Origin of the sequence: Oceaniovalibus sp. ACAM 378, assembly GCF_008085915.1 — a bacterium.
Classification (GTDB): domain Bacteria; phylum Pseudomonadota; class Alphaproteobacteria; order Rhodobacterales; family Rhodobacteraceae; genus Oceaniglobus.
In genome coordinates, this window is sequence record NZ_VSJK01000014.1 from 56711 (window position 1) to 113740 (window position 57030).

The window sequence follows — 57030 nt, forward strand, 5'->3', positions numbered from 1 at the left end:
TATGTCGCGGGGCCGTCTTAGACGCCGGACTGTTTTCCATCGTTAAACGCGGCAAGGATGCTGTCGATGCAGGTGTCGACCGTTTTATCGTCTTGGCCCGCCTTTAGGCTGCGGGCTTCGGCAGTGATCAGGCTGCGCGTCACGCGCATCTGGCCGATGAACCGGGCACAGCCGTTGCACATCGACATGTGCAGTCGAAACTGCAGCCTTTGAGTGAGGCTTGTCTCTTCATCCAGAAAAGCGTCGGCCTGTTCAGCAAGCTCGCGGCAGGTCAGCATCATCATCATCCGTTGTCGTGGCTTATGAATAGAGAACTGCCCAGCCGGCATTTCGTTACAGATTTTTCTGAAGTAATTTGCAGGAAGCTCAAAAAGTGCGCATCAGCTTGCCACTTCGTTGATCGCCTGTCGTAGGGTCCGGCGTGCCCGGTGCAGCAAAATGCGCATGTTTCCCTCGGTGATCTCAAGGATCTCGCAGACCTCTTGCGATTCAAGCTCTTGTTGCGCCCGCAACACCAAGACAGCGCGTTGCGCAGGCGGCAATTCCTCAATCGCGGTGCTGACATGGTCGAGAATCTGGCGTCCGGCGACGACACGCTCGGGTGTCATCTCGTCCCACAGATCGGGTTTGTCCTTCCAGCGCCCCCGCCCATCAAAGGCGTCGGCGAAATCGTCGTCGTTCGCCGCAGTATCAAGCGATACAACGCGACCATCGCGTTTGACGCGGGTTTTCGCCTTGTTTGACAGTATCGTGAAAATCCAACCGGCAAGCGATGACCGCGCCTCAAATCCCTCAATGTTGCGCAACACTGCGATCCAGGTCTCATGCGCCACCTCTTCTGCCGAGGCGCGATTGCGCAAAATCGCCGAGGCGACCCGCACCATCGAGACGTTATGCCGACGATAAAGGCTTTCAAACGCGCCGCGCTCGCCCGCCGTAAGGCCACGGACGATTTCGGCGTCGTTTTCAGCCTGCGCAGTCATTCAGCATTTTCCCGACTTTTCCACCGGTGCCGCGCAAGACAATTGCCATGCCACCTTTGATGATTGACGCCATAACGGGGGTCGCAGCGGCATCAAAGCGCTTGGATGATCACCGCTCACTGGATGGCCTTTCGGGCGGGGCCCAGACCAGTCGGCGGTGGTCAAAGTCTGTCATGAGGTTCGGCTTGATGACGTTGAAAAACGGCGACAGATCGAAATCACGGGGCGTGAACAAGGAATGGTGGCGTATGTGATAGATCTCTTTCTGCGCGAAGGCACCGCTTTTGCCAGCGGTCGTCACGTCCGGCAAGATCGGATAGTGGATCGATTGGAAGGCCTGTGCGATCAAGGACGAGCAGATCGCCCTTGTCGGATCGCCGGACCCAACGGCAAGCAAGCGTCGTCGCCAACGGACGGGCACTGGTGGCGTCGGGAAGAAATAGCGCAACAGATCAAATATGTTGCGCATGTCGTACCTCAGGCCAAGTTTTCCGACCATGAAAGCAACGATCTTTGCACGTTCCCGTGCGGATAACCCCAGTGGGCGACAGATGCGCGTGTTGTAGGTTTCGTACTTGGACAATTCCACGGCCTCGCAGCCACGGCCCAAATTCACCTCGATCAATCTTGCCCGCTCCGATCCGTCCTTGGGTGCAGGAAGCGTTTCGCCAATGTAAAGGGCAGCATGTGACCATGTGGACTGCGTCAGATATTTGATCGCAACTGAAATGCGTTCGTTGCCCTCGATCAGAACCACGTCACCCGGCAATAGCGTTCTGCAAAGCGTGTCGAAGTCTGACGGCGTGTAGGGATTATATCCAGAGCTTTGCTTGCTGAGCTTGGTTGCAAGATGCCTCCCGACCCAATCTAGCGTCCTGTCGAATGCAGTGCTCTCTCTCGCAGCCATGGTTCACCCCCAACGGTAGGATAGTTCGATATTATCTGACCGCAAAGGTTCCAGTGATCCGATAACAACAATGGGATGGCGGTGCAGGGGGACTGGCGCCATGTGGATGACCGCGAGGGATGAAGGGATCTTAGGCAAGGGTGCCGAGGAAACCGGGCCTTGCAGGGTGGCGCAGGTGTCAAATGCGATGGCCTTGATGGCCGTTGCAGGACCTGTCGGCTTTCAGGTGACCTTCACGCGTTTATCGTCGATTTCTGAGGCCATATCTTCAGCCAGTTGGTTGAAGTCTTCGGTATCCATGCCCTGATGCATGGCCAGCCGAAGTGCCGTGACATTGGCCTGAAATCGGCGCGCCAAGCGGTTTGGGTCTGCACTGGCTGGCAACTCGCCCGCGTTTTGCGCCGCGACAAAGGCGGCGACAAATTCGTTTTGCATCGCGGTCAGATAGTCCCGGGTCGTGTCAGCAATCGCCGGGTCTGTCGTGCGCGTGTCGACCATGGTTTTCGTCAACATGCAGGCCTGTCGTGCCAAGTCATCCGGAGCCAGCCGCCCATAGGTGCGGAACTGTTCAGCCAGAGCATCCAAGGGCGAGGTCGCGCGCGCCAGTTGATCGCGAAACCCCGCGCGCGACTTCTCGAAATAACGCCTCAACGCCAGCAAATAGAGGTTCTCTTTGCTGGTAAATGCCGCATAGATGCTGCCGGGTTTCATCGCCAACCTCGCCTCAAGATCCTTGAGCGACGTTGCATGAAACCCCTTCTCCCAGAACAGAACCATAGCGGCGTCGAGGGCGATTTCCCGATCGTAAGGCGCTGAACGAGCCATGGTCAGGCAGGCTCATTCGTCAGCTGCTTCAGGATGCTCGTATAGTTTTCGACCCCTTGGGCGCCGGTCACAAGGTGCTGGGCATCAAAAATCACCGCCGGAACGCCGCGAATACCTTGCTGGGTCCAGAACTTCTCTGCCTTGCGGACTTCGGACGCAAAGCGCTGATCCTGCAAGACTGTCAAAGCCTCGGCCGGATCAAGCCCAATTTCGCCGGCGACAGCGGCCAGAACCGCAATGTCAGACAGGTCACGCCCATCAGTGAAATGTGCAGTGAACAACGCCATTTTCAAGTCATGCTTGCGACCTTGTTCATCGGCCCAATGCAGCAATTGATGGGCGTTGAACGTGTTGTGCATACGCATGTCTTCGGTGAAGCGGAAATCAAAATCCAGATCGGTGCCGAGTGCTGTCATCTGCTGACGGCTTTGTTCGGATTGCTCCGGGGTCGAGCCATATTTCTCGATGATATGCGCGCGGGTGTTCTGCCCCTCTGGCGGCATCTCGGGGTTCAGCTCGAACGGGTGCCAGTGGATCTCGTGCGCGACCTGCGTCGCCTCAAGTGCTTTGGCCAATTGGCGATACCCGATGATGCACCAAGGGCACATCACGTCGGACACGATGTCGATGCGGAGTGGGTCAGTCACGGGATAGTCCTTTCAATTTGTCCAAGTACCTTGCGGGGCGACACTGGTGCCGCCCCGCTGTCATGCGCCTTATTCAGCGGCGACTTTTGCACGCGACCAAGCGAATTTCTTGAACACCTCATCAACCGGAGTCTGGGCAAAGTGGTTGGTGTAGTTCGACATCAATTTCTGTGCAGCACCCAGGATGACTTCAAGGATATTGGCCCGAGTGAACCCAGCGGTGAGGAAGGCTTGCGTGTCGGCCTCATCCACAAATCCGCGGTTCTGAATGACCAGCAGGGTGAAGTCGCGCAGCGCTTCCAGCTTGGCGGTCGGCAGGGGCGTTTCGTTGCGCAGCGCCTCGGTGATTGCGTCATCAACCTTCATCATCTTGGCAATGCCGGTGTGCGCGGGGACGCAGTAGTGGCAGTCCTGTTCGACGTTCACAGTTTGCCAGACGACAGTTTTTTCCTCGTCGGTCAGGCTGGTGGCCATGAACTGTTGATGGGCAAAGTTATAGGTCGCCAGCAGTCCGGGTGCGTCGGCCATTACAGCATGCAGGCCGGGGATACGGCCGTTGTTTTTCAGCGACGTTTCCAGAAGCGGCTTGGACAGGTCGGGGGCAGTTTCGATGGTGTGTTTGATAAAGTCAGTCATTCAGTTTCCTTAAGTTGTCAGTTTGGTGTGGTTGAATTCTTGTGGGGCGGATGTCGGCGCACCATTTTTCAATCAGGCGGGTGGTCGTGGTGGCCGTCACCTCTTGGCTGGATACGGTGAACAAACCTTTGTCCAACCCGTCGATGCCGACAGCAGCAGGCCGCATCATTTTTGATCGCATCCTGGTCCGGTCGATTCTGTTCTCTGCGCCGCGTCTCCCCGTTTGTGTTCCAAAGGCGCCGTTTCGCCTCTATCGCCATATGGCGTACAAGTGATGTAGGTGCGGTTGAGCAATCACTCAATACTCAGCTTGAGCATTCACTCAATCGTGAGGGCGGTCGCGCAAGGATATCTGGTGGGACAGGCGGACCCCTTCGGGTAGGGCGCGCGCATCGCTCCGGGAAGGCGACCAGTCAATCCATCTATGATCGATCTTATCGATAAACTGATGTGGATCGTGCCCATTGGACGGGTAAGGGCGAGGTCTGATTCTTGTCCCCCAAGCGCCGTCTGTCAATGTCAGAAGCCCGCCGGTGATTTCGCGGTGCACGCGCAGCTGAATTGGCGTAGCAAGGCGCAAATTTCGGACAAACGACAGGAACGGCATGACCAAGGTCAACAGAACGGCAATCGTGACAGGCGGACTTTCGGGAATGGGGTTGGCCATTGCGCGCAGACTGGCCCGTGACGGGGCGCAGGTGACCATCGGCGCGCGTCGGGGCGGCGATGCAGAGCTTGCGCGCGATATCCTCGGGCAGCAGGGCGTCGATGCGCGGGTCGCTGCACTGGACGTGCGATCGAGCGAAAGTGTGGATGGTTTCGTCGCGGATGTCGTCTCGCGATATGGCGGGGTGGACATCCTGATCAACGCGGCAGGCGTCTATGCCGAGGCCGCCGTCATCGACCATCCCGACGCCATCTGGGACGATCACATCGACACCAATCTGTCGGGCACGTTTCGGATGATCCGCAGCGTAATGCCGCATATGAAGGCAGCGGGCTGGGGGCGGATCGTCAATCTGGCATCGGTCGCGGCGCATCAGGGCATGGTGAACAATGCCGCTTACTGCGCGTCGAAGGCCGGGCTTCTGGGGCTTGGCCGCTGCGTCAGTCTGGAAGGCGCGCCGCATGGCATCACCTGCGTTTCGATCAGCCCGACATGGGTGGAAACCGAGATGCTGAAGCAGTTTATCGACGCCGACGTCGAAGCCACCGGAAAATCGCGCGAAGCGGTGCGGGCAGAGTACGCCGCATCGAATCCCCAGCACAAACTGGTCCAGCCCGACGAGATCGCGGACCTCGCTGCCTTCCTTGTCAGTGATGCCGCGCGGGCCATCACGATGGAGGACGTTCAGGTCAACGCTGGATCTCTCTGGTAACTGGCGCGGCGGCGCGCCAGCAGCGCGTCTGTCTCGCTGATCGTGTCGAAGGCCGCGTCTGACATCTGCGACCAGACGGCGCGGGCTGCATCGGTGTCGAATGCCGCATCAGCGTGCAGGGTGTCGGGAAACTCGGCGATCACGCGGGCGATGCCGGGCGGGATGTCGACCGTCTCCAGCCAGTCCTGCGCCGCCATGAAGTTGGCGCCCTCGGGGGCAACACGCCCGCGCGTCATCAGGTTGTAAACCCGCGCCTCCGGAGCTGTTATATCACCCAACAGGAAGGCGGCAGCGGCGCGCACATCGGTCATCGGAAATTGCAGTCCCTGCGGAAATGCATCGGCGCGGAACGATGCGGCCAGTACAATCTCATAGATGTCACGCGGGTTTGGCGCGTCGAGATCATAGAGCGACGGCAACCGCACGATGGCGGCAGGGGTGCCTGATGCGGTGATCGCAGTTTCCGCTGCAATCTTGGCAGCGCCGTAGCCGGTGCAGTGCTCCCAGGTTGTTGCCGGTGCTTCGGGCCAGGGGCCACCCCGGTCGGGAAACACGGCGCTGGACGAGGTGAAGCGCAGGTCTGCTCCGGCCGCGCGACAAAACGCCAATACCGTATCAATGCCGCGCGCCGACCAGTCCAGCATATCGGCCTCGCCAATCGCCATGTTGACCATGGCCGCGCAATGCACGACCGCGCCCACTGATCCGGCCAGCGTATCATGCGCAGCGTCGTCCAGCCCAAAGCGCGGTGCGTCCAGCGTACCGGGCACCATGACATAGCGGTTGGCGGCGACCCCCTGCGCCCGCGCCACATCGTCCAGCCGGTCGCGCGCGCCACGCCGTTTGTCGCGCACAAGGCAGTAAACCACATGACCGGGCGGCAGGTCGCGCGCCGCGCGCGCCAGGACATGCCCGCCCAGAAACCCCGTGGCCCCCGTCAACAGAATTCCGGGCCGGTCGAACACATCGGTGGGTGCGGGGGCATCCGCCTGCTCGGTCAAAAGCTGGTCGAGCCGGTGCAAGGGGACGTTCATGGCAAGGTCAAAATCAACGGGTTTGTCATAGGCCCGCTCAAGCTCCAGCATCAGGGTGACGCACATCAGAGAGTCACCCCCTTGATCGTGAAAGCTGAGCGCGGGGTCGATCTGATCGGGGGCGCAGCCCATGGCAAGGGATGCGGCGGCGATGACGGCATCTTCAGCGGCTGGGCCTGTATCACTTTCGTCGGCCACGGCGGGCAGAGACCGCAGGTCGGCCTTGCCCGATACCGGGTGCAGCGGGATCGCGTCCAACTGCACAAGGTACGCGGGCACACAATAGGCGGGCAGAACCGCACGCAGGTCTGCGGCCAGTGCGGCGGGCATCCGGTTGCTGCCGGGTTGCAGGCCCCAGCGATCTGCGTTCGCCCGCGCCTGTTCGGCATCGGCGGCGAAATAGAAGATCAGGGCCGGCCCCCGTGCACCGACCTCTGCCACCCAGGGTGCGGCCCGTGCAAAACTCAAACGGTCGCGCATGGTATCGGTCAGTTCGCGGGTCTGGATCGAAAAGCCCCGCAGCTTCAGCATATGCGCAATACGGCCGACGATATGCAGCGCGCCGTTTTCGTCCAGCCAAGCCTGATCGCCGGTGTCGTAAAGACGCATTTCCCGCCCGTCGATGGTCAGGGTGCGAAACCGCAGGCGCGTTTCTTCGGGGCGGTTGACGTATCCGCTCCCGAGCATGCGCGGCCCTTCAAAATGCAACTGTCCGGGGGTGCCGGGCGGGCAGGGGGCGTCGCTTTCGTCCAGGATCACGGCGCGCAGGTGTTGCATTGGCACACCCACCGAAACCGGCCCGCCGCCCGAGGGTTCCGTCAGCCGCGACATGCACACGTCATGGGTTTCGCAAATGCTATAGAGGTTCCACAGCGCCGCTCCCGGCACCTTGTCCAGCGAGGCGGCAATCAGATCATCGCTCACGACCTCGCCGTTCAGCACGACGCGGCGCAGCGGCAAAGCGCTTGCGGTTTTACGGTCCAGCGCGGACAGAAAGGTGTCATAGAAGGACGGCGTGAACAGCATCTCGTCGATGTCGTTGCAGATCAGGAAATCGGCCAATCCACGCGGCGCCATCAAGGTGTTGGGGTCCGGAAACCACAGTTCCGCGCCCTTGCGCAGGGGGCGAAACATTTCCCAGATGGCGAAGATATAAATCCCGACGCGCAGGCCGGGACCATAGGGCGTGAACGCATCGCGCCACTCATAGGACAGATAGGCGGCATCCTGTGATACGGGGATACATTTGGGCCGTCCCGTCGTGCCCGAAGTCGCCACGAGGTAAATCGGATCTTTTGCGTCAACCGGGGCGGGTCGCAACGCTGTGACGGGTGCGGCACTGACCCCGTCCAGCAATCCGTTTGCATCCAGCGTTCGGCAATCCCCCGGCAGGTGACCGGCAGCTATGGGCTGGCACAGGATGACGAGGGTTACGCGCAATTCTGAGATGATGTTGTGTAAAACCATCGGCGGCATGGCCGGATCCAGATGCACGAAGGGACGCCCGTGGATCACGCAGGCCACAGCACTTGCGGCCATGGCGATACCCGGCGCGCCAAAGATGCCGACGACCTGCACGTCGCGCAGATGCGGTTCGGTGCATTCGGCGAAACTGCCCAGCTGACCATAAGAAAGCTTGCGCTCGCTATCTGCCATGGCCGGCTGGTTTTCATAGGCGGCGATTGCGCGAACCAGGTCGGCGGCGACGGTCTGGGGGTTGGACATGGCGTCGGGTTCCTTGCGATACGGGGACTGCCCGTCGTCATGGAAGCCCTTGGTGAAACTTATGGCCTGATTGCCGCAACGCAATCCACCTGCAGCAAAAATTTCACCATGAACTACAGCGCACTGCGCCGGGCGATCAATACCATCAGTCTAACGGCGACTCTCACCATCTGCGTCTTCGGCGAAAATTCGTCGGCCCCGCAATTTCATCGGTTCAGGAAGATCGCATCTGAATGGAAAAGCGCGCCTTGCAGCTGACGGAGACGGCCATCGCGGTGGCGCGGCGTCTTTCCGATCACATGGAGGAGGTGCGCAGATGCTCGCCAATAATAGAGTCTCGGATAAATAAGTATTTGTTCTAGATCAAGCTTTCCCCTGCGGATCTAGTTAGGCAGGGCGCAGCACCGCCATATCCGGAGAAACTCATGTCCTTTCATACCCCGACCCGCCGCGCCTTTCTTCAGGGCGGTGTCGCCGCGTTTGGGGCAACGAGTCTGCTCAGCAGCACCGCGATGGCTGCTCTGGATACCAACTCGCTTTCAAGCGCGCGGGTGTTTCACGCGAGCCACTTTGGCCCGTTCGAGGCCGTCGTGCGTGACGGCAAGCTGATCAATGTCACCACAGTGCCAGAGCTGGACGCCCAGCCGACCGAGATGTTGATGTATGGCATCAAGGACCGCACCTATGACAAATCGCGCATCGACTATCCGATGGTGCGCAAATCCTATCTGGAAAATTGGGAGAACGGCGAAACCAAACCGGAACTGCGCGGCAAGGAGCCCTATGTGCGGGTCGATTGGGACACCGCTTTCAGCCTGACCGCCAAGGCGCTTCTGGACACGGCCAGCAACCACGGCAACGAGGCGATCTTCAGTTCATCCTATGGCGGCTGGGCCAATGCGGGAAGCTTTCGGCCCAACGTGATGCAAGGGCGCCTGTTGAACCTGATCGGCGGCTGCACCAACACGCAGGGTGACTGGTCTGCCGGTGCGTCACAGATCAGCCTGCCGCGCGTCATCGGCGATATGGAGGTCTATTCAGCGCAGACCGCCTGGGAGGTGATCCGCGACAATACCGAAGTGTTCGTGCTGGTCGGCTGCGACCCGATCAAGAACAACCGCATCGAATTCACCGTCGCTGACCACCAGATGTATGGCCCTTGGGCGCAAATTCGCGACAATGGCACCAAATTCATCTCGATCAATCCGCAGCGCACGCCGTCCGACGAATACCTGAACGCCGAATGGATCAGCATTGTACCCAACACCGATGTCGCCCTGTTCAACGCGATGGCATTCCATGTTCTTGAAAACGGGATGGAAGACCGCGAGTATCTGGCGAAATACACCGTCGGCGCGGGCCAATGGATCGACTATGTTCAGGGCAAGCGGGACGACACGCCCAAAAGTCCGGAATGGGCCGAAAAGATCACCGGGATCCCGGCCGACAAGATCCGCGAACTGGCCGAACTGATGGCCACCAAAAAGACCGAGATTGCAGGTGCATGGTCGCTGCAACGCGCGCAGCACGGCGAAATGACCCATTGGGCCATGGTCAACTTCTCGGCCCTCTGCGGCCATATTGGCAAGCCGGGTCAAGGGGTTGGTTTCTCCTGGCACTATGGCTCGGGCGGGATGCCGGAATCGGGCAAATCCACGCCGACCGGACTGAGCCAGGGACGCAACTGGGTCAAGGGCATCTGCCCTGCCAGCCGGATCACCGAAATGCTGGAGAATCCCGGCGGCGAATTCATCTACAACGGCATGACCGGCACCTATCCCGACGTAAAGATGATCTATAACGCCGGTAACAACTTCATGTCGCACCAGCAGGACACCAATCGCCTGATCCGCGCGCTGGAGAAGGTCGAAACCATCGTCAGCGTCGACGTCTGGTGGACGGCGGCAACCCGCTGGGCCGATATCGTGCTGCCCGCGTGCTCGACGCTGGAACGCGACGACATCAGCGTCGGCGGAACCTATTCCAATGACAAGATCTACGCGATGAAGCAGGTGATCGAACCGGAAGGCGAAAGCATGTCCGACTATCACATCTGCGAAGGTCTGGCGGATAAATTGGGGCTCTGGACCCAGTTCACCGATGGTTTGGAAATGATCGACCACATCGAAGCCGCCTATTCTCGTTCGGGGGCATCCGAGCACACATCGTTCGAAGACTTTTGGGAAAAGGGCTATGCCCGACAGGAGGTCCCGCCGGAAGCCCGCCGTTGGGTGCGCCACGGCGATTTCTACACCGATCCCATCGCAAACCCGTTGCACACCGCATCCGGCAAGATCGAAATGTTCAGCGAGGAAATCGCGGGTTTCGAGATTGACGATTGCCCGGGCATGCCTGTCTGGATGGAAAAGCATGAATATCTCGGCAACGCCAAAGAGGGCCAACTGCATGTGGTCAGCCCGCACCCTTGGTATCGCCTGCACAGCCAGATGGACCAGTCCGAGACGCTTCGCGAACTCTATAAAATTCAGGGGCGTGAACCCGTCCGCATCAACAGGCAGGACGCAGCGGACCGTGGCATTGAAGACGGCGATCTGGTTGAACTTTACAACGATCGCGGCACGATCATCGTCGGTGCCATTCTGTCCGACGACATCATGGCGGGTGTGGTTTCCGTCTACGAAGGCGGATGGCCGTCCCTGGACAGCAAGGGGCGCTGCAACTCGGGTCTGGTCAATTTTCTGACGTCGACGCAAAGGTCTTCGGGATTGTCACAGGCAACGACGGCAAACACCGTTTTGTGCAGCATGCGCAAATGCAAAGATCCGGAAGGGCCGAATATGGCCTATGAAAAGCCCGAAATCATCGAGGGTTACGAACTGACCGCGATTGATGAAGACGTGCTGGATCTCGACCGGGTCCATGACATCACCGAATCCCTGCTGGTTGATGCCACACCGGGCGAAAAGATCTTTTACGAGCGTTGTACCGTATGCCACGGACCGCGCGAGGTTTCGCATTTCACGCAGAACCAGTGGAAGGGGATCACGCCGTCTATGTTCCCCCGCGCCGGGCTGGATGAAAACGAGGCAACGTTGGTCATGGAATACCTGATGAAGAACGCCTCGGACGCGGCCAAGTAATGTTATGCGAGGCGACCGGACGGTCCAGCCGCCTCGCGCATTTCCACCCTGCAAATGAGTGAAAGCAGGCCTGTTTCACGGACGTTTGTGATGTGGAAACGGGTTGTGACTGCGGCGGACTGGACGCCGCAGTCGTTGCCGTTCGTCCCACAGGATGAAGTCTGAACCCCTCCGCATGAAATCCGCCTGAACGAACTGCACAACGCAGGAAGTTAGCAAGGCAAAAATGACGCCTGCTGCCATCTTCACGGCGTCTGCTCAGACATCGGCAAACGGCAGCAAAGCGGGGTCGATTGACGGTGAACGCAGTCTCTTGATGCAATCCGCGCCGGGTGCTTCGGCTGCGAATCTCGGGCCGGACGTTGCGGCCTTCGAAGAAAGAATTCACCTGTGACCAGTCTTGTTTTTGACAGTCTGTCCGTAACTTCGAACGCTGCGGGGTGGCCCACTGGTGTGGGGCGCGATCGCTGCGCTTCAAGACACTTGCAGATGATGCTGTGCAGTTGGAACAGACGGTGCTGGGCCTGCGCGTTGACGAGGTCGTGACGATTCTATCAAAGGCGGCATTGGCGCCGACTGATCGAAAGCGGTGTGGGCAACGACACCCTGTCTGGTCGGGGCGGAGCCGACACCATTATGGTCTAATATTCACACAATAACAATGGCTTGTAAGATCTCTCCATCACTCAGCAAGAAATTATTGACATAACGTCAGTTTTAATTGACGTTATGTAAATATCTTGTGGGGGAGCCTGTCGATGGATTGCCAGTTGGATCGTGAACACACCGAGAACCGCAGCGACGCGTTGACGTCGCTGCTTTCGCCCCGGCGCATTGCCATAGTCGGGGTTTCGGCCGGCGATCCCCAATCCTGGGGGCATCGCGTGGTGCGCGTGCTGATCGACGGCGGGTTCTCGGGCGATGTCTGCGTTGTCCATCCGAAAACCGATTTTCCCGGCGTGGCGACCGTGCGCAGCATTGCCGAGATCGCAGACCCTGAACTGATCGTGATCTGTGTGCCCGCCGAACGGGCCATCGGCGTTGTCGACGAAGCCCGCGTTGCCGGTGCAAAGGCCGTAATCGTGTTTGCATCCGAATTTGCCGAAGCAGGTTCCGCGGGCGCTGTGCTTCAGGAAAAACTGGTCACAGCGGCGGGCGATATGGCGATGCTGGGGCCGAACTGCTTTGGCATTTCCAACCGCGTCGACGATGTGAAGCTGTCCGCCGCGCCATTCCTGAACAAGACCCTGCGCGGCCCCGGCGAGGTCGCCCTTGTGGCACAGTCCGGCGCATTGGGGCTGGTTCTCAGCCGTTGTGTCGAAGAGGCCGGCAGCGGCTATTCGCATTTCGTCAGCGTCGGCAATGAGGCAACATTGGGCGCCACCGAAATCTCGCGCCACTTGGTCGACCGCGACGAAGTGGGTGTCGTTCTGCTGTATCTCGAGGCTTTGCGCGATCCACGCAATCTTGCCGAAACGGCCACCCGCGCCGCCGAGCTGGGCAAGCGCGTGGTGCTGTTGAACGCTGGCCGCTCGGAGGCGGGCAAGCGGGCGGCGCTGTCGCACACCGCTGCCATCGCGGGCAACGACATGTTCCTGCAATCCCTGTGTGACGATTTCGGCATCGTTCGCATCCATGACGATGATGAGGTCAAGCCGGTTCTGGCCGCACTGGAACGCAACTGGCAGATGCCGGTGAACCCGCGGGTCTGCATCCTTTCCAACTCGGGCGGGGCAGGGGCAGTTCTTGCCGATCAGGTCGAGGCGGCGGGCGGTCATGTTGTGGAACTGGCGCGCGAAACGCGTGCAAAGGTGGCCGAGATCGGCATGATCGGCGCGGGCGACACCAACCCGATCGATATCGGTGGCGGCTGGGAAGCGACGCTGCATCTGTTCAAGCCGACGCTTGACGCGCTGACCGCGGCCGACGAAGTCGACGCATTGGTCGTCTATATCGCGTTCGGCGAAATGTGCGCTGACCGGGTCGTGCCGATTGCGCAGTATTGTTCGGACAGCGCCAAGCCGGTCACCTTCATCTGGCAGATTGCGCCGCAGGAAGGGCTGGATCAGGTACAGACGCCCGGTATCCTTGCCACCAGCATGGGCGAAGGTGTGCGGATGCTGAGTGCACAGATGAAGCTGAGCGCGCCGCGCCGTGCGAAATGGGTGCCCTTGGCGCAAACCGCTCTGGCTCTGCCGGATCTGGCCGAAGGTCAGAAGACTTTGGCCGAATACGCAAGCAGCGCGGTTTTGGCGCGGCAGGGGATGGGTTTTGTACCCTCCGAATTTGGCGCGGTTGATGCGCTGGATGATCTGGCGGCGCGGGTTTTGGCGCTGGGCTGGGAGCGTCTGGTCGTCAAGGGCAACGCCCATGATGTACCGCACCGCAACCGTGTCGGGCTGGTCAAGGTCGGCGTTACACCCGATGCGCTGGCGGAAACTCTGCGCGACATGGCGCAGACGCTGAACACCCATTCATCGGATCCGGCGCGTGGCCTTCTGGTGCAGCCGATGGTCGCTTTTCAGGGCGAAATTGGCGTCGGTGCGTTGAGCGATCCGCTGTATGGCCCGGTCATCGTGATCGGCCCCGGTGGCGTCGGGATCGAAGACGCGACCGGCACGCGGGATGCACTGCTTTTAAACACCGACAGCGCGAACTGGGACGCCTACGCCGCCCGCGTGGAGGCGCGGTATGACTTGGCGTCCGGCACATTGCGTCCCGTGATTGATGCCATGGCCCACCTGATGGGCAGTGGCCGCGTGACCGAGATTGATGTGAACCCGATGATCCGCACAGAAGACGGCGCGCTGATTGCGCTGGATTCGCTGGTCGTTGTGGATCGCACGTGAACAACCGGCTCCGGACAAACCCGTCCGACGGCCACAATGCGGAGGAGAAGACATGAAAAGACTTATGACACTCGCGGCAATCGCTGCGACGGCGACGGCGGCCCCTCTGGCCGCTCAGGACAAACCCGATCATATCGTTTCCGCCAATACCGGCGGTCCGTATTTGCAGGCAACGCTGGATGCGACCGGCAAGGCCTTCACCGAAGCAACCGGCATCGAAGTGCTGGGCGACGGCCCCCAGACCTTGCCGCAGTTGCAGCAGATGGTGCAGGCCAACCGCGTCACCTGGGACGTCGTCGAAGTGCCGCCGGTGTTCACCATGCGCTATTGCGGTGAACTTTTTCAGGAACTGCCCGAGGATCTGCAGAACCTCGAAAACGTCCTGCCGGGTTTCGGCAACGCCTGTGGCGTACCCGCAGTCGGCTATGCCAACATCATGCTCTACGACACCGAGGCGTTCCCCGATGGCGGGCCGACCAACTGGGCCGATTTCTTCGACACGGCGAAATTCCCCGGCAAGCGTGGCCTCTGGGATGGCGCAGAAGGCGTGAATCTTGAAATCGCGCTGATGGCTGATGGTGTGGATCCGAAAGAGCTGTATCCGCTGGATCTGGATCGTGCTTTCGCAAAGCTGGACACGATCCGCGACGATATCGTGTTCTGGCGATCGGGTGCGCAATCCACCCAGATGATGGAAAGCAAGGAAGTCGACATGCTGATGGCATGGTCGTCGCGTGCTTATCCCGCCCTGAACAACGGTGCGTCCTTCATGCCCGTCTGGAACCAGCACATCATCTATAACAACGTGCTGGCGATCCCGAAGGGTGTGAAGTACCCCGAGATCAGCGCCGATTACATCCGGACCGCCATGATGCCCGCACAGCAGGCGCGCGTTTCCGAACTGTATCCGGTCATCCCCGGCATCATCGGAACCGAGCCCGAGCTGACCGAAGCCGGTCAATTGCTGTTCGCCGCCACGCCTGAACGTGCCGCCGGTGCTGTCGCGCTGGACCTGAAGTGGGTCGCCGACAACTCGGCAGAGATAAACACGCGCTGGACCGAGTGGCTGAACAACTGATCGTCACCACGTGACATCCGCGCCGGGCCGCCCCTTCTGGGCGCGGCCCGGCGCCCCACCTGACACACCGCATCCGCAGGATCGAATGACAGGGCCATAAACGGCGCTGAACGGAGGAACCATGTCTTCAGGATCACCGAATTTCATTTCGCGCAACCGTGGCATGTTGATGCTCATGGCGCCCATCGTTGCCTTCCTGGCGCTGTTTTTTGCCTGGCCCGTCGTCCTTGTTCTTGGCAACAGTTTTGGCGGCGATGGTGGACCAATCGGCGAATATATCGAGTTTTTCACCAGCAATACCTATGTGCGCATCGTGTTCCGCACGATCTTTGTCGCGCTTCTGGTGACGGCACTGTGCCTGCTGATCGGCTATCCCTATGCCTATCTGATGGTGCGCACGAAGGGCAAGATGTTGGCGTTTTTGACCGGCGTCGTCCTGCTGTCGTTCTTTACCAGCGTCATGGTGCGCAGCTTTGCGTGGATCGTCATGCTTCAGCGCAACGGCATCATCGACCGCATTGCGCAATGGCTTGGCTTTGACGGTCTGGTCCTGCGCGGCTCTACCACCGGCGTGACCATCGCCATGGTGCAGGTGATGCTGCCTTTCATGATTTTCCCGCTCTACAGCGCGATGGCGGGTATCGACACCCGGCTGGAACGTGCCTCGACCTCCTTGGGCGCGACGAAATGGACCACATTCCGCGACATCTGGTTTCCGCTTTCCATGCCGGGCGTGATCGGCGGTTCGGTCATCGTGTTTGTCACCTCGCTGGGCTTTTATGTCATTCCCGGTCTGGTCGGCTCGCCCTCGAACCAATTGCTGTCGCACCTGATCTATTCGCTGATCAACACGGTGCTGAACGTCCCCCTTGCCTCGGCCGCGTCGGTCGTGATGCTGTTGATAGCGCTGCTGGTGGTCCTGCCCACGATGATGCGTTACGACGTCACCGGAAGCACCACCAGCCGGTTCGCCTCGGACGAAGGGCGCGGCGGGAAGCAGTCGATCTGGCTGTGGATCTTCGGCGCGCTGGTCATTGCGCTGCTGTTGGTGCCCGGCCTTGTCGTGATCCCGCTCAGCTTTCCCGAAAACCGCAGCTTTGCCTTCCCGCCGCAGGGATTCTCTTGGCAGTGGTACGCCAACTTCTTCAGCAGCCGCCAATGGTGGGGAGCGTTCATCACCTCGATTCAGGTTGCGGTTCTGGTCACCTTCACATCGACCGTACTGGCGGTGTTTGCGGGGCTTGCGCTGCGCCGGTCGTCGACCCGGGTGCGCACCGTGATCCGTGCGCTGGTGCTGACGCCGCGCATCGTGCCGGGGGTGATTATCGCACTGGCCGTCTATGGTCTGTTTCTCGACTGGCGCCTGAACATCACGATCACCGGTTTTGTGATTGCCCACACGATCATGGCGCTGCCTTTCGCGTTCATCCCGATTGCCGCCACGCTGGAACAATTCGACACGCGGTTCGAGCAGGCAGCAGCCAGCCTTGGGGCATCCCGCCTCACCACGTTCTTTCAGATCATCCTGCCGCTGATCAGCACAGGTATGATGACCGGCGCATTGTTCGCCTTTGTCATCTCTTTTGATGAGGTCGTCGTGTCGCTGTTCGTGGGCGGCGTCGGGATGCGAACGCTGCCGGTGCAGATGTACAATTCCATCGCCAATGACATCGATCCGACAATCGCCGCAGCCTCGACCATGCTGCTGCTGCTGACGGCGTTCATCGTGATCGCCAGCACGATATTTACCCAAAGGAGGGCCCGCTGATGGCTACCGAAACTGCAAAGGGCGCCGCGCTCGAACTGCACGACCTGGGCAAATCCTATGGCGGGCTCAAGGTTCTTGCTGGCGTAAATCTTAACGTCCTCCCCGGCGAATTCGTCACCTTTCTGGGCCCCAGCGGTTCGGGCAAGACGACGACGCTGAACCTGATTGCAGGGTTTGCCGATCCCGACGCAGGCGGGCGGATGGAGCTTGACGGGCGGTCCCTTGCCGCGGTGCCCGCGCACAAGCGCGACATCGGCGTGGTGTTTCAGAACTACGCCCTGTTCCCCCATAAGACAGTGCGCGAGAACATCGCATTTCCGCTGAAACAGCGCCGTCCGCGCCCCGATGCGGCGACCATTGCGCGAAAAGTGGACCGGGTTCTGTCGCTGGTCCATCTTGAGGCCTTCGCCGACCGCCGCCCCGACCAGCTGTCGGGCGGTCAACAACAGCGCGTGGCACTGGCCCGCGCCGTGGTGTTTGAACCAAAGCTGCTGTTGCTCGATGAGCCGCTGGGTGCGCTGGACAAGCGGCTGCGCGAATCCCTGCAACTGGAACTGCGGCGCATCCACCGTGAACTTGGCGTGACGATCATTTTTGTCACCCACGATCAGGATGAGGCGCTGACCCTGTCGGACCGGATCGTCGTGTTCCGCGAAGGGGCTGTCGAACAGATCGGCACGCCGGCGGAACTCTATGACACGCCGGGCAGTGAGTTCGTTGCGACGTTCCTTGGGGATTCCAACATCTTCGCCGGAACTGCCACTGCGAACACCTTTACGCAGGATGTCGAAGGCGCGCGCTTTGCCGCGCTCAGCGGCGCAGCAGATGGCCCGGTCAAGATCATGGTGCGTCCGGAAAACGTGACTGTGTCGGCAGATGGCGAAGGGGCGGCAAACGCCGTGCCGATTACGATTGCCGATGTGGTTTATTCCGGTGCGACTCTTCGTGTCGAGGGCATCGACGCTCGGGGCAAGCAATTGATTGCGCGCACCCGCGCCGATGGAATCGCGCCAACTGTCGGAGCCAAGGCATGGTTCTGCTGGGAGGCTTGCGCAACCCGCATCGTGGCGACCGGTAACGCCGCATGAGCGCGCCTGTAAACATAATCGCCGCGCTTGACCGGCTGGCCGCCGACGAACCGCTGGCCAACCGCGACGCACATCTTGCGAAACTGTCGGGCGGCACCTTCGATGTACTGGTCATCGGTGGCGGCATCACCGGGGCCGGTGTGGCGCTGGACGCCGCCGCGCGCGGTCTCAGCGTCGCCTTGGTCGAGGCGGGCGATTTCGCTTCTGGCACATCGTCGCGGTCGTCCAAGATGATTCACGGCGGTTTCCGCTATCTGCAAACTGGCGACGTGGCGCTGGTGCGGGAATCCCTGCGCGAACGCCACGCCCTGCAACGCAACGCGCCGCATCTGGTGCGGGTCATGCCCTTCATGATTCCGCTGTTCCTCAAGGGTGGGGTGATCAACCCAAAGCTGTCACGCGCCCTTGGCGGTGCCCTGTGGAGTTATCAGTTTGCCGGTGCATGGCGTCTTGGCCGTCGTCACAAGCGGCTGAGCCATGACGAGGTCGAACACCACATGCCGGCCCTCGATATGGAGCGGATCGGCGCTGGCTATATGTTCCATGACCTGCGCGCCGACGATGCGCGGCTGGTGCTTGCCGTTCTTGCCACCGCTGCCACGCGCGGTGCGGTGATGGTGAACCACGCCCGCTGCACCGGGTTGTCGGACGTGAAAAACGGCCTCCGCACCGCGAATATCGACGTGGATGGCACGCAAACCGAGGTCAATGCCCGCATGGTGGTGAATGCCACCGGCGTCTGGGCGCAGAAATTCCTTGACGGTGTGGGCGTGGACAGCCCGCGCAAATTGTCGCCTGCCAAGGGCACCCATATTGTCGTGCCGATCGAGTTGATGCGCAACGACGTTGCCGTCAGCCTGCCGGTGGCCAGCGACCGGCGCACCGTGTCCGTCGTCGACGAAGGCCCGTTTGCCTATATCGGCTCGACGGAAACCACCGATCCCGCCGACGTGAACGAACCCAGCGTGACCGAGAGCGACCTGACCTATATCCTCGACGGAATAAACCGCCATCTGACGCGCGAGATCACACCCGCCGACATCACCAGCGGCTGGGCCGGGTTTCGCCCGTTGATCGCCGATGGCAAAAGTGCGCGCAGCTCTGATCTGTCGCGCCGGCACAGCATCGAGCAAGAAGCCGACGGTCTGATCACCGTCACTGGTGGCAAACTGACCACCTATCGTGAGATGGCCGAAGGCACGGTCGATGCAATCTGCACCGCGCTGGATCACAAGGGCCGTTGCACCACGCGCAAGCTGCGCCTGCATGGCTATTCATCCGGCGCCAGCCACCTGAGCAAGGGCGAACGCCTTGGCAAACGCTATGGCGACCGGTCCGCGAAGGTCGAACAACTGGCGGCCCTTGCGCCCGGTTTGGGCGAAAAAATCACGCCGCGCGGCGATACCATCATCGCCGAGGCGCTCTGGGGTCTGCGCGCCGAAATGGGCGGATCGCTGGCCGACCTGCTGTTTCGTCGTACCCGCATCGCCACTTACGACGGGCGCGCGGTTCTGGCCGACGCCGAGGGTATCGCCACGCGTATCGGCCGCCTTGCGGGCTGGGGCGAAAACCGGATCACCGCCGAAACCGAAACCCTGAAATCGGCGCTGCGCCAGGAACTGGGCGTTCTCGCGCTTGACCTGCCGACGCCTGCTGAAAACCGTACGAGAGAGGACATCACATGAGCCGTACTCCCATCGCAATCGCCCCCCGTCGCCCGGCCGAGATCCCCGGTGAACATGGGATGAAGGGCATCACGCCCCGCGAGACCCTGACCGGCAGCGCCGTCGCGGTCGGTGATGCCTTCATCCAGTCGCTTGAGCGGGTCTGCGCATCGGTCGACGTGGATGACAATTCGCGCACGGATTACGCCCGCGACTGGTGGCCGCTTGGCATGGTCTGGGCGACAACCGGCCATGTGGCCCGGATGCCTGCCGCCGTGGCACGGCCCAAAAACGTCGAGGAAGTCGCCGCAGTCCTGCGCCTTGCCAATGACGCGGGCATTCCCGTGACCGCAGCCGGTGGCCGCAGCGGTGTGTTGGGCAACTCGCTGCCGGTCTTTGGCGGCGTGGTTCTGGACCTCACGCAGCTCTCGGGCATCACCGACCTGCGCACCGATGATCTGAGTGTCGACGTCATGGCCGGCACCTTCGGGGACGCCTTCGAGGACGAATTGCAGAAAACCGGCCACACCGCCGGTCATTGGCCGCAGTCGATGAAACTGGCCACCGTGGGCGGTTGGATCGCCTGTTCGGGTGCCGGTCAGATGAGCACACGTTACGGCACCATGGCCGATATCACCCGTGGCGTGACGGCGGTTCTGGCCGATGGCCGGGTGATCGAAACCTCGCAATTCGCGCATTCCGCCACCGGCCCCGACATGACGCAGCTTTTCGTCGGCTCCGAGGGTACGCTGGGCGTGATCGTGTCGGCCTGTCTGAACATTCACAAAAAGGCGACATACACCGAAAGCGGCGCTTGGGCGTTCGACAGTTTTGATGCCGGGGTCGATGCGATCAAACGGTTCTCGCAGCGCGGCGCACGCCCCGCCGTCGTGCGCCTGTACGATGCGACGGAATCGCGCCGCAACTTCGACACCAAGGATCAACATATCCTGCTGGTCCATGATGAGGGCGATCCCGAAATCGTCGCCGGAATCATGTCGGTCGTGCGGTCCGAATGCGATGGCAAGCCGAGCGACAAAACGCTTGTCGAACGCTGGCTTTCCAACCGCAACAGCGTTCACGCGCTGGACGAGTTGATCATGGACCGCGCCCCCGACACGATGGAGATTACCGCCCCATGGTCGCAACTGCCCCGCATCTATCATGACGCGACGGCGGCAATGATGGCGGTTGATGGCACCCGGACGGCTACGGCGCATATCTCGCACGCCTATCCGGGCTCTGCCGGTCTGTACTTCATGTTCGGTGGACGCCCCGAGCTTGAAGATCGTCCGCGCTGGTATCGTGACGTCTGGAACGCGGGCGCACGCTCGGTTCTGGGCAACGGCGGCAACCTGAGCCATCATCACGGCATCGGCCTTCAGCGCGGTCGCCTGATGGGCGAGGCTTTGGGCTCGGGAATGGAGATGCTTCAGTTGGTAAAGGACGGACTTGACCCCAAGGGCATCCTGAATCCCGGCAAGCTGGGCCTGAAAAACCCGTTCGGCCCCACGCCCGAGTGGGCCGACAAGGCCGCGCCAAAGGCATGAGCCCCGCCGCCCCCATTGTTCTGGTGATCGACCTTGGCACCACCAGCCTGCGGTGTTCGGTGGTCGATGCCACCGGCGCTGTCGGTGACTGGCGTCAAAGCGTCGTGCCGGAATCCCGCGATGGCGATGGCCTGTCGTGGGACGGGGGGGCATTGGCGGCGCATGTCCTGAAGGATGTGCGCGCGCTGGCCACAAACTGGCCGCTGGCCGGTATCGCCATCGCCAACCAACGCACCACCGCGCTGATCTGGGACGCGGCAACGGGTGAGCCCTGTGGCCCGGTCCTGTCCTGGTCCGACGGGCGCACCCGCGATCTGGACCGGTCGCTGCGCGCACAGGGCATCGCGATGGTGCCGGGGCTGTCGGTGTCGAAATGGCGCTGGCTGCTGGATCGCGCCGATCCTGACGGGACTCGCGCCAAGGCAGGCGAATTGCGTGTCGGGACGCTGGAGTCCTGGCTGATCTGGGTTCTTTCGGGTGGCGCGCATCATGTGAGCGACCACGTCAACGCGTCGCACAGCGGGCTGTTCGATCTGGAAGCGCTCGATTGGAACCACGCCCTTGCGCGGGATCTGAAGCTTGATCCGTCGCTTTTGCCGCAGCTTGTCTCCTGCACCCCCGAAGGCATCACCGCCGACGCGATCACCGGTGCGCCGCCCATCCTTGCGGTGATCGGCGATCAGCAGGCCTCGCTTTATGGGCAGGGCTGCATCGCGCCCGGGACCGCCAAGATCACCTTTGGTACCTCGGGTGTCCTGAACATGGTGGTCGGCGATACGCCCTTTGCCAAACCATCGCGCGCCGCTTTCGGCAATGTCGCGCTCAGCACGCCGGAGGGTGTCAGCTTTGGCACCGAAGCGGCGGTCATGTCGGCGGGCAGTGCAGTGGAATGGCTGATCCGGTTGGGCGTCTTGCCCGAGGCGGCAGCGATTGACCGGGTGGTGAACCCAACCGTGCGCGGCGATGCCCTGTTCGTCGCGGCGCTTGACGGCATCGGCGTGCCGCATTGGCAGCCCCGGGCGCGGGGGTCGTTCTTTGGCCTGTCGGGCGCAACCGGCCCCGGTGAAATGACCCGCGCCGTGCTGGACGGGATCGTCGCAGGCACGGCCGAGGTGATCGAACAGATGGAACAGGCAACCGACCAGCGGCTTGCCAAGATCAGCATCGATGGCGGTTTGACCCGCAGCGATGCGTTCTGTGCGATCCTTGCCGCCACCATCGACCGACCCCTGCACCGCACCCCCAACGCCGAGGCGACGACGCGCGGCGCGGCGATGCTCGCCTATCGCGCGCTTGGCCTGCCGTTCACGAGCATCGGCGAAACAACACCGATCGCAGCGCCGCAAGGCACCATTCCGGCCGATCAGATCGGTTGGCAGGATGCCGTGGCGCTGACCCTTGAACACACGAATAACCGCAAGTCCCGGATCTGAAAGGATACCCCATGAACACCCATGAAACCGCCCTTGTGAGCGGCAAGATCACGGCCCTGAACGGCACTCGTGAACAGACCCTCTCCAGCCCGCTGACCGGGCAGGCCGACCGGAAAACCCGCCATGGCGACGATGCCGATGTCGATGCTGCGGTGAAATCCGCACGCGCCGCATTTGACAGCTGGTCGCAGACCGACGCCGACACCCGCCGCAAGGTGATCGAGGCGCTGGCCGCCAAGATCGAGGAACGTGCAGACGATCTGGCCGCCGCAATTCACGCCGAGGTCGGCACGCCCGAGAAAATCTCCAAGGCAGTGCAGGCCGGACTGCCCGTTCATGTGCTGCGCGGTTTCGCCACCGATCTGGATGCCGCCCTTGCGCCGGAGACCATCGCGCATTCGACGGTCAGCTACCGGCCCATCGGTGTGGTGGCCGCGATTACGCCGTGGAACTATCCGCTGCATCAGGCGATGGCGAAGATCGGCGCAGCCCTTGCCGCCGGTTGTACCATGGTCGTCAAGCCGAGCGAACTGACCCCGCGCACCAATGCGCTGATGATGGAAATTCTCGCTGAAACCACGCCCGCAGGCACCGTTAACGTTGTTCCGGGCGATGCGATAACCGGCGCGGCTCTGGTCGATCATCCGGGCGTCGATGCGGTGTCTTTCACCGGCTCGGTCGGGGGTGGCCGTGCGGTTGCACAGGCAGCGGCGAAGACCCTGAAGCCTTGTTTTCTTGAGCTGGGCGGCAAATCGGCTGGCATCATGCTGGACGATGCCGACCCTGAGGTCGCGCTGAAGGTGATGGTCAATGGCGGGTTGCTGAACAGCGGTCAGACCTGTACCGCGCTGACCCGTATCCTCGTGCCGCACGCCATGGTCGATGACGCCGCCGCACAGGTCGGCGCGCTGGCCGACAAGATGACCTCGCGCTTGGGTCCGGTGATCTCCAAGGATCAGTATGACCGCGTGCAGGGTTTCATCACCCGCGCCGAAAAGGACGATTCCGTCACATTGATCGCCGGTGGCGCCGGCCATCCCGAAGGTCAGGAGCAAGGCTATTTCGTCCGCCCGACAGTGTTTGTTTCGAAGGACGCCAACGCCGAGATCGTGCAAGGCGAGGTCTTTGGCCCGGTCCTTGTGGTGATGGGATATGGCGATGACGACGAGGCGGTCGCGCTGGCCAATGGCACCGACTATGGGCTGGCCGCCGCTGTCTGGGGCAATGACGCCGCCCGTGTCGATGCAATCACCGCCCGTCTGCGGGCCGGGCAGATCGACGTGAATGGTGCGCCGTTCAACCCCCGCGCGCCTTTTGGCGGCTTTAACCAGTCGGGCAGTGGCCGGGAAATGGGCCTGCACGGCATCCGCGAATTCCAGCGCCCTGTGTCGATCCAGAAAAAAGGATAAGTCAGATGAGCGAACAGCATACCATCCTTGAAACCATCGAAGACGGCGTCGCCAAGCTGACGCTGAACCGTCCCGATGCGATGAATACCATGACGCCTGCGTTTCTGGACAATGTTCTGGAGCAACTGGAGAAGGTCGCCGGTGATGATGCAATCCGGGTTCTGATCCTGACCGGGGCGGGCCGTGCGTTCTGCGCCGGGGGCGATCTGAAACGCGGTCCGGGCGGTGCGGTGGCGGGCGATCCGCCGCTGGCGTCGCAGGTCGGGCGGCTGCGCAATTTCATGCGTTCGTCGCAACTTTTGCGCGACATGCCCAAGATCACGATTTCCGCGATCAACGGTGCCTGCGCGGGGGCTGGATTTTCGTGGGCCTGCGCAACCGACCTGCGCTTTGCCTCGAACAAGGCGCGGTTTGCCACGGCGTTCCGCAATGCCGCATTGTCAGGCGATTTTGGCGGAACCTGGCTGTTGCCGCGCATCGTCGGGGCAGGGCGGGCGCGTGATCTTTACCTGCGTTCAAAGCCGATCACAGCGCAGGAAGCGCTGGATATGGGCCTTGTGTCCGCCATCCACGACCCCGACGCTCTGATGGATGCCGTGACCGAAGTGGCGCGCGATCTGGCCGCTGCCGCGCCTCTGGCTCTGCCGCTGATCAAGCAGAACCTGAATGACGCGGATGAGATTGGTTTTGCCGAGGCGCTGGACCGCGAGGCGCGCCGCCACTCTGCCATGGTCGCCACTGCCGACGGAACCGAGGCCGCCCTTGCCTTTACCGAGAAACGCCAACCGAACTGGAGCGGTAAATGAGTATTTATCTCACTTGGAACGACGCTGAAACCGTCGCCACCGTTACGTTGAACCGTCCGGAAGCGTTGAACGCCATGTCATCCGAGGCGTTGAACGAAGTGGCCTATTCCTTTCAGCAAGCCGACGCCAAGGGCGCCCGTATCATCCTGTTGCGCGGCGCGGGGCGTTCGTTCTGCGCCGGAGCAGACCGCAAGCAGTATCCCGGCTTTAAATCCAGCGAAGAGAATGTCGGCCGCGCCCAGAATGCCATCGAGATTGGCATACAGTTGAAGCGCACGCTGATGGGCACCAACGCCCTGACCATTGCGCAGGTGCATGGCCATGTGGTGGGCGGTGGTCTTGTCATGGCGATGTGCTGTGACATGCGGTTCACGGCGGACGATGCCAGGATGTCGCTGCCTGAACTCAAGCTGGCGCTGCCGCTGGGCTGGGGCGCGCTGTACCGGTTGATCGAACTGGTCGGCACCACAAGGGCGTGGGCCATGCTGGCGGAATTCGAGGAGCTTTCAGGCCAGCAGGCGGTCGATGCCGGGCTGTTTTCCGATGTTTACGCCGCCGATGTTCTTGCGGATAAAGTGCAGCAGCGGATCGAAAACCTGTTGCAAATCGATCCCGAAGCGCTCTTTTTGACGAAACGTCAGTTCCGGGCCATCGCCGCGCGGGCCTCTTTCGGCAATATCGAAGATCTCGACGGCGCTTTGCTGCTCGGACCCCTGCGCGGCCCCCATGTGCGGGAAAAATTCGCAGGACTTTAAGGAGCGAAAGCAGATGTCACCAAAAGCTGACGCCCGCGCGGATCAGACCGATACCGCAACCAAGGTGGAAGAGGCTGTTCTCGACATGCTTGAAAAGCAGGGGGTGCTGAATGGCATCAACCTGAACGAAGTCGCAAAGGCCGCAGGCGTGAACCGGACGCTGGTGTATCATCACTTTGGTTCACGCCGGGGGCTTTTGCGCTCGGCGATCAAGCATGAGTTGCGCAAGCGGCATGTGCAGACGAAGACCCCAAACGAACCCATGCGCCTTGGTGCGCGGGTGGCGCACGGGCTGCGCGCGCTGCTGCAGGGGGGATCTTCGCTGCGGCTGACCACTCTGTTGCATCTGGACGGTTCGACCGCGCCGCGCCTGATGCCGAACGCCGAAACCACGTTGTTGCAGCTTGAACGTGACCGCGCCCTTGGCCTGACGCCGGACACCGATGACATCCCGGCGTTGCACGCCAGCTATGCTGCCGGGGTGTATGGTTATGCACTGTTCAGGGAAGTTTTCGCGCGGGATCTGGGGATTGAAGTTGAAGAACTGGATGTCCGGGTGACGGCGCAGTTCGAACGACTTTATGATCCCGTCGGTGAAAGCGCTGACAAGGACGAATAGATGACATCTTTCACCTTCGACATCAGGCCTTCGGTCCGCTTTGGTTTCGGCCTTCTGGACCGGACCGGCGAGAGTGCCGCGCCCCTGCTGCGTGCGCGTATCCTGATCGTCACCGATCCGGGGACGATGGCAACCGCCATGCCCGGTCGCGCCGAATCTGGGTTGCGTGCCATGGCAAGCGGCGCGATGAATCAGGCACGGCTGATGAACACCGCCCGGAATGCCACCCTCGGGATATACGAGACGGCATGTTAGAGACGCCGCAGCGCGCCCTTGCCGCCTATCCCCGCACCGTACAATTGACCACGCGCTGGTTCGACAACGATGCCTTCGGGCATATGAACAATGCGGTACATTACCAGTTTTTCGATACCACGGTGAACCTGCTTCTGCGCGATCTGGACAACATGCAAGCGCCCGACAGCGACGAGCGGTTTCTGGTGGCCGAAACCGGATGCCGGTATTTTGCCGAGATGGCTTATCCGGATCTGGTGACAGTCGGGCTGCGGGTCGGGCATCTGGGCCGGTCCTCGATACGCTATGACCTCGCGATGTTCCGCAACGATGAAACCACGGCCGCGGCGGTCGGATTTCTGGTGCATGTCAACACGGCGGCAGGACGGCCCGCCCGGTTCTGCGATGACCTGCGCGGCAAACTGGGCGGCTACTTGGTTTGAACCGGGCCGCTCGGCGCGCTTTAAGGGGTGGGAGGATCGGAAGATCAATCCAGTGGATCAGTCGTCCGGGTGGTGGCGGTCAGGAATGGCGACACTTGACGCAGCCGGGATCATGTCGCGCCAACTGCCGCCCGCGCACCCCGTCGGGACATTGCTGCAGAGATCAGGGTCGTTTCCGCCAGTCGGGGAGCGCATGCGAAGACGGATCGGATCGACGCCGCGCTGATGACCCGCTTTACGCGTTGAGCGGCAGTTGTTCGCCTTGCAGACGATTTGAGGGGCATTCAAGCCGGTTGTCGGGTGTCACCTTCCGGCCCGGATATTGCGCCTTCTCAGGCGCTTGAGCGGCGAGCGTGGCCAATTCGTCAAGACGCGCAGGTGGCTTCTTAAGCGTCCGGCCACAGTCTCAGTCTTTGCGATTTGACGATGTGACCAGATCCCAGATCACCAACGCGACAGTCAACAGCGCCACGCCGATCAGATCGGGGCTGGGCACTGCGATGATCAGGATGCCGACGAAACCCGCGAAGGCCAGAAAGGCCGCAAAGGCGATGATCCGGTTCATGACGTCTCTCCCTTGGCGGTGTCGATCCAATCGTAGAGCCATTGCGCTGTGCGCAGCAGGCGGGCGTCGCCGCCGCGCGGCCCGATCAGTTGCACGCCCAGCGGCAGACCGTCGATGTCCAGCACGGGAACGGTGACGGCGGGTGTGCCGCACAGCGTCCACAATCCATTGAACACCGGATCTCCCGTGGTGTCGCGCCCCGGTGCCGGGCCAAGGGCTGCGGGGCAGATGATGGCGTCGCAGCGCGCGAAGACCTCGTCTAACAGGGCGTTCAGCACGCCGGACCAGTCCAGCGCGGCGATATAGTCACGGGCAAGGATCGTGTCACCCTCGGCGATGGCGGCAGTGACCGCGTCACCCAAACCGCCTCGCTTTGCGTAGGAATGGAAGCAACGGGCCATTTCTGCGACGTTGATGCAGCGACGGGCGGCATCGGCCTCGTCGAAGAGTGCGGGCAGCTCGATGACGAAGGCCTGATCGCCCAGGGCAGTGGTCAGCTCGTCCATGGCTTCGACGGTTTCTGGTGTTGCACGGTCCCATCCGGGCGGGCGCAGAACGGCCAGCACCGGAGGCAGCGGCGCGCCCGCGTCCACGCAGCGGAGCAGGCCCGGCGGCGGCACCGCGACTCCGCCCTGTTCGGTGGCGAACAACACATCGCACAGCAGCGCTGCCTCGCGCGGGGTGCGCGCGAAGACCCCGACGGTGTCGAGGCTGGGCGCTTGCGACAGTACGCCCCTTGTCGAAATCGCGTCAAACGTTGGCTTGAACCCGGTTACGCCGCAGAATGAGGCCGGTCGGATCACTGAACCACCGGTCTGTGTGCCCACGGTCAGCGGCGCCATCCCCGCGGCGACGGCGGCCGCAGACCCCGCCGACGATCCGCCGGGCGTGCGAGTTTCGTCATGGGGGTTCTTTGTGGCCGATGGGGTCATGAAGGCCAGTTCGCAGGTGACCGTCTTGCCGAGGATCAGCGCGCCCGCAGATTTCAGCCGTACAACCAGATCGGCGTCGGTGTCTGGCACCCGTCCTGAATCCGGAGCGGTGCCATTTTCTGTGGGAATACGCGCGGTATCGATCACGTCCTTCAGAGCCACCGGCACCCCGTGCAGCGGGCCGATGGGCCGTCCGGCACGGCGTTGCGCATCCAGCATCTCGGCCTGATGGCGGACAAACCCGGCGTCGAACCAGACAAAGGCGCCGATCTCGGGGTCTGCCGCCTCGATCCGGGCGATGTAATGCGCGGCCACGTCGGCCACGGATACGGCCCCCTGTGCGATCCGGTCGCGCAGGGTGACGGCGTCGGGGGCTTGCGGCTCAGTTTCCATAAAACGCATTCGGCAGATAAAAGACGATCTGCGGGAAGACATACATCAGCACCATAGAGATGAGCACACAGACAAGGAATGGCAGGCAGCCGGCGAAGATCTGCGTCAGCTTCACCTCGGGCGGCGCAATGCCTTTAAGGTAATAGGCCGACATGGCCATGGGTGGCGTTAGAAAACTCGTCTGCAGGTTCAGCGCCACCAATACCCCGAAAAACAGCGGATCGATGTCGAAAATTACCAGCAACGGCAGGAAAATAGGCACGAAGATGATGATGATCTCGGACCATTCCAGCGGCCAACCCAGCAGGAAGATGATCAGTTGCGCCAGCAGCAGAAACATCAGCGGCGTCAGATTCATCGACTGCACGAATTCGCTGATCACCTGTTCGCCGCCAAGATAAGAGAACACCGAGCTGAAGGTGTAGGAACCGACGAACAACCAGCAGACCATCGCCGTGGTCCTTACGGTCAGGTAGACCGATTCACGCATCCTCTGCCACGTCATTGCCCGATAGAGAAACGCCAGCAGGATTCCCCCCAGCGCACCGATCGATGCCGCCTCGGTCGGCGTGGCAAGCCCGAACAGGATTGACCCCAGCACGGCGAAGATCAGCACGGCCAGTGGCACGAAGGACGTCACGACCATGAGCAACAGCTTGCCGCCCGGCACATCAGGAACCTCTTCGCGGGTGGGTCTCGGGGCGACACTGGGTTGCAGGATCGACCGGCCGACCACATAGATCAGGTAAAGTCCGGTCAGTGTCAGGCCCGGCAGCAAGGCCCCGGCATAGAGTTTCACGATCGACACGTTCGACGCGGCGGCATAGACGATCAGCATGATCGAGGGCGGGATGAGGATGCCCAGTGTGCCGCCCGCGCAGATGATGCCCGACGCGAAGGCCGGATCATACCGCGCCTTCAGCATCGCCGGCAGCGCCAGCAGGCCCATCAGCGTGACGACCGCACCGACAATCCCCGTCGCCGTGGCGAACAGCGCGCAGGTGATCAGCGCGGCCACCCCCATGCTGCCCGGAATCCGGCGCGATGCGATGTTCAGCGTGTCGAACAGCCGGTTCACGATGTTGGCCCGTTCGACGATATATCCCATGAACAGGAATAGCGGCACGGCGGTCAGCACATCGTTGCTCATCACCGTATAGGTCTGGTTGACGAACAGATCGAAGATGCGGTTGTTGAACAGCCCCTCGACCCACAGGTTGGTCTGGTCCCACCACGAGGCAAGCTCTTGATCCAGCCGATCGAACGACCGCCACATGCGGCGCTCGTCGAAATAGGCGTAATAGCCGAACCCGATGCCCATCGCCATCAGGGTAAAGGCAATGGGAAAGCCCAGGAAGACAAAGACAATGAAAAGCCCAAGCATGAACAGGGCGACTTGTGGATCGGTCATGGATGGGCGTCCTTTTCGGCCATCGAGACCTGTTTCATCAAAATATCTTCGGTTTCAAACACGTCTTCGTCCGCCTCTAGCCATATGCCGGTGCGGATGCAGTGGATGCAGCGGAACACTTCGGCGATGCCCTGAAAGAACAACAGAACTCCGGCCACCACGATCACTGTCTTGAACTGGTAGATCGGGATGCCCGCCGGGCTGCTCACCGACACTTCAGCATAGGACCACGAGCGCGCGGCGTATTTCCAACCGGCGAAGATCAGCGCCAGTACACCGGGAAAGAAAAACAGGAAATAAAGGACCAGATCGACACGCGCCTGCCAGCGTGGCGACCACAGCCGGTACAGGAAATCGCCCCGCACATGGCCACGCCGCGACAGGGTATAGGCGCCGCCCATCATGAACAGCGTGCCGTACATGATGAACGACACGTCCAGCGCCCAGGATGTTGGGCTGTTCAGGACATAGCGGACGAACACCTCATATCCCGTGCCCACCGCCATGAACACGATGAGCCAGGCAAAGGTCTTTCCGAACCATGCCGAAAGGGCATCGGCGAACCGGATGTATCGAAGCATAGAGTGGTCCCCGAAAGATAAGGTTGGCCCCCGCCGCCACGGGCGGGAGCCGTCACGGCAACTGTCACATCTTCAGTCGGCCGGGGAAGTAGTGCTCATAGGCCAGCGCATAGTCTGGCGCGTTCATCAACTCGTAGAACACGACGTCGTTCACCCAGGCGCGTTGACTGTCCAGGCACTTCTTCATGAAGGGATCGGCCTCCAGCTCGGGAATGATCTCGTCCCAGGCTTTCAGCTGCGCGGCGAGGATTTCCTTCGAGGTGCGCTGCACATCGACGCCGGCTTCTTCCTGAAGGTATTTCAGGTCAGCGGAATAGCGACGTGCCCCCTTGGCGGTGTTGGCGGTCGATACTGCCTCGACGCCGTAGATCAGGATCGCCTTCAGGTCCGGCTCCATGTCTTCCATCAGCAGGCCGTTGAACAGGAATTCGAACGATTCCGACGCCTGATGATAGGACGACAGGAAGTAGTTCTTGGCCACGTCCTGTGCGCCGAAGTCACGGTCGGACGACGGGTTGTTGAATTCGAACGCGTCGATCACGCCACGCTCCATCGCCGGCACGATCTCGCCGCCCGGAAGCTGCGCCACCGACATGCCCAGCTTGGTCATCAAGTCAGCCGCCAGCCCGACGGTGCGGTACTTGAACCCCTGAAGGTCGCTGACCTTGGTCACCGGGTTCTTGAACCAACCGAAGGGCTGGGCGGGCATCGGAAAGGCCATATAGCCGTCGATATCCAGACCCATGATGTCCTGCGTCAGTTCGTCATACAGCGCCTTGCCGCCGCCCTCGTAGAACCAGTTCAGCATCGTGGTGGCCGATCCGCCGAACACGGGACCGGTGCCGAACAGCGACGCCGCCTTGTTTTTACCGTACCAATAGACCGGCACGTCGTGGCCGATGTCGAGCAGTCCGTCGTTAACCGCATCCAGAACCTGGAACGCGCCGACGACCGCACCGGCCGGCAGCAGGTCGATCTTCAGACGTCCACCCGCCATCGCCTCGACGCGGGTCACGTAATCCTGCGCCATCTCTTGCCAGACGTTGGACGACGGCCAGGCCGACTGCATCTTCAACACTCTCGGTGCTTGCGCCATAACAGCCGGCGCGGCGAGCGTGCCGACACCCGCAGCCGCTCCGCCAAGGGCGGTTTTCCTGAGAAAGGACCGTCGGCCCATTGTATCGGAATTTTTCACTTCTATCCTCCCAGAATATGTGCCGGACAATGCTCGGGGCGCCAGCGTAACGCCATTTTTCAGAGTCGAACATTGAACATCGAAAACAATGCGAAACACACGGCAAAGGTCGAAGGCGTCTCCTCCAAGACGCCAACCATCACCGCATGTTGTTGTTACTATGAAAATACCGGATCACAAAGATAATTGACGTTCCGGGTCCTGAAATTTGTATCGAGGCCGTCCGGTGGACCAACGGTTAAGGGGCGCGTCCAGCGAAACAGTGGCTTTGAGCCTCTCCGATTAACTGCGTTTCATCGCAATTTGTCTGTTCTGTGATGATCGTTGGATCCATCTTGGCCGGAAGCCCAAAACAGCACTGGTCCCACCGCGAAAGCCAAATGCGTGGAAACAAAGCCAGCATAAGTCAGTAAATGCACGCCCTTGGAGCGGGACATCCCAAACGTGGCCACGTTCCGCGACCGATACAGGTCAACCGCCCGCGATAAGAATGCATCGTTCGGTCTGTGTCAGCCGTCTGGCGCCTTCTGGCTCAATCACCACGGTTTCCGACAGCGCGAGGCCTTGGGCGGTTGCATAGACGTGAAACGTCTGACCTATTTCGAATTGCCATTCGGCGGTTTCGTGCAAGCAGAGCGACGTGTCAGAAGACCTTGGTGTCTTGGCATACAGTCCGACCTGATAGCCCGAGATATTGGGCATGGCCGTGCGCAAGCCTTCTGTCAGGAGCCCCTCTCGCAGAATGGCGTCCGCCGCCTTTGCCTTGGTGCCGGGGATCATGGCGGCAAACTGCGCGTCCTGCAGCGCGACCAGCCGGTCCATCACACCGGTCAGAGCGGCCGAGGGCGCACCGAGACTGATCGAGCGCATGAACCGGGCAGAATAGTTCGAGATCCGCGGCACCAGCTCCACATGAAGCACATCGCCGGCTGCCAGCCGTTCATCGCTGATCGTCGCGTGAAGGAACCCCATGTCGTGCCCGTCGCCTTTGGCCCTGCGCGAGATGGAGATCGGTCCGACCCAGTAATCGTCCGCCCCGTTGGACAGGTAATGGTGTGCCGCAATGGCAGCGGCGTCGCGGGGGCGCATTCCCGGAGCGAGTTGCGAACGGATCGTCTCCATTGCAGAATCGGCGATGGCCGCTGCGGCCGAGATATACGCAATTTCCTGTTCGTCTTTTACCGCCCGCAGGATGTTGGCGCTTCCAGGCAGATCGACGAACCGCGCGTCGGAGAGAAGTTCGGACAACCGCAGGAAGGTCGCATGAGTGAAGCCGTAGCTGGAAAAATCCGCGCCGATGACGGCGGGCCGGAACCGGTCAATGGCCTGCGCTACTATGGCATGGGCGTCTTCGTGATCGGCATAGGTGACGATGTCGTCAAGCCATGTGGCCGCGCGGCACGGGACCTCGTCGATCGCACGCAGGATCCAGACCGGATCGCCGACTGCCGGTACGATCGCGGCGCGATAGAACGTTTCGGACACGGTGTATCCGGTCAGCCAAGCCAGCATTTCAGCATGGTCGCACAGATACAGATCGCACCCGGCCTGCTTCATTTCCGAGCGCAGGCGGGCGAGCCGCGCGGCAAAGGGGGCTGGGACTTTGTTCATGCCTTTTCAACTCCGCAGATGTTGCAGATCGCGTGGATATAGATCGCGACACAGTCCAGATACTGACGAATGCGGACCCTTTCGTCCGGCATCGTGTTGAATTCACCGCCCGGTCCGCAGACAACACCCTCCATGCCCGCAGCAGCAAGGTGAGCGGCGTCGGTTCCGTAAAACGCCGGGGGCCGGATGGCGCCGGTGGGTTGCGGCATGCCGCGGACTGCCTCGTGCGCGCGGTTCACGGCCTTCACGACAAAGGCATCGGCAGCGACTTCGAAGGGCGGCATCTGCGGCTTATTCTTGCGCAGATCGTGGGACCCCAGCCGGTATTCCAGCCCCGGGAACTCAAGCTTGAGGGATTCAAGCATCTGGCGCATGTCATCCATGACGCTTTCGATGGACTGGCTTGGCGCGTAGCGGCATGTCCCTAAAAGTCGCGCCCGGTCCGCCACCTGCGGAGGGCGCCATTCGTGGAATTCGTCACCCAGTCCGGCCCGAAGCACGCCGACATGGCCGCGATTGACCGACCGGTGCGCCGGCCCTTCGGCGCCCGAGAATGTGATCCCATTGATGCGGGGCACAAGGGCAGCGGCGGCGGCCAGTGCATCGCAGGCTTCTTCGCGCTTGGACAGGTGACGGGTGCTTCCGTAAAGCTCGATCTCGAACGAAAAAGCCCCCGCATGAAGCGTGAGTGCCTGCAGGTCGGTCGGTTCTGAGTTGATGAAATAGTCGGCGCGTATGCCCTGCTCAATCATGCGCACCGTTCCGATACCGCCCTGAAGCTCGCCCACGACAAAGGACAGGATGACATCGCCTTTGGGCCGCAATCCGCAGGCCATCAGGGTTTCAACTGCCGAAAGATAGGCGGCATCGCCGGCCTTCATGTTTGAGACACCGATGCCATAGATGAATTCATCGTCGATCTTGGCTTCCCATGGGTCAACCGTCCAGCCGGAGGTTGCCGGGTTGGTGTCGAGATGTCCGTTGAACAACAGCGACGGTCCCTTGCCCGTGCCTTTCCAGCGGCCAATTGCGTTGACCCGTTTTTCCGTGACAGGTTGCAATTCCGACTCTAGCCCGAGGCCCAGCATGGTCTCATGCATCTTTTCGGCCAGTTCGCGTTCGCCGTCGGTTTCTGTATAGCTTTTGTGGCGCACCATACCGGCCAGACGTTCCAGGCAGGCGGTTTCGTCAATGCGGGCGACGATCTGTTCGGGTGTCATGACAGGGGCTCCATAATTGTCTTGGAAAAGCGCCAGACCGGAGGCATTTCGGCCAATGTTCGGGCATCGATATGGCAAAGAATACGGTGGCCGTTGCCGAAATCATGCAGCGGCGGCGGTGTCTTGCAGATTTCGCCAAGGCGGCGGGGGCAACGGCTTTCGAACGGGCAGCCCGGCAGCGCCTCCGACCGTGTTGGCAACTCGCCGGTCAGCCGGATGCGCGTGGTCTCGCTGTCCGGGTCGATCGATGGCGACGAGGACATCAACGCCTCAGTATAGGGGTGATAGGGCGGATGATCGAGGCTGGCCATGTCGCGGGTTTCGACGATCTCGCCCAGATACATCACTGCGACCCGGTGCGCGACGTGGCGCAACACGCCAAGGTCATGGGTGATAAAGATCAGGGCGACCCCGGTCTCCGCCTGAATGTCCCGCAGCAAACGAACGATCGCGGCCTGCACCGAGGCGTCCAGCCCGCTGGTGATCTCATCGCAAATGATTACCTTGGGATTGGCAGCAAAAGAGCGCGCGATGGCGATCCGCTGCTTCTCTCCGCCTGACAATTGATGCGGAAAACGTGACGCATACTCGGCTGGCAGGCGGACCCGTTCAAGGATTTTGGTGACTTCCTCGCGGCGCTCGCGGCGGCTCAACTCCGGGCGGAACAGTTTCAGCGGCCGCAACAGAATCGTGGCGATGGTATGTCGGGGATTGAGCGAACTGTCGGGGTTCTGAAAGATGATCTGCACATCCGAACGATAGGCGCGGTCCATTTCATCGACCGTCGTTCCGTCAAGGCTCAGCGTTCCTGAATAGGGCGCCAGACCGGTCAGCGCACGGGCCAGCGTAGATTTGCCGCAGCCCGATTCCCCGACGATGGCAAGTGTTTCACCGGGCCTCAGCGTCAGGCTGGTATCGACCAGCGCCCGCGTCCGGCGGATCGGTCGTCGTGCAATCCGGTCAAGCAGGCTGGTGCGGCCATAGACGACATCCATCCCGGACACCTCGATCAGCGGCTGGTCTACAGGGACTGTAACGGCCGGCCATTCTGTCGCTTCACTGCGTGACTGTTCCACCGCATCGGCGCGCACACAGGCCAGTTGCCGGCCGTCCCGAACCTGCAACCTCACTTGGGCGGCGTCACAGAGTTCAGGGAGATGATGCGGGCAAGACGCAGAATAGATGCAGGGCGGCGGCATGCCGAGCCGCGGCGCGGGCGCCGCATGACTTATCGCAAGGCGCCGGCCGGTCAGGCTGTCGGACGGGCGCGGCAGGCTGGAGAGCAATGCGCGCGTATAGGGATGGCGCGGCCGTGCGAACAACGGGCCCGGTTCCGCGATCTCGACGATCCGCCCGCCGTAAATCACCGCGATCCGGTCCGCAATTTCTGCAACGGTGCCCAGATCATGACTGATGAACAGGCCCGATATTCCAGTTTCGTGCTGCAGGCCGCGCACAAGGTCAAGCAACCTTGCACCGGTGGTCGCATCAAGCGCAGACGTGGGTTCGTCAAAAACGATCAGTTCAGGTTCGCAGGCGAGGGCAAGCGCCAGCAGGACACGCTGTTTCTCACCGCCCGAAACCTCGTGCGGATACCGCGACAGCATGGTTTCGGGATCGGGAAGCCCGACATGTCCCAGCAATTCCAGCGTTTTTGCACGAAGACCCGATCCGCCGCGGTGCTGCGCCAGAGTCTCGATCAGGTGATCGCCCAACGTCTGGGTCGGGTCGAGCGCGGTGGCGGCATTCTGGAAAACCATGGAGATCCGTTCCCCGCGCACCTTTTGCAGCGCTTTCTCCCCAAGCGCGGTCAAATCGGTGCCCGACAGAAGGATGCGACCGGACTCATGTACCACCTTTCCCGTCGGATCGCGCATGATGGCATTGGCAAGAGACGACTTGGCCGAACCGCTTTCCCCGACGAGCCCCAGAATTTCGCCGCGGCGGATGGTCAGGTTGATATCGTCCAGAATGCGGATCGGTCCGTCCGGCCCGGCATAGCTGAGGGCGTAGTTTTCGATCGTCAGAACGGGTGGAGTGTCTGACATGGTCAATGTCCTCCGGAACGGGGGTTGAGAACGTCGCGCAGCCCGTCCCCAAGCAGGTTGAACGTGACCGCGACCAGCGCGATCGCCGCACCCGGAACGATGATTGGCCAGGGCGACCGGAAAAGGTGGCTGCGCGCTTCGGCGATCATCAGCCCCCATTCGGGCGAGGGCGGTTGTGCGCCAAGCCCCAGAAATGACAGGGTCGCAAGGGTCATCACGGCGAAAGCAACGCGGATAGTCGCCTCGACAATGATCGGTGCGATGGTGTTGGGCAGGATCTCTGCCAGCACGATCCAGCTTGTCGGTTCTCCGCGCGCCCGAGCAGCAGAGACATAGTCGAGCGCCCGCACTTGCAGCGTGACCGACCGTGCAACACGTGCCATGCCGGGGGTCTGGGCGATGCCGATGGCGATCACCGCATTGATCGAGGACGACCCGAGAACGGCGATAATCATCAGGGCGAACAGAAGGCCGGGAATGGCCATTACCGCATCGTTGAGCCGCATGACCACTTCGTCAGCACCGCCTCCGAGATACCCCGAAAGCACGCCGATCAGAGCACCGGCCACCGTGCCGATCCCCGTAGCGAGAAGCGCGAGAAGGACTGTGGATCGCGCCCCCGACATGACCCGGCTCAGCAGATCGCGGCCATACCAATCAGTTCCAAGCGGAAATTCGAGCGAAGGCGCGGCAAAGCGAGCGCCATAATTGAAGGATTCCGGGTCCGCCGGAGCCAAGACCGGCCCAAGAACAACGAGCGCCAGCAACAAGAGGAACAGCACCAGTCCCAAAGCACCCTGAGGGTTGCGCATGAGCGCACCCAGAATGGCGAAAAGCTTTCTCATTCGAACTGGATCCTTTTGTCGAGCGCGGCATAAGCGAGGTCGGCAAGCAGATTGGCGACCGCATAGGTCATCGCCATGACCAACGCGCCGGCCTGCAGCATCGGAAGGTCGCGGTTCTGGATCGCAAGGATCAGCTGGCGGCCGAGCCCGGGAAACGAGAACACCTCTTCGACGACGATAACGCCGCCGATCAGGTAACCGACATCCAGCGCGATCACCGTGATTGCGGGCAAGAGCGAGTTTCGCAGGGCGTGATTGACGATCACCCGCCGACGGCTGAGCCCCCGCAGACGAGCGGCCCGCACGAAATCGCTGCCAAGCGTATCGACCATCTCGGAGCGGACCATCCGGCTGATATGGGCCGTCAGTATGATGGTAAGTGTGATCACCGGCAAAGCGATGTGGTGCAGCGCATCCAGCGGATCGACAAGGAAGGATATATAACCAGACGCTGGGAAAAGCCCGACTGACGGCCCTGCGAGCCACACCAGCAACAGGGTCGCCAGAACGAATTCAGGCAGCGAGACTCCCAGATAACTGACGAAGGATACGGCAAGATCGGTGGCGCGCCCGCGCCGCAGCGCCGCCACGGCACCCAGTGGGATGCTGATCAGAACCACAAGGCCAAGTGAGAAACCGGCCAGCAGGGCGGAACGCCCGAACGCTTCCATGATCACCGGAGCAACCGGCTGACTTGTGCGCAGCGACGTTCCAAAATCACCCGTCAGGGCACCGGAAAGCCAGTGCCAGTATTGCACCACTGCCGGTTCATCCAGCCCAAGCCGCGCGTTGAGCACGGCCAAGGCCTCCTCGGTCGCATATTCGCCCAGGATCATCTGGGCCGCATTGGCGGGAAGAACCTGTGTGACGCCGAACACGATCATCGAGACGACAATTGCCGTCAGGACCAAGTAGAACAGTCTCCGGATCAAGAATGTGACCGACATTGCTGGTTTCCCCCGCCGTTTGCTTCAGCGCGCCGGAGCGCCTTCACCGAGCGAAACCATGTGAAGCCCGTAATTTGAGCCACGCGGGTGCTGTTTGTATCCCTCGACATAATCCGCCTGGGCACCCAGCAGATCGAAGAAACAGGGGATCAGTGCCGGCACTTCGTCACGCATCATGGCCTGGGCATCGGCATAGAGTTCTGCGCGTTTTGAATCATCGATGGTGCGGTCGGCTGTTTCGATCAGCGCGTCGAATTCCGGATTGTTCCAGCGCGTTTCGTTCCAGGATGCCCCGGACGTGAACAAAAGGTTAAAGATCGCGCCCTCTGTCGGTTGCATATTGTAGAAACCCACATAAAAGCTGCCCTTCTTCCAGACCTGATCCAGATAGGAAGAGTGGTCCATCGTCTTGACCGAGATGTCGAATCCCGCCGGGCGGGCCATTTCACGCAAAACGACGGCCATGGCGCTGCGGTAGTCGGGCTTTGCCGAGGCAACGAGTTCGAGCGACAACCCATCGGGATACCCGGCTTCAGCCAAAAGCGCCTTGGCCCCTTCGGGATCATAGGATTTATAGGGTGCGCCGGAATAGAAGCGATAGGCTTCATTCAAGGGTGAATCGTTGCCCGGCGTACCGTATCCTTCGGCCACCAGTTCGACCATCGCTTCGCGGTCGACAGACATGGCCAGCGCGGCGCGCACTCTCGGATCGTTGAACGGTTCGACCGTGCAATCCATAACCACGTCAAGGAACCGGCCGGACGGGGTTCTTAACCCGGTGATTCCACTGGCGTCTGCGATGCGCGCAAAGTCGGTCGGCTGCACTTCCAGCAACATGTCGATCTCGCCCGCCAGCATGGCGGCTCCCGCGCCGGCGGCATCGGGGAAAGTGATGATTTCGACCCGGTCGAGCAGCGGTTGCCCGTCAAGGAAGTAATCCGGGTTCTTTTCGACCACCGCCCGCTGATCGGCTGAGAATTCGACCATGCGGAAGGGCCCGGATCCGAGCGGCGTCTGAGCAAGGCTTTCGAAATCGCCCTCTGCGATGGCGGCCGGAATGACTTTGGCCGTCGGATAACAGAGCGAAACGGGCAGATCGGCATAGGGAGATTCGGTGCGGAAGATCACAGCAAAATCGCCGTCTGCCGTTACCTCGGCAATCGGGCCAAGGTTGCGGCTGCCCGGTGCGGCCGTTTCGGGATCAAGCAGTTTCTTGAACGATGCGACGACATCCGCGGATGTGACCGGTTCGCCATTCGAGAAAGTCGCGTTTTCGCGCAGTATGAAACGCCATTCGGTCGCGTCATCATTGGCGCTCCATTCGGTTGCCAGATCGGGCTGGGCCGACATGTCCAAGCCAAGAGTCGTGAGGCCGGAGTAGAGCATTTCGGCGAGCATGTATTCAGAGTTGAGCCGCGTCAGCATCGGATTGAGCACGACAGGTGTGATGTTGAGCCCGACCCGAAGCGTCCCGCCCGCCATCTGGGCGTGGGCGATTTTGGGTGAAAAGCCCAGTGCCAGCGCACCCGAGGCGGCGCCGGTCAGAAGCAGATGGCGGCGTGATACGTTGAATTTGGTCATTTTGCAGTCTCCTCAGTTGGGGTTGTGCCGCTCGTTCCTGTGGCGGCCGGTTTATCGAAGCTTTCAGGCGCGAAACCGGCGGAGAGGAACAGTTCGACCGCTCGCGACAGCTCGTTCAGGTCGGACAGGGTCGTGTGTTCGTCCGGACCGTGAACATTGCGTTCTGGCCTTGCGAGACCGCCAAGCAACATGTGACGTTGTCCGGCCTTCTGGACCCAGCCAAAATCCGAAGACGTTCCAGATCCGTAGCGGATGAAATCGTTTGGGGTCAGTCCAAAGGCTTTGGCGCGCGCGGCGGTCCAACGGTCTGTCGCAGGTCCATCGGGATTGCCGACAGGGGGAAGGTGGCCGATGGTTTCCAGTGTCCAGATGCCATCGTCGAGCACCCCGGCGATGGCGGATTGTATTTCGCGTTCGGCAGCTTCGGCCGTTTCGTCGGGCGTGTATCGCCGGTTGATGACGATGTCGCACTGTCCCGGTATCGCCGATCCGCCAGACCCGGCGTGAATCGCGGTCAGCGTCAGTTTTGCGTGGATGGGACCGTCACTCCAGGGCGGCGGCGGCATGTTGGCGACGCGTGTTTTGACCTGTTGCGCAAGGGTTCTTAACGCCTCGATTGCGGGCAGGGCAAGGTCGATCGCGTTGATTCCGCGTTCCGGTTCGCCGGAATGGGCACTTTTTCCTTGGATGCGAAGTTGAAAGTTCAGAGATCCCATGCAGCCCGCCCAAATGCGTGGTTCGGCAGGTCCGTTCAGATTCAGCAGGACGTCCGGCAGGGTGCGGGTCTCAGCCAGATATCGGATTCCGGGATGGCGCCCGCCTTCTTCGTCGGTGCAGAACGCAAGGACCGGCCGAAAGGCCAGGGGTTTGCCGCGCAGCTGAAGCAGGGCGTCGCAAACGGCGACGATCGTCCCCTTCATATCGGCGGTTCCGCGCCCGAACACCTTTTCCCCGTCCAGGGTCACATCCAGGGGTGGATGCGTCCAGCCGTCACCGATCGCGGCGGTGTCGGTGTGGAAGTAGATCAGTGCCTCGGGAAGGTTCGGGCCGCCCATGTCGGGCCGAAGGATCAGGTTGATCCGCTCACCCCGCAGCCCGGCTGCTGACCACAGATCTTCCGGTACGACGACCCGCTCCGAGCTGCACTCGAGCGGTGCAAAGATCTCTTCGACGAGATCGCATAGCGCACCGTAGTTCTCGCCGGGTGGCAGCGACGTATCGCAGGCTACGAGCCGGGTAAGTTCACGCAACATTGTGCGCGATCTCGTTTCTATTTCAGAATCATCTTTCATTACTATATAGAAAAGAGAAATGTGTAAGATGGCAAGTAGAAAGTATTATGGACGCGAATTCTCCACCCCTGGACAGCCAGCGAACGACCCTTGAACTTGGCGGCGCGGTCAAGGCCACGACCCTGCACGAGCAGGTCAAGGAACGGATCATGAAACGGATCGTTCTGGGCGATTGGACGGAGGGTCATGTTATGCCCGCCGAAGCAGAACTTGCCCGGCTGCTGGACGTGTCCAGCGGCACCATCCGGCGGGCAATGCAGGATCTGGTCGCGCAAGGCGTTGTTACGCGGCGGCGGCGCACGGGTACGATTGTCACCGGGCGCACACCGCATCATACTCTGGCCCGGTATTATCGTTACTACCGGCTCCATACGACGGCGGGTGTGTTGATCACCACGACAACGAGAGTCGTCGAAGCGATCCACAGAGCCGCCACGCAGGCAGAGGCCGAAAGCTTGCGATGTAACGCCGGTGAACCGGTCTGCGCGATGGTGCGGGTACGCGAGGTCGAAGGCAGGCCGGTGATGATCGACCGCGTGGTGATCCCGCTTGCCATTGCGCCCGATCTACCGGATGAGCCGGGCAAAGCCCCGACGCATCTTTACACGTGGCTGCTGCAAGCCCACCGTGTTCGCCTGTCTGCCGTGCGTGAAGCAGTGACCGCCCGGCTGGCAACGGCACAGGATTGTGCGTTGTTGATGCTCGATCCGGACACGCCGCATGCTCTTCTCGATATCGACGAAACCGGGTTCGACCAGCTCAACAATCCGATCTGCCTGATGCGGCACGCGGCACTGACCAGCGATTTTCACTATGTGAACGAGATCCGCTAGCTGACGTTGCCCCGGGCCGGGAGATCAGGTGGCGGAACCGATGCAGCTTGTGGGATAGGGCGGGGGCGGCGGCCTTTCAGGTGCGGGATGCCCGGATGAAACGGCGAAAGACCGCCTTTTGCGGGCGTATTCCCAACCGAGATTTCCCAATGCGTGCTCTTGATATTCAGGGGGGAATGCTCAAGCATGTTTTACCTGCTTGGCGCTTCGCGTTGCTCGGGCACAGGCAATCCCCGCAAGGGAAGCCGACATTCAAGGGAGAACCAAATGAACAAGTTTGTTACATCCGCAGCCGGCGCATTCGCCTTAGCGGTCAGCCTGACCGGCGCGGCCAAAGCGCAGGATTTCATCAACGTGCTGACCGGGGGAACATCGGGGGTTTACTATCCTCTGGGGGCCGGACTGGCCAATATCTATGGTGAAAAGATCGACGGCGTACGCACTCAGGTGCAATCCACCAAGGCCAGCGTTGAAAACATGAACCTGATTCAGGATGGGCGCGGCGAAATCGCCTTTGCGCTTGGCGATACAGTTGCCGCCGCCTGGGCCGGCGACGAGGAAGCAGGCTTTCCGACCAAGCTGGACCAGCTGCGCGGGATTGCGGCGATCTATCCGAACTACATCCAGATCGTCGCGTCGAAAGAATCAGGCATTACCGATTTCGCAGGGCTTAAAGGCGCCAGCCTGTCGGTCGGCGCCCCTGCTTCGGGGACCGAGCTGAACGCCCGCGCAATCTTTGGCGCGATGGACATGTCCTATGAGGATCTGGGCAAAACCGAATATCTGCCATTCGCTGAATCGGTCGAGCTGATCAAGAACCGCCAGCTTGACGCGACACTGCAATCGGCTGGGCTTGGCGTGTCCTCGATCCGCGATCTTGCGTCGTCATTGCCGATCACCGTGGTCGCCGTTCCAGCCCAAGTGGCGGAAAATCTGGGCGCGCCCTATATCGCGGCCTCGATCCCGGCGGGCACCTATGACGGTCAGGACGCTGACGTGCCGACCGTGGCGATCTCGAACTATCTTGTCACCAACGCAGGCGTCAGCGACGATATCGCCTATGCGATGACCAAGGAGCTGTTTGAAAACCTCGACACCCTGGCAGCATCGCATCAGGCGGCCAAGCTGATCAAGCTGGAGAATGCGCTGGACGGCATGCCGATCCCGCTGCATCCCGGAGCCGAGCGTTACTATCGCGAGAAGGGCATTTTGAAGTGAGCCCAACGGGGCCGCGCTTGCCGCTTGTGGCGGCGCGGCCCCGCCTCTGGTTTTTGACGAACGGGCTTTTGAACAATGGATTTTCGGGGAAACAACCATGAGTAATCCAGCAACCCCGCCGCTTCCGGCCGAGGGTCACGGCGTCAGCTTTCCAACAGGGAACATCGGGCGAATCCTGTTCTGGACCGCCGTGGTGTTTTCGCTTTTCCAGATCGGCACGGCATCCCACGTGATTGATCTTCCCAGCCAGATCGTCCGGGCGTTCCACGTCGGTTTTCTGACCTTTCTGACCTTTCCACTGGTCGCCTATGCCCGGTACGACGGGGCGTCGCTCCGTGCGCTGGCCTGGACGTTTGCCGCCGCAGGGGTTGCTGTGGCGCTTTACCAGTGGTGGGAATACAAGCCGCTGATCCTGCGGGCCGGTCGGCCGCTGGACATTGATATTGTCTTTGGTGTGATCTCGCTCATTGTGGTATTCGCGGCGGCCTGGGCGATCATGGGGATTGCCCTGCCGATCATCGCGGGCGGTTTTCTGGCCTATTGCCTGATCGGAGAGTACCTTCCTTCGCCGTTCAATCACCGTGGATACGGCTTTGGCCAGGTGATCGATCACATGACCTTTGGGACCGAAGGTATCTACGGCATTCCGGTCTATGTCTCGTCCACCTATATCTTTCTTTTCATCCTCTTCGGGTCGTTTCTGGAACGCGCCGGGATGATCCGGCTGTTCACCGATGTGGCGATGGGCCTTTTTGGGCATCGTCAGGGCGGGGCTGCCAAGGTCGCCGTCGTATCGTCGGGCCTGATGGGCACGATTTCGGGGTCAGGCGTCGCCAATGTGGTGACGACCGGACAGTTCACAATTCCGCTGATGAAACGCTTTGGCTATCGCCCCGCCTTCGCAGGCGGAGTCGAGGCAACGGCGTCGATGGGCGGGCAACTCATGCCGCCTGTGATGGGGGCCGTTGCCTTCATCATGGCCGAAACGCTGGATGTTCAATATATCGAAATCGTACGCGCAGCGCTTATTCCTGCGATCCTTTATTTCCTGTCGGCTTTCTGGATCGTCCATCTGGAGGCCGGGCGGCACGGCTTGCGCGGTCTGTCCCGCGAAGAACTGCCCTCGGCAATGGACGCGATCCGCAAGAACTGGATGCTTCTGGTCCCGCTCGGTGTGTTGGTCTATCTGCTTTTCGGCGGTTATACTCCGCTGTTTGCGGGCACCATCGGTCTGGGCCTGACCATCTTGCTGATCCTCGGCGGTTCTGCAGTTCTGAACCTTCCTGAAGGCATCTTCCGTATCATCTTCTGGGTTGCTCTTGGCCTCGTCGCGGCGGGATTTCTGCAATGGGGGACGAATGTGATTTTCGCCGCCATCGCGGTGCTGATCGCGGTGTCTGCCGTGACCCGCGGCGGGCGCGATACGCTGGCGCTGTGTCGCGACAGTCTGGGAGAAGGGGCCAAGACCGCGTTGCCGGTGGGCGTCGCCTGCGCGCTGGTTGGCGTGATCATCGGCACCATGACCCTGACGGGGGCTGCCAACACCTTTGGACAGTTCATTGTGACCGTCGGCCAGTCCAGCCTGTTCCTGTCGCTGATCCTGACGATGCTGACCTGTATCCTGCTGGGGATGGGGATACCGACAATCCCCAACTATATCATCACCTCGACCATCGCCGGGCCGGCGCTGCTGGCACTTGGCGTGCCGCTGATCGTCAGCCACATGTTTGTTTTCTACTTTGGCATCCTTGCCGATCTCACACCGCCCGTGGCGCTGGCCTGTTTTGCAGCGGCCCCCATCGCCAAGGAAAGCGGGCTGAAAATTTCGATGGAGGCCATCAAGGTGGCGGCGGCGGGTTTCATCATTCCGTTCATGGCCGTTTATACGCCTGCCCTGATGCTGCAGGATGGCGGACCGCTGGCAGAAGCGATCGGATATTGGCCCGCCGTAGTCTATGTGGTGTTGAAGACGGTCGTGTCGATCGGCCTGTGGGGCATTGCAGTGATCGGCTGGCTGGGACGCCCTCTGGGCTGGCCGCTGCGAGCGTTGGCGATGGTCGCGGCCTTCACGCTGGTCGCAGCACTGCCCCTGACGGATGAGGTGGGATTTGCCCTGACCGCCCTGTTTGTGGGCTGCGTATGGATGGGGCGGCGGAAGGTCACTGCGTGAGCTGTCTTGCGGTCGGGGCGGCGGTTCTGATGCTGACCACGCCGGACTTCCAGCTCAGCTGGACCCATTCGGTCGAACGTGTCGAATGGCAGGAAGACTGGCGCATCCACGACCACGCGCTTTCCCTGACGGCGGCGCGGGTTCGCGGGTCCGGCGCAGGGATGGAGCCGGGCGAAAACGCGCGGTTCAGGGATGGCTGGTGGGAGTGGCCGGGAGATCTGCGGGTGCCCGCGCTGATCCTTGCAGCATCCGGTGCCACCGGCGCGGGCTGGACGCTCTGCGCGAACGGTGAGTGTCTTGATCTCGGCGCGCAATCAGGCGAACCCATCGTTCTGAAACCCTGCGAGGGCGACACCCAATAGCCTTCGGCGGTGCCCCGGCGGGGGTATCCACTCCCGTTTCGTCAGATGCGCGTCTCAGGCATACCGATGCCGGCAGGGCTTCGTTGCGCGCGATGGCGCCCCCGTGTGGCTGGCTTCCCGGGGCGGGCGTTTCTGCGTGGTGGGATGACGGTATGGGCGCTTCCCGGTCGATCCCGAGTTGGATCTTACGCCAGACGCGCCACTTGGAGCTGCCCATTGCCCGGCAATCGAAACGCAGTTTTGATGAGATGAACCTTGCGCGGGAGTGGTGCAACACAGCCCGTGGAGTGTGAAAACCCTCGAGAAATCAAATCTTTCCGCAGCGGTGCTGATCGACGGCACCCCGGCGCGGGGTGTCACGACGGCGTGTTGCGTGTTACCCGTCAATCTTACAGGCAAAAAGGATAATTTTATAATGACGACACCAGAATGGGTAAAACCCGGAGTATGGGGCGCTATCGGTGGCGCGATCGCTGCAATGGTCATCGGCTTCGCTTGGGGCGGCTGGGTGACGGGCGGAACAGCTGGAGAGATGGAAACGGCAAGCGCGGAGACGGCTATCGTCCAGGCATTTACGCCACTTTGTGTTGCCAGGGCAGAGCTGCAGCCGGAAATGCTTCCGGCCCTGAAGAAGGAAAGCAGCTATAAGCGCGACGACTTTGTCATCGAGGCCGGCTGGGTTGATAATGTGAGCGAAAAGTACCGTGACGAGGTCGCAGACGCGTGCGCTTCGATAGTGGTGGAAGGCATGAAGGCGGGATGAACGGCTAAGAGGTTCGCCCGCGCGGACATATTTATGGGCAGGCTGCACACAGCTGCCTGCCTGTCCCGCTCTCACTCGGCAATGTCGCTGCAAAGCCGCCGTCCCATGCAGAAGCCGCCGAGACGTTAGGTTTCAGGGGTCTGCTGGTGCGCCATCCGCAGCCATTTCCCGTCATCCTGAAGATATGAGGACGTACAGAGGGCCTTGTAGATCGGTATATCATCGCGCTCTGCGGCGACGTGATAGGCCAGAACAGCAACATTTTTCTCTTTATTGAAGCTGCGCATCGTAAAGACGACAGACCGCCATCGCTGTGCGACAATACTCTCGCGCCAAAGCGAGTCTCCCTGAAGGATTCCAACGGGATACGGCAAAACGAAAACAGCACCTTTCGCGGACATATTCCGCGCACTTTCAGCACCTCCCGTCCAGAACTGTTCTTCCAGAGCCCATAGATCTTTTTCGTCTGACATACTCTGTGATCTTTCATTTAGAGGTATCTTGTCTTCTGGCGATGGAGCCGGATCGCTACCAAACGAAATCATTGCCGGGTATCTCAATGGCGATCCGATAGTTTTCCCAGAGCGCTTTCCAGTGAGCTTTTCATTTTTCGCGCCGCGCCTTTCGTGGCCTGCTCCAACGTCAATGCCGCATGTTTCACGACCGTGGGCTGGTGACCTTTGAGTCTTGCTTCCAGCATGCAGTGCTTTTCCTCGGGGCCGGTTGTACCGGTGCTGGGATCACTGAGATGCACTTCAATTCTGGTGATATGGCCGTCGAGATGGGCCAGCTCCTGCTGAACCAAATCCGTGATAAGGTTCGTGAGGGTTTCACTCCCATCAATGGTGTTGTCCGTACTCACTTCGATGTGCATGCTGATACCCTTCGAAAATGTAAGGGAGACTTGAGGCTGCGTTGATTGTATGCCGACGGGCGACGTTGTGCAATGTTCTGGACAAAGTGCCTTGCCAAGCTGCTTTTCGTGGGGCCGCATCGCGCACGACATGAACCGCACCGAGATTTCTCGTGTCCATAAATTGAAAATTTGTTGAATGGTCTGTGTCAGTTATGCCCTGGCAAGGAATGTTCCTGCCATGCTCTGACCAATGCCCGGCGACCTAAAGCGTCGCCATTCGCAACTATTTGAGCTTATGTGGGAAAATGGTGCTGTGAGAGAGGATTGAACTCTCGACCTCACCCTTACCAAGGGTGTGCTCTACCACTGAGCTACCACAGCCATATCCGTGGCGGGTCAATAGACGCTGGAACCGAGGCGTGCAAGCGGATTTCTGCGGTCGACTGGGCAAATTTGCTTATGCTTGTATCATCGGCTGACCATACCCCCGTCCTGCAAAGTGCAATCTGGACCCCGCCGCCCGCCTGCGTTAGGGAAACGCCATGGCACGGACACCCGATAACGACCGGCCCCGCACCCCCGCTTCGGCGCGCGAGGATCGGCTGAAGGCGGCGTTGAAGGCCAATCTGGCCCGGCGCAAGGCACAGGCGCGCGCGCGCAACGAAACCGAAACGAACAAGGCGCCGAAGACGCGCCCGGATACCGAGGATTGAAAGGGCAGGCCGATGGATTCCATTCTGGTAACGGGCGGCAGAGAGCTGCATGGGGAAATTCCGATCGCGGGGGCCAAGAATGCCTGCCTGACCCTGATGCCCGCGACATTGCTGAGCGAAGAACCGCTGACGCTGACCAATGCGCCGCGCCTGTCTGATATCGCGACGATGACCTCTCTGCTGCGTTCGCTCGGGGCCGAGGTGCAGGCGTTGCAGGGCGGTCAGGTGTTGGCGATGTCGTCGCACGATCTGACCAGCCAGCGCGCCGATTATGACATCGTACGCAAGATGCGCGCCTCGATCCTTGTGCTCGGGCCGCTTTTGGCGCGGTTCGGTCATGCCGAGGTTTCGTTGCCGGGCGGTTGTGCCATTGGCGCGCGGCCCGTCGATCTGCATCTCAGAGGGCTTGAGGCGCTCGGGGCCGAGCTGGAACTGCGCGAAGGCTATGTGCATGCCAAGGCCCCCGGCGGATTGCGGGGCGGGGTGGTCGATTTCCCGCTGGTGTCTGTGGGGGCTACGGAAAACGTGCTGATGGCGGCGACGCTGGCCAAGGGCACGACGGTTATCAACAATGCGGCGCGCGAACCTGAAATCGTCGATCTGGCCAAGTGCCTGCGCCGCATGGGCGCACAGATCGAAGGTGAAGGAACCGGCACCATCACCGTTCAGGGGGTCGATACGCTGCACGGTGCGACGCATCCTGTTGTCACCGACCGGATCGAGTTGGGCACCTATATGCTGGCGCCGGCGTTCTGCGGCGGCGAAGTCGAATGTATCGGCGGGCGGATCGATCTGGTGGGTGCGTTCTGTGAAAAACTGGATGCGGCAGGAATCATGGTCGAAGAAACGCCACGCGGGTTGAAGGTTGCCCGCAAGAATGGGCGGATCAGGGCCGTGGACGTGACCACCGCGCCTTTCCCCGGCTTTCCGACCGATCTTCAGGCACAGATGATGGCGCTGCTTTGCACGGCCGAGGGCACTTCGGTGCTGGAAGAGCGGATTTTCGAAAACCGCTTTATGCATGCCCCCGAATTGATGCGGATGGGCGCCCAGATCGATGTACACGGTGGAACTGCCACGGTCACCGGGGTCGAGCGGCTGAAGGGCGCGCAGGTGATGGCGACCGATCTGCGTGCTTCGGTGTCGCTGATCCTTGCAGGACTGGCGGCCGAGGGTGAAACGGTGGTCAGCCGGGTGTATCATCTGGACCGCGGATATGAGCGGGTCGAGGAAAAGTTGGGCGCATGTGGCGCGCTGATCGAAAGGATAAGTGCATGACTGAAGATGCCCGATTCGAAGACGGTGCCGCCCGGCCTTTGCAGCTGAGCGCGATCAGCGCCGAGGATCTCGCGATTCTGTCGTCGCTGGTACAGGACGCGGTGTTCCCGGCCAACGAAATGACGTTTAAAAAGCCGGCGCGCCGTTTTGCCATGCTTATCAACCGTTTCCGCTGGGAGGAGAAAACGACTCCGCCCGAACGTGTACAGGCGGTTCTGTCGTTCGAGAATGTCACCGGGGTGCAGACCAGCGGTGTCACCCGAGGCGACAGCGATACCGTGCTGTCGCTGCTTTCGGTCACGCTTGAAGATGACGGCGACCGGGTTATCCTGACCCTGGCCGGTGACGGAGCGATCGCGCTGGATTGTTCGGCGTTGGAAGTTTCGTTGCGCGACGTTACCCAACCTTATCGGGCGGTTTCTGGCAAGGCGCCGCACCACCCAGACTGAGCGGCCAATTGCGCCGCCAATCTGACCGGGTTGAGCCTTTGGCGCCCCGGCGCTATGGCAAGGCTGCAAGGAGAGCGTGATGCCACAGATCCTGTCCACCGACGACCTCGACTTTGAATCCCGGTTTGCCGCGCTTTTGTCGATGAAGCGCGAAGACAGCCCCGATGTGGATACCGTAGTGGCCGAGATCATCGCTGATGTCCGCGCCCGGGGCGATGCCGCTGTGCTGGCGCTGACCGCGCGGTTCGACAGGCTGGAGCTGACGCCCGAAACAATGGCATTTTCGCCCGATGAAATCGACGCCGCCTGCGACAAGGTGACGGCCGCGGATCGCGCAGCGCTGGAACTGGCTGCAGCGCGTATCGGTGATTATCACAAGCGTCAGATGCCAAAGAACGAAAGCTGGACCGATGAGGCGGGCGCGACACTGGGCTGGCGTTGGGGGCCGGTCTCGGCGGCGGGGCTATATGTGCCGGGCGGGCTGGCGTCCTATCCATCGTCGGTGCTGATGAATGCGATTCCGGCCCGTGTGGCAGGGGTGGAGCGGCTGGTGATGACGGCTCCGACGCCCGGGGGGGTCTGCAATCCGCTGGTCCTGATGGCCGCACGGCTGGCCGGGATCGACACGGTGTATCGCATAGGCGGGGCGCAGGCGATTGCGGCGTTGGCCTATGGCACCGAAACCGTGCGCCCGGTGGACAAGATCACTGGCCCCGGCAACGCTTATGTGGCGGCGGCGAAGCGTCGGGTGTTCGGCAAGGTCGGGATCGACATGATTGCCGGACCGTCGGAAATTCTGGTGATCGCGGATGCGGACAACGACCCCGACTGGATCGCGCTGGATCTGCTGTCTCAGGCGGAACATGACGAATCTGCACAATCAATTCTGATCACCACGGATGCCGATTTTGCCACGGCAGTCATTGATGCCGTGGAGGCCCGGTTGCAGACGCTAGAGCGGCGCACCATCGCCGGTGCAAGCTGGCGTGATTTCGGCGCGGTGATCACCGTTCGCGATCTGGGCGAGGCTGCGTCATTGGCGGATCTGATTGCGCCCGAGCACCTGGAACTCTGCGTTGATAACCCCGAGTCGCTGGCCGCCAATATATCCCACGCGGGCGCAATTTTCCTTGGCAGATGGACGCCTGAGGCCATCGGCGACTATGTCGGCGGACCGAACCACGTTTTGCCCACCGCCCGGTCGGCGCGGTTTTCATCGGGGCTGTCGGTGTTGGATTTCCTGAAACGCACGACAATCGCCAAGATGACGCCTGCCGCGCTGAAATCCATCGGCCCGGCGGCCGAGCGTCTGGCCAAGTCAGAAAGTCTGGAGGCACATGGTCTGTCCGTGCGCGCCCGTCTTGATCGGTTGAATATCGAGCGTTGATTGGGTTCGGTCCGACCGTTCCCAGCTGCGGCCCCGTTAATCCTGGTGGCGCAAATCCGACGCTGTGTCGGGTTTCTGGGCTGAACCCACCGCCCCGGATTGTGCCGCGCCGCGGGCTGGGATAACCCGGTTGCGACCGAGGGTATCCACATGAGCCACATAGCACATATCGAACTGGACGACGCGGGCCTGCCTGCACCCACGCCTGAGGTGGAACAGGAACGCCGGATCGCGCTGTTCGATCTGATGGAGCAGAACACATTTTCCCTGACCGCCCGGGATGATCGCGCCGCACCGCCGCCCGGGCCTTTCCGGTTGTGCCTGTCGATCCGTGAACAGCGGTTGGTCTTCGATGTCACCACGGAAACTGCTGATAAAGCGGCCGAATTTCAACTGTCGCTGTCGCCTTTTCGGCAGGTGGTCAAGGACTACTCCCAGATCTGCGAAAGCTATTTCGATGCGGTGAAGCGTCTGCCGCCCAGCCAGATTGAAACCATCGACATGGCCCGGCGCGGCATCCACATGGAGGGCGCGCGGGTGGTGCAGGAGCGACTTGAGGGTAAGGCCGAGGTTGATATCGACACCGCCCGCCGCCTGTTTACGTTGGTCTGCGTCCTGCATTTCGGCGGCTGAGATGGCGGGGCTGCCGCAATCCGTCCTGTTTTGCTGTGATCACAATGCCGTTCGTTCGCCGATGGCCGAAGGGTTGATGAAGAAATTCTACGGCACGCTCTGCTATGTTCAGTCGGCAGGCGTGAAGGCCGAAATGGAGATGGACGGATTTTCCATCGCCGTCTGTCGTGAACTGGGGGTCGAGCTGGAACGCCACCGGGTCCGCAGTTTCGACGAAATGGAACAATGGGGCGACGACCTGTCAGGTTTCGATCTGGTTGTGGCGCTGTCGCCCGCGTCGCAACGCCGTGCGCTGGATCTTACGCGCGTGTTTCACCTCGATGTCGAATACTGGCCGATCCTCGATCCCACCGGACTCGGCCAGTTGCGCGAGGACAGGCTGCGTTCCTACCGCGAAGCGCGCGATCAGATCCGGGCGCGCATCCTTGCCAGATTCGGCGCGCCGCAGACGTAAAGCTTTTGCCTGCGACTCACATTCAGTAACTTGGCCAATGCTCACCTTGCCATTGTAACGCGAATCGCTGACACTTGGACAAAGCAGAGCCTGCTGGACCCAGAATATTGCGCGGATCCTGATCATTTATCTGATCCGGTGGCTCAAAGCCGTGGCCCAGTGCGATCATGCCTTGAAAACCCCGCCAATCAGGCCCATCTAGAGGCATCCGCAATTCTCGCGGAGGGTACATAGTGGAGTGAACATGGCCAAGGAAGAACTGCTCGAATTCCCCGGTGTCGTGAAGGAACTCCTGCCGAATGCGACATTCAAGGTCGAGCTGGAAAACGGCCATGAAATCATCGCGCATACGGCAGGCAAGATGCGTAAAAACCGCATCCGGGTTCTCGCGGGCGACAAAGTGCAAGTCGAGATGACACCATATGATCTGACCAAGGGCCGGATCAATTACCGATTCAAGTAAGTGCGGCTGATTCTCGGCTCCGCCTCGCCGCGGCGACGCGAGCTGTTGGCGCAGCTTGGGCTGGTGCCCGATGAGATTCGTGCGCCCGACATTGATGAAACCCCCGAAAAGGGTGAACTGCCGCGCCCGTACTGCATCCGTATGGCGCGCGAAAAGGCTGCGGCTGTGCCGCTCGCCGGAGGTGAGGTGCTGTTGTGCGCCGATACCACCGTGGCGCTCGGTCGGCGCATTCTGGGCAAACCGGAAAATGCCGGGCAGGCCGCAGAGTTTTTGCACCTTCTTTCCGGGCGTCGGCACCGGGTTGTCACTGCGGTTGCGGTGCGGACCGGTGACCGGGTGTGGCAGCGTGACGTGGTGACAACGGTCAAGATGAAACAACTGAGTGATGTCGAAGTGAACGGATATCTGGCGACGAATGACTGGCAGGGCAAGGCGGGCGGATATGCCATTCAGGGTCCGGCGGGCGCGTTCATTCCTTGGATTCAAGGGTCGTTTACCGGGGTTGTCGGCTTGCCTGTCGCCGAGACCGCCTCGCTTTTGACCGCTGCTGGAATAAAGGTCTGGTCATGAAGGGTTCATCGGTCGTTCTTGATCGGATCGGTGACCGTCTGGCCGCCGCCATGGTGATCGACGGCGTGCTGCACGATCTGCTGATCGAACCATCCGAGGCCCGCCCCGTTCCCGGCGCAATCTATCGCGCTGTGGTCGATCGTCCGATGAAAGGGCAGGGTGGCGCAATAGTCCGCATGCCCGATGGCCGCGGATATCTGCGCGGCGCCAAGGGCTTGGCACCCGGGACAGTTATGTTGGTGCAGGTCACAGGATATGCCGAGGACGGTAAGGCCGTGCCGGTCACTGACCGCGTGTTGTTCAAAAGCCGTTATGCCATCGTCACGCCCGGTGCGCCCGGGATCAATATCTCGCGGACCATCCGTGAAGAGGACCGGCGCGAACAGCTGCTGCTTCTGGCGCATGAAACGGTTGACGATGGGACGGGTCTGATCCTGCGCTCGGCCTGCGCCACCGGCTCGGACGAAGCGATCGCCGAGGATGTCCGTGCAATGTGCGATCTTGCGTCGGCGATCATGGCCGAGGTTTCGGGGCCGCCCGAACTGTTGGTTGAGGGCCCCGACCCGCACACATTGGCCTGGCGCGAATGGCCGGAGCCCGATTCGATTTCGACGCAGGACGGCGGCTTTGCGGCGCAGGGAATCGATGCGATGATCGCCGCGCTGGCCCGTCCCGGTGTGGCGATTGGCGAGGGACGCATGTTCATTGAACCGACCCGCGCATTGGTGGCAGTGGACGTGAACACGGGGGCCGACACATCCCTGTCGGCGGGGCTGAAGGCGAACATCGCCATGGCCCGTGCGCTGCCCGCCCAACTGCGCTGCCGGGGGCTGGGCGGTCAGATCGTGTTGGACCTGGCCCCAATGGCCAAGAAGGAAAGGCGCGGGTTCGAGCAGGTGCTTCGTGCCGCTTTCCGCGCCGACAGTATCGACACCGTTCTTGCAGGCTGGACTCCGCTGGGCCTGTTTGAACTGCAACGCAGGCGCGACCGCCTGCCGCTGGAGGCTTTGCCATGACCTGCCCGATCTGTGAGGGTGAGACCGACCGGAAATACCGCCCGTTCTGCTCGCGCCGCTGTGCCGATGTCGATCTTGGGAAATGGCTGACCGGAAGCTATGCGATTCCGGTCGACGATCCCGAGGATATGCCCGAAGAGGCTGATTTCGTCACGCCGGAAAAACCGCATTAGCGCGTGGTGCGTTCAATTGAATTCATGCATGAATCTGGTAAAACACAACACGCTCTAATCCAGAGTGGCGATGAGTCCGCGTAGGGTGTCGATGCCGTCGCCCTTGTCTGACGACGTCAGCACAATCTCGGGATACGCCGCCGGATGCCGGGCCAATGCGGCGCGGGTCCGGTTCATTGCGATGTCCAGATCGGCGCGAGACGGCTTATCGATCTTGGTCATTACCGCCTGAAAGGTCACTGCGGACTGGTCCAGCAGGGTCATGATCTCTTCATCGACCGATTTTGCCCCGTGGCGGCTGTCGATCAGCAGAAACACCCGCCGCAGGGTCGCACGCCCCGAAAGATATGATTTCATCAGCCGTTGCCATTTCTGCACCACGGGAATGGGCGCATTGGCAAATCCGTATCCGGGCAGGTCGACCAGATAATTCGTTTCGCCGGATGCGAAAAAGTTGATTTCTTGCGTCCGGCCGGGCGTGTTCGATGCGCGGGCAAGTGCCTTGCGCCCGGTCAGCGCATTGATCAACGACGATTTTCCGACATTCGATCGGCCGGCAAAACAGACCTCGGGTCGGTCGGCGGGGGGCAAGCCGTCCATCGCGACGACGCCTTTGACGAAGGTGGTGTCACCCGCGAACATCAAACGTCCCGCCTCGCGCGCAGCGTCGTCGATCTCGGTGATGGAAAAGGGCAGGGTCATAGCAGTGTCACCGTGTCTCCGGGGCGAATCGTGCCGCCTGTGATGACTGCGCCCAACACTCCGAAATCCCTGTGACCGAAGCCATCCAGTTCACTCAGAATATCAGCATCACGCTGTCCGGTTTCCGGGTTGGCAGCGGTGGCAAGGCAGCGGGTGATCGGTTGGCGAATATCCAGAACCACCTCGCCGATCTGCAGTTGTCTACCGATCCAGTCGAATTCTTCCCATGGCGCAGTGCCCTCGATCCACAGGTTGCCACGCCAGCGGGCATGAGAAAGGGCGCGACCGATTCGTCCTTCAACAGCGCCGTGCGAGGCGAAGGCATTGATCGAAACCGAGGGAAAATCGCTGTCAGTCATGCCGCGACCCGGACTCCTGACAATTCGGGCTGATGCAGCCCGGTCAGCGGGCATCAGCGGGCGGACCCAATCCAGAAAAGAGTCGACGTCAGAGTCTGGATCGAAAGTCAGGTCGGGACGGTCGGGATGAACCAGAGTGACGGTGTTCGCGGACGGGTCGCTTGCCGCCGTGATCGCCATCAGTCCGGGCGCCTTGGCCGCCCGCGAAAAATTCGCGCAGGGCGCCCAGGTTTCGCCGTCCGCTTTGGATGCCTCATGGGCGACGGCCCAGCGGCGATCCCATGGCAGGGTCTCACCGGCCGCCAGTGTGGCATGCTCCACCCGTTCGCGCCCATGGGCCTTGATCGGGTGGCGCCATATTTCAGCCAGTCGGGCCATCACTTTTTAACCGGATTCTTCTTGGCCGGAGTCTTGTCGGTATTGGCGGATTTCGGAGTCCGCTTGAAGCCGCCTTTGATGTTGCCAAACACATCAGGCTTGTAACCCTGGCTGCGCATGATCGCGTATTGCTGCAGGAATGTGATCGTGTTGTTCGTGATCCAGTACAGCACGAGCCCTGATGCAAACGTACCCAGCATGAACATGAACACCCACGGCATCCAGGCAAAGATCATCTTTTGCGTCGGATCGGTTGGGGCCGGATTCAGCTTTTGCTGCAGCCACATCGAAATACCCAGAAGGATCGGCAGTACACCCAGCGAAAGGATGAAAAAGATCGAACCGGGTTCGGGGGTGGCCCATGGCATCAGGCCAAAAAGGTTCAGAACGCTGCTGGGGTCAGGCGCAGAAAGATCGCGAATCCAGCCAATCCAGGGCGTATGGCGCAGCTCGATCGTGACGAAGATCACCTTGTAAAGCGAGAAGAAGATCGGAATTTGCAGCAGGATCGGCAGGCAACCCGAGGCAGGGTTCACCTTGTTTTTCTTGTAGAGCTCCATCATGCCCTGCTGCATCTTCTGACGGTCGTCGCCCGAGCGCTCTTTCAGGGCCTCCATCTCGGGCTGAAGTTCCTTCATCCGCGCCATCGAGACATAGGATTTATAGGCAAGCGGCAAAAGCAGCGCTTTGAGGAAGAAG

The 57030-nt window shown here is 61.2% G+C and carries 56 protein-coding genes, 1 tRNA gene and 1 pseudogene (1 of these 58 running past the window's edge); 31 read left to right on the forward strand and 27 right to left on the reverse strand.

Annotated elements, in window-relative coordinates; genetic code table 11:
• Window positions 1-17: 17 nt before the first annotated feature.
• From FQ320_RS18160 to FQ320_RS25775, 7 genes are all read right to left on the reverse strand, one after another.
• Complete coding sequence (locus tag FQ320_RS18160; protein ID WP_187393958.1) at window positions 18-287, reverse strand: zf-HC2 domain-containing protein; 270 nt, start codon at window positions 285-287, stop codon at window positions 18-20.
• 93 nt (window positions 288-380) lie between these two features.
• Window positions 381-983: an RNA polymerase sigma factor gene (locus FQ320_RS18165; RefSeq protein WP_148474757.1), complete on the reverse strand. Its 603-nt coding sequence runs from the start codon at window positions 981-983 to the stop codon at window positions 381-383.
• Window positions 984-1092: 109 nt separating this feature from the next.
• A complete protein-coding gene (locus FQ320_RS18170; RefSeq protein WP_148474758.1) occupies window positions 1093-1890 on the reverse strand; it encodes a lipo-like protein in 798 nt (265 codons plus the stop codon).
• A 222-nt stretch (window positions 1891-2112) separates the two neighbouring features.
• Entirely contained in the window at window positions 2113-2715 is a 603-nt protein-coding gene (locus tag FQ320_RS18175) for a TetR/AcrR family transcriptional regulator (RefSeq protein WP_148474759.1), read from the reverse strand.
• A gap of 2 nt (window positions 2716-2717) precedes the next feature.
• Entirely contained in the window at window positions 2718-3362 is a 645-nt protein-coding gene (locus tag FQ320_RS18180) for a DsbA family protein (protein ID WP_148474760.1), read from the reverse strand.
• Between the two features lie 69 nt (window positions 3363-3431).
• A complete protein-coding gene (locus FQ320_RS18185) occupies window positions 3432-3998 on the reverse strand; it encodes a carboxymuconolactone decarboxylase family protein (protein WP_148474761.1) in 567 nt (188 codons plus the stop codon).
• Window positions 3991-4167 (reverse strand): hypothetical protein, encoded by a 177-nt coding sequence (locus FQ320_RS25775; RefSeq protein WP_187393959.1) that lies wholly within the window; start codon window positions 4165-4167, stop codon window positions 3991-3993. Before FQ320_RS25775 ends, FQ320_RS18185 begins: the two co-directional genes overlap by 8 nt.
• Window positions 4168-4603: 436 nt before the next feature.
• Here FQ320_RS25775 and FQ320_RS18190 point away from each other — a divergent pair, with 436 nt between their 5' ends.
• Window positions 4604-5377 (forward strand): SDR family NAD(P)-dependent oxidoreductase, encoded by a 774-nt coding sequence (locus FQ320_RS18190; protein ID WP_148474762.1) that lies wholly within the window; start codon window positions 4604-4606, stop codon window positions 5375-5377.
• Here the strand turns inward: FQ320_RS18190 and FQ320_RS18195 are convergent.
• Window positions 5350-8136, reverse strand: coding sequence for an AMP-binding protein (locus FQ320_RS18195; RefSeq protein ID WP_148474763.1), 2787 nt, complete (start codon window positions 8134-8136; stop codon window positions 5350-5352). The two genes, FQ320_RS18190 and FQ320_RS18195, sit on opposite strands and share 28 nt — an antisense overlap.
• A gap of 39 nt (window positions 8137-8175) precedes the next feature.
• On the opposite strand from FQ320_RS18195, the gene FQ320_RS18200 reads away from it, so the two are divergent.
• The 15 genes from FQ320_RS18200 to FQ320_RS18270 all read left to right on the forward strand — a co-directional run bounded on the left by FQ320_RS18200 (window position 8176) and on the right by FQ320_RS18270 (window position 26933).
• Window positions 8176-8394 carry a hypothetical protein gene (locus FQ320_RS18200; protein WP_148474764.1) on the forward strand — a complete coding sequence of 73 codons (219 nt, stop codon included), beginning with the start codon at window positions 8176-8178 and terminating at the stop codon, window positions 8392-8394.
• 167 nt (window positions 8395-8561) lie between these two features.
• Window positions 8562-11237, forward strand: a complete 2676-nt coding sequence (locus tag FQ320_RS18205; protein WP_148474765.1) for a molybdopterin-dependent oxidoreductase — start codon at window positions 8562-8564, stop codon at window positions 11235-11237.
• A gap of 770 nt (window positions 11238-12007) precedes the next feature.
• A complete protein-coding gene (locus FQ320_RS18210) occupies window positions 12008-14086 on the forward strand; it encodes an acetate--CoA ligase family protein (protein ID WP_187393960.1) in 2079 nt (692 codons plus the stop codon).
• Between the two features lie 52 nt (window positions 14087-14138).
• Window positions 14139-15164, forward strand: a complete 1026-nt coding sequence (locus tag FQ320_RS18215; protein WP_148474767.1) for an ABC transporter substrate-binding protein — start codon at window positions 14139-14141, stop codon at window positions 15162-15164.
• Between the two features lie 121 nt (window positions 15165-15285).
• Entirely contained in the window at window positions 15286-16932 is a 1647-nt protein-coding gene (locus FQ320_RS18220) for an iron ABC transporter permease (protein WP_148474768.1), read from the forward strand.
• Window positions 16932-18020 carry an ABC transporter ATP-binding protein gene (locus FQ320_RS18225; protein ID WP_148474769.1) on the forward strand — a complete coding sequence of 363 codons (1089 nt, stop codon included), beginning with the start codon at window positions 16932-16934 and terminating at the stop codon, window positions 18018-18020. The genes FQ320_RS18220 and FQ320_RS18225 overlap by 1 nt, the downstream gene beginning before the upstream one ends.
• Entirely contained in the window at window positions 18017-19705 is a 1689-nt protein-coding gene (locus tag FQ320_RS18230; protein ID WP_148474770.1) for a glycerol-3-phosphate dehydrogenase/oxidase, read from the forward strand. The genes FQ320_RS18225 and FQ320_RS18230 overlap by 4 nt, the downstream gene beginning before the upstream one ends.
• Complete coding sequence (locus FQ320_RS18235) at window positions 19702-21234, forward strand: FAD-binding oxidoreductase (protein ID WP_148474771.1); 1533 nt, start codon at window positions 19702-19704, stop codon at window positions 21232-21234. The genes FQ320_RS18230 and FQ320_RS18235 overlap by 4 nt, the downstream gene beginning before the upstream one ends.
• Window positions 21231-22667, forward strand: coding sequence for an FGGY-family carbohydrate kinase (locus FQ320_RS18240; protein ID WP_148474772.1), 1437 nt, complete (start codon window positions 21231-21233; stop codon window positions 22665-22667). Before FQ320_RS18235 ends, FQ320_RS18240 begins: the two co-directional genes overlap by 4 nt.
• Window positions 22668-22678: 11 nt before the next feature.
• Window positions 22679-24076: an aldehyde dehydrogenase family protein gene (locus FQ320_RS18245; RefSeq protein ID WP_148474773.1), complete on the forward strand. Its 1398-nt coding sequence runs from the start codon at window positions 22679-22681 to the stop codon at window positions 24074-24076.
• Between the two features lie 5 nt (window positions 24077-24081).
• Window positions 24082-24882, forward strand: coding sequence for an enoyl-CoA hydratase/isomerase family protein (locus tag FQ320_RS18250; protein WP_148474774.1), 801 nt, complete (start codon window positions 24082-24084; stop codon window positions 24880-24882).
• Window positions 24879-25637 carry an enoyl-CoA hydratase/isomerase family protein gene (locus FQ320_RS18255; protein WP_148474775.1) on the forward strand — a complete coding sequence of 253 codons (759 nt, stop codon included), beginning with the start codon at window positions 24879-24881 and terminating at the stop codon, window positions 25635-25637. Before FQ320_RS18250 ends, FQ320_RS18255 begins: the two co-directional genes overlap by 4 nt.
• 13 nt (window positions 25638-25650) lie before the next feature.
• Window positions 25651-26256 (forward strand): TetR/AcrR family transcriptional regulator, encoded by a 606-nt coding sequence (locus FQ320_RS18260; RefSeq protein ID WP_187393961.1) that lies wholly within the window; start codon window positions 25651-25653, stop codon window positions 26254-26256.
• Window positions 26257-26511: an iron-containing alcohol dehydrogenase gene (locus FQ320_RS18265; RefSeq protein WP_148474777.1), complete on the forward strand. Its 255-nt coding sequence runs from the start codon at window positions 26257-26259 to the stop codon at window positions 26509-26511. It begins immediately after the preceding gene.
• Entirely contained in the window at window positions 26505-26933 is a 429-nt protein-coding gene (locus FQ320_RS18270) for a thioesterase family protein (protein ID WP_148474778.1), read from the forward strand. Before FQ320_RS18265 ends, FQ320_RS18270 begins: the two co-directional genes overlap by 7 nt.
• A gap of 406 nt (window positions 26934-27339) precedes the next feature.
• Here the strand turns inward: FQ320_RS18270 and FQ320_RS25780 are convergent, their stop codons facing one another.
• The 12 genes from FQ320_RS25780 to FQ320_RS18325 form a co-directional block, all read right to left on the reverse strand.
• Window positions 27340-27498, reverse strand: a complete 159-nt coding sequence (locus FQ320_RS25780; RefSeq protein WP_187393962.1) for a hypothetical protein — start codon at window positions 27496-27498, stop codon at window positions 27340-27342.
• Complete coding sequence (locus FQ320_RS18275; RefSeq protein WP_148474779.1) at window positions 27495-28823, reverse strand: amidase; 1329 nt, start codon at window positions 28821-28823, stop codon at window positions 27495-27497. Before FQ320_RS18275 ends, FQ320_RS25780 begins: the two co-directional genes overlap by 4 nt.
• On the reverse strand, window positions 28813-30234 hold the full coding sequence (locus FQ320_RS18280) for a TRAP transporter large permease subunit (RefSeq protein WP_148474780.1): 1422 nt from the start codon (window positions 30232-30234) through the stop codon (window positions 28813-28815). The genes FQ320_RS18275 and FQ320_RS18280 overlap by 11 nt, the downstream gene beginning before the upstream one ends.
• Window positions 30231-30815, reverse strand: a complete 585-nt coding sequence (locus FQ320_RS18285) for a TRAP transporter small permease subunit (RefSeq protein WP_148474781.1) — start codon at window positions 30813-30815, stop codon at window positions 30231-30233. The genes FQ320_RS18280 and FQ320_RS18285 overlap by 4 nt, the downstream gene beginning before the upstream one ends.
• Window positions 30816-30879: 64 nt before the next feature.
• Window positions 30880-31992, reverse strand: coding sequence for a TRAP transporter substrate-binding protein (locus tag FQ320_RS18290; RefSeq protein ID WP_148474782.1), 1113 nt, complete (start codon window positions 31990-31992; stop codon window positions 30880-30882).
• Between the two features lie 489 nt (window positions 31993-32481).
• Window positions 32482-33621, reverse strand: a complete 1140-nt coding sequence (locus tag FQ320_RS18295) for a Xaa-Pro peptidase family protein (RefSeq protein WP_148474783.1) — start codon at window positions 33619-33621, stop codon at window positions 32482-32484.
• The gene (locus tag FQ320_RS18300; RefSeq protein ID WP_148474784.1) at window positions 33618-34841 is read right to left on the reverse strand and encodes a M20 family metallopeptidase; all 1224 of its coding nucleotides are present in this window, start codon (window positions 34839-34841) and stop codon (window positions 33618-33620) included. Before FQ320_RS18300 ends, FQ320_RS18295 begins: the two co-directional genes overlap by 4 nt.
• Window positions 34838-36889: an ABC transporter ATP-binding protein gene (locus FQ320_RS18305; protein WP_148474785.1), complete on the reverse strand. Its 2052-nt coding sequence runs from the start codon at window positions 36887-36889 to the stop codon at window positions 34838-34840. Before FQ320_RS18305 ends, FQ320_RS18300 begins: the two co-directional genes overlap by 4 nt.
• Window positions 36890-36891: 2 nt before the next feature.
• Window positions 36892-37734: an ABC transporter permease gene (locus FQ320_RS18310; protein WP_148474786.1), complete on the reverse strand. Its 843-nt coding sequence runs from the start codon at window positions 37732-37734 to the stop codon at window positions 36892-36894.
• The gene (locus FQ320_RS18315; RefSeq protein WP_148474787.1) at window positions 37731-38681 is read right to left on the reverse strand and encodes an ABC transporter permease; all 951 of its coding nucleotides are present in this window, start codon (window positions 38679-38681) and stop codon (window positions 37731-37733) included. The genes FQ320_RS18310 and FQ320_RS18315 overlap by 4 nt, the downstream gene beginning before the upstream one ends.
• Window positions 38682-38705: 24 nt before the next feature.
• Complete coding sequence (locus FQ320_RS18320) at window positions 38706-40262, reverse strand: ABC transporter substrate-binding protein (RefSeq protein WP_148474788.1); 1557 nt, start codon at window positions 40260-40262, stop codon at window positions 38706-38708.
• The gene (locus FQ320_RS18325; protein ID WP_187393963.1) at window positions 40259-41515 is read right to left on the reverse strand and encodes a M20 family metallopeptidase; all 1257 of its coding nucleotides are present in this window, start codon (window positions 41513-41515) and stop codon (window positions 40259-40261) included. Before FQ320_RS18325 ends, FQ320_RS18320 begins: the two co-directional genes overlap by 4 nt.
• 86 nt (window positions 41516-41601) lie before the next feature.
• Between FQ320_RS18325 and FQ320_RS18330 the strand changes: the two genes are divergently transcribed.
• From FQ320_RS18330 to FQ320_RS18345, 4 genes are all read left to right on the forward strand, one after another.
• Window positions 41602-42387 (forward strand): GntR family transcriptional regulator, encoded by a 786-nt coding sequence (locus FQ320_RS18330; protein WP_148474790.1) that lies wholly within the window; start codon window positions 41602-41604, stop codon window positions 42385-42387.
• Between the two features lie 267 nt (window positions 42388-42654).
• Complete coding sequence (locus FQ320_RS18335; protein WP_148474791.1) at window positions 42655-43605, forward strand: TAXI family TRAP transporter solute-binding subunit; 951 nt, start codon at window positions 42655-42657, stop codon at window positions 43603-43605.
• Window positions 43606-43702: 97 nt separating this feature from the next.
• Window positions 43703-45775 (forward strand): TRAP transporter permease, encoded by a 2073-nt coding sequence (locus tag FQ320_RS18340; RefSeq protein ID WP_148474792.1) that lies wholly within the window; start codon window positions 43703-43705, stop codon window positions 45773-45775.
• On the forward strand, window positions 45772-46137 hold the full coding sequence (locus FQ320_RS18345; protein ID WP_370513083.1) for a DUF1850 domain-containing protein: 366 nt from the start codon (window positions 45772-45774) through the stop codon (window positions 46135-46137). The genes FQ320_RS18340 and FQ320_RS18345 overlap by 4 nt, the downstream gene beginning before the upstream one ends.
• Before the next feature lie 2 nt (window positions 46138-46139).
• On the opposite strand, the pseudogene FQ320_RS26895 reads toward FQ320_RS18345, so the two are convergent.
• Window positions 46140-46301: pseudogene (locus FQ320_RS26895) on the reverse strand (IS5/IS1182 family transposase); the annotation flags it as partial.
• A 125-nt stretch (window positions 46302-46426) separates the two neighbouring features.
• Between FQ320_RS26895 and FQ320_RS18350 the strand changes: the two are divergent.
• Entirely contained in the window at window positions 46427-46900 is a 474-nt protein-coding gene (locus FQ320_RS18350) for a hypothetical protein (RefSeq protein WP_148474794.1), read from the forward strand.
• Window positions 46901-47025: 125 nt separating this feature from the next.
• Here the strand turns inward: FQ320_RS18350 and FQ320_RS18355 are convergent, their stop codons facing one another.
• From FQ320_RS18355 to FQ320_RS18365, 3 genes are all read right to left on the reverse strand, one after another.
• Entirely contained in the window at window positions 47026-47373 is a 348-nt protein-coding gene (locus FQ320_RS18355; protein ID WP_148474795.1) for a hypothetical protein, read from the reverse strand.
• An 83-nt stretch (window positions 47374-47456) separates the two neighbouring features.
• On the reverse strand, window positions 47457-47774 hold the full coding sequence (locus FQ320_RS18360; RefSeq protein WP_148474796.1) for an HPF/RaiA family ribosome-associated protein: 318 nt from the start codon (window positions 47772-47774) through the stop codon (window positions 47457-47459).
• 288 nt (window positions 47775-48062) lie between these two features.
• Window positions 48063-48137: transfer RNA gene (locus FQ320_RS18365), tRNA-Thr, on the reverse strand.
• A gap of 161 nt (window positions 48138-48298) precedes the next feature.
• On the opposite strand from FQ320_RS18365, the gene FQ320_RS25785 reads away from it, so the two are divergent.
• The 10 genes from FQ320_RS25785 (at window position 48299) to FQ320_RS18410 (ending at window position 54892) form a co-directional block, all read left to right on the forward strand.
• The gene (locus FQ320_RS25785; protein WP_187393964.1) at window positions 48299-48469 is read left to right on the forward strand and encodes a hypothetical protein; all 171 of its coding nucleotides are present in this window, start codon (window positions 48299-48301) and stop codon (window positions 48467-48469) included.
• 12 nt (window positions 48470-48481) lie between these two features.
• Window positions 48482-49747 (forward strand): UDP-N-acetylglucosamine 1-carboxyvinyltransferase, encoded by a 1266-nt coding sequence (gene murA / locus FQ320_RS18370; RefSeq protein ID WP_148474797.1) that lies wholly within the window; start codon window positions 48482-48484, stop codon window positions 49745-49747.
• On the forward strand, window positions 49744-50196 hold the full coding sequence (locus FQ320_RS18375) for a DUF2948 family protein (RefSeq protein ID WP_148474798.1): 453 nt from the start codon (window positions 49744-49746) through the stop codon (window positions 50194-50196). Before murA ends, FQ320_RS18375 begins: the two co-directional genes overlap by 4 nt.
• A 79-nt stretch (window positions 50197-50275) precedes the next feature.
• Complete coding sequence (gene hisD, locus FQ320_RS18380) at window positions 50276-51583, forward strand: histidinol dehydrogenase (RefSeq protein ID WP_148474799.1); 1308 nt, start codon at window positions 50276-50278, stop codon at window positions 51581-51583.
• 150 nt (window positions 51584-51733) lie between these two features.
• The gene (locus FQ320_RS18385) at window positions 51734-52216 is read left to right on the forward strand and encodes a UPF0262 family protein (RefSeq protein WP_148474800.1); all 483 of its coding nucleotides are present in this window, start codon (window positions 51734-51736) and stop codon (window positions 52214-52216) included.
• Between the two features lies 1 nt (window position 52217).
• On the forward strand, window positions 52218-52670 hold the full coding sequence (locus FQ320_RS18390) for a low molecular weight phosphatase family protein (protein ID WP_148474801.1): 453 nt from the start codon (window positions 52218-52220) through the stop codon (window positions 52668-52670).
• Between the two features lie 244 nt (window positions 52671-52914).
• Window positions 52915-53133: a translation initiation factor IF-1 gene (gene infA / locus FQ320_RS18395; protein ID WP_099828246.1), complete on the forward strand. Its 219-nt coding sequence runs from the start codon at window positions 52915-52917 to the stop codon at window positions 53131-53133.
• Complete coding sequence (locus FQ320_RS18400; protein WP_148474802.1) at window positions 53134-53703, forward strand: nucleoside triphosphate pyrophosphatase; 570 nt, start codon at window positions 53134-53136, stop codon at window positions 53701-53703. It begins immediately after the preceding gene.
• On the forward strand, window positions 53700-54719 hold the full coding sequence (locus tag FQ320_RS18405) for a ribonuclease E/G (RefSeq protein WP_148474803.1): 1020 nt from the start codon (window positions 53700-53702) through the stop codon (window positions 54717-54719). Before FQ320_RS18400 ends, FQ320_RS18405 begins: the two co-directional genes overlap by 4 nt.
• Window positions 54716-54892, forward strand: a complete 177-nt coding sequence (locus FQ320_RS18410) for a DNA gyrase inhibitor YacG (protein ID WP_148474804.1) — start codon at window positions 54716-54718, stop codon at window positions 54890-54892. The genes FQ320_RS18405 and FQ320_RS18410 overlap by 4 nt, the downstream gene beginning before the upstream one ends.
• Before the next feature lie 54 nt (window positions 54893-54946).
• On the opposite strand, the gene yihA is transcribed toward FQ320_RS18410, so the two are convergent.
• The 3 genes in view from yihA to yidC are tightly spaced (each overlapping or abutting the next) and all read right to left on the reverse strand, a layout consistent with a single transcriptional unit that may run on beyond the window.
• Complete coding sequence (gene yihA, locus FQ320_RS18415) at window positions 54947-55594, reverse strand: ribosome biogenesis GTP-binding protein YihA/YsxC (RefSeq protein ID WP_148474805.1); 648 nt, start codon at window positions 55592-55594, stop codon at window positions 54947-54949.
• On the reverse strand, window positions 55591-56334 hold the full coding sequence (locus FQ320_RS18420; protein WP_370513084.1) for an MOSC domain-containing protein: 744 nt from the start codon (window positions 56332-56334) through the stop codon (window positions 55591-55593). Before FQ320_RS18420 ends, yihA begins: the two co-directional genes overlap by 4 nt.
• A protein-coding gene (gene yidC / locus FQ320_RS18425; protein WP_148474807.1) for a membrane protein insertase YidC crosses the window boundary here: on the reverse strand, window positions 56331-57030 show its end. The gene runs 1139 nt beyond the window's last position; only the last 700 of its 1839 coding nucleotides appear in the window; its start codon lies off the right edge, out of view — the gene reads right to left on this strand; it ends in the stop codon at window positions 56331-56333. Before yidC ends, FQ320_RS18420 begins: the two co-directional genes overlap by 4 nt.

Bases quoted from the DNA above. Each gene is read 5' to 3' on its own strand.
- FQ320_RS18385 (WP_148474800.1), top strand. From the start codon at position 51,734: ATGAGCCACATAGCACATATCGAACTGGACGACGCGGGCCTGCCTGCA.
- FQ320_RS18205 (WP_148474765.1), top strand. From the start codon at position 8,562: ATGTCCTTTCATACCCCGACCCGCCGCGCCTTTCTTCAGGGCGGTGTC.
- FQ320_RS18305 (WP_148474785.1), bottom strand. From the start codon at position 36,889: ATGTCAGACACTCCACCCGTTCTGACGATCGAAAACTACGCCCTCAGC.
- FQ320_RS18315 (WP_148474787.1), bottom strand. From the start codon at position 38,681: ATGTCGGTCACATTCTTGATCCGGAGACTGTTCTACTTGGTCCTGACG.
- FQ320_RS18275 (WP_148474779.1), bottom strand. From the start codon at position 28,823: ATGGAAACTGAGCCGCAAGCCCCCGACGCCGTCACCCTGCGCGACCGG.
- FQ320_RS18190 (WP_148474762.1), top strand. From the start codon at position 4,604: ATGACCAAGGTCAACAGAACGGCAATCGTGACAGGCGGACTTTCGGGA.
- FQ320_RS18360 (WP_148474796.1), bottom strand. From the start codon at position 47,774: ATGCACATCGAAGTGAGTACGGACAACACCATTGATGGGAGTGAAACC.
- murA (WP_148474797.1), top strand. From the start codon at position 48,482: ATGGATTCCATTCTGGTAACGGGCGGCAGAGAGCTGCATGGGGAAATT.
- FQ320_RS18375 (WP_148474798.1), top strand. From the start codon at position 49,744: ATGACTGAAGATGCCCGATTCGAAGACGGTGCCGCCCGGCCTTTGCAG.
- FQ320_RS18170 (WP_148474758.1), bottom strand. From the start codon at position 1,890: ATGGCTGCGAGAGAGAGCACTGCATTCGACAGGACGCTAGATTGGGTC.
- FQ320_RS18390 (WP_148474801.1), top strand. From the start codon at position 52,218: ATGGCGGGGCTGCCGCAATCCGTCCTGTTTTGCTGTGATCACAATGCC.
- FQ320_RS18335 (WP_148474791.1), top strand. From the start codon at position 42,655: ATGAACAAGTTTGTTACATCCGCAGCCGGCGCATTCGCCTTAGCGGTC.
- infA (WP_099828246.1), top strand. From the start codon at position 52,915: ATGGCCAAGGAAGAACTGCTCGAATTCCCCGGTGTCGTGAAGGAACTC.
- FQ320_RS18310 (WP_148474786.1), bottom strand. From the start codon at position 37,734: ATGAGAAAGCTTTTCGCCATTCTGGGTGCGCTCATGCGCAACCCTCAG.
- FQ320_RS18285 (WP_148474781.1), bottom strand. From the start codon at position 30,815: ATGCTTCGATACATCCGGTTCGCCGATGCCCTTTCGGCATGGTTCGGA.
- FQ320_RS18195 (WP_148474763.1), bottom strand. From the start codon at position 8,136: ATGTCCAACCCCCAGACCGTCGCCGCCGACCTGGTTCGCGCAATCGCC.
- FQ320_RS18330 (WP_148474790.1), top strand. From the start codon at position 41,602: ATGGACGCGAATTCTCCACCCCTGGACAGCCAGCGAACGACCCTTGAA.
- FQ320_RS18225 (WP_148474769.1), top strand. From the start codon at position 16,932: ATGGCTACCGAAACTGCAAAGGGCGCCGCGCTCGAACTGCACGACCTG.
- FQ320_RS18220 (WP_148474768.1), top strand. From the start codon at position 15,286: ATGTCTTCAGGATCACCGAATTTCATTTCGCGCAACCGTGGCATGTTG.
- FQ320_RS25775 (WP_187393959.1), bottom strand. From the start codon at position 4,167: ATGATGCGGCCTGCTGCTGTCGGCATCGACGGGTTGGACAAAGGTTTG.
- yihA (WP_148474805.1), bottom strand. From the start codon at position 55,594: ATGACCCTGCCCTTTTCCATCACCGAGATCGACGACGCTGCGCGCGAG.
- FQ320_RS18280 (WP_148474780.1), bottom strand. From the start codon at position 30,234: ATGACCGATCCACAAGTCGCCCTGTTCATGCTTGGGCTTTTCATTGTC.
- FQ320_RS18300 (WP_148474784.1), bottom strand. From the start codon at position 34,841: ATGACACCCGAACAGATCGTCGCCCGCATTGACGAAACCGCCTGCCTG.
- FQ320_RS18295 (WP_148474783.1), bottom strand. From the start codon at position 33,621: ATGAACAAAGTCCCAGCCCCCTTTGCCGCGCGGCTCGCCCGCCTGCGC.
- FQ320_RS18185 (WP_148474761.1), bottom strand. From the start codon at position 3,998: ATGACTGACTTTATCAAACACACCATCGAAACTGCCCCCGACCTGTCC.
- FQ320_RS18175 (WP_148474759.1), bottom strand. From the start codon at position 2,715: ATGGCTCGTTCAGCGCCTTACGATCGGGAAATCGCCCTCGACGCCGCT.
- FQ320_RS18410 (WP_148474804.1), top strand. From the start codon at position 54,716: ATGACCTGCCCGATCTGTGAGGGTGAGACCGACCGGAAATACCGCCCG.
- FQ320_RS25780 (WP_187393962.1), bottom strand. From the start codon at position 27,498: ATGAACCGGATCATCGCCTTTGCGGCCTTTCTGGCCTTCGCGGGTTTC.
- FQ320_RS18160 (WP_187393958.1), bottom strand. From the start codon at position 287: ATGATGATGATGCTGACCTGCCGCGAGCTTGCTGAACAGGCCGACGCT.
- FQ320_RS18165 (WP_148474757.1), bottom strand. From the start codon at position 983: ATGACTGCGCAGGCTGAAAACGACGCCGAAATCGTCCGTGGCCTTACG.
- hisD (WP_148474799.1), top strand. From the start codon at position 50,276: ATGCCACAGATCCTGTCCACCGACGACCTCGACTTTGAATCCCGGTTT.
- FQ320_RS18230 (WP_148474770.1), top strand. From the start codon at position 18,017: ATGAGCGCGCCTGTAAACATAATCGCCGCGCTTGACCGGCTGGCCGCC.
- FQ320_RS25785 (WP_187393964.1), top strand. From the start codon at position 48,299: ATGGCACGGACACCCGATAACGACCGGCCCCGCACCCCCGCTTCGGCG.
- FQ320_RS18265 (WP_148474777.1), top strand. From the start codon at position 26,257: ATGACATCTTTCACCTTCGACATCAGGCCTTCGGTCCGCTTTGGTTTC.
- FQ320_RS18255 (WP_148474775.1), top strand. From the start codon at position 24,879: ATGAGTATTTATCTCACTTGGAACGACGCTGAAACCGTCGCCACCGTT.
- FQ320_RS18340 (WP_148474792.1), top strand. From the start codon at position 43,703: ATGAGTAATCCAGCAACCCCGCCGCTTCCGGCCGAGGGTCACGGCGTC.
- FQ320_RS18260 (WP_187393961.1), top strand. From the start codon at position 25,651: ATGTCACCAAAAGCTGACGCCCGCGCGGATCAGACCGATACCGCAACC.
- FQ320_RS18355 (WP_148474795.1), bottom strand. From the start codon at position 47,373: ATGTCAGACGAAAAAGATCTATGGGCTCTGGAAGAACAGTTCTGGACG.
- FQ320_RS18245 (WP_148474773.1), top strand. From the start codon at position 22,679: ATGAACACCCATGAAACCGCCCTTGTGAGCGGCAAGATCACGGCCCTG.
- FQ320_RS18215 (WP_148474767.1), top strand. From the start codon at position 14,139: ATGAAAAGACTTATGACACTCGCGGCAATCGCTGCGACGGCGACGGCG.
- FQ320_RS18200 (WP_148474764.1), top strand. From the start codon at position 8,176: ATGGAAGCCCTTGGTGAAACTTATGGCCTGATTGCCGCAACGCAATCC.
- FQ320_RS18320 (WP_148474788.1), bottom strand. From the start codon at position 40,262: ATGACCAAATTCAACGTATCACGCCGCCATCTGCTTCTGACCGGCGCC.
- FQ320_RS18290 (WP_148474782.1), bottom strand. From the start codon at position 31,992: ATGGGCCGACGGTCCTTTCTCAGGAAAACCGCCCTTGGCGGAGCGGCT.
- FQ320_RS18325 (WP_187393963.1), bottom strand. From the start codon at position 41,515: ATGTTGCGTGAACTTACCCGGCTCGTAGCCTGCGATACGTCGCTGCCA.
- FQ320_RS18250 (WP_148474774.1), top strand. From the start codon at position 24,082: ATGAGCGAACAGCATACCATCCTTGAAACCATCGAAGACGGCGTCGCC.
- FQ320_RS18240 (WP_148474772.1), top strand. From the start codon at position 21,231: ATGAGCCCCGCCGCCCCCATTGTTCTGGTGATCGACCTTGGCACCACC.
- FQ320_RS18270 (WP_148474778.1), top strand. From the start codon at position 26,505: ATGTTAGAGACGCCGCAGCGCGCCCTTGCCGCCTATCCCCGCACCGTA.
- FQ320_RS18235 (WP_148474771.1), top strand. From the start codon at position 19,702: ATGAGCCGTACTCCCATCGCAATCGCCCCCCGTCGCCCGGCCGAGATC.
- FQ320_RS18405 (WP_148474803.1), top strand. From the start codon at position 53,700: ATGAAGGGTTCATCGGTCGTTCTTGATCGGATCGGTGACCGTCTGGCC.